Consider the following 54,010-nt stretch of genomic DNA (forward strand, 5'->3'; position numbering starts at 1 on the left):
TGGCGCGAGCGCCTGGACGGGCCGGGGGAATGGCTGGAGTTCGCCGACCCCGCCGGGGGACGCTATCGCGCCGCGCGGATTCACGAGGGCCGGCTCGCCTGCGTGCTGTTCGCGGGCCCCGACCGGGGCTTGCCCGAGCGCGAGTGGCTGGCCGGCCTGTTCGCGGCCGAGACGATCAGCGATACCGAGCGCATGGCGCTCCTTACCGGGCGACCGCCGAACGGCCAGGCCGCGCGCGGACGCATGGTCTGCGCCTGCTTCGGCGTGGACGAGACGCGTATCCGGGCCGCGATCCGCGAGCAGGGGCTGGCCACCTGCGAGGCCGTCGGTGCGGCCCTCGAGGCCGGGACCAACTGCGGCTCCTGTAGCCCCGAGATCCAGACCCTGTTGAATGAAGAAGCCGAGGCGCCCACGGACCCCGTGGCGCGGGAGGGATAAGCATGGAACACCTGCCGATCTATATGCAGTTGCACGGCCGCGAGGCCCTGGTGGTCGGGGCCGGGCCGGTGGCCACGCGCAAGGCCGCGCTGCTGCTGGAGGCCGGGGCGCGGGTGCGCCTGCGGGCCCCCGAGTACAGCGCCGCCGCCGAGCGCCTGCTGCGCGAACAACCGGGGGCGATCCGCCGCGATCCGGGGATCTATGACACCGAATGCCTGGCGGGGGTGGCGATCGTGATCGCCGCGACCGACGACGCGGCGGTGAACCGTCAGGTCTCGGAGGACTGCATCGCGCGTTCGATCCCGGTGAACGTGGCCGACCAGCCCGAGCTGTGCAGCTTCATCCTGCCGGCGATCGTGGAGCGCGGGCCGCTGACCATCGCGATCGGCTCCGGTGGCCGCGCCCCGGTGCTGGTGCGCCTGCTGCGCGCGAAGATCGAGAGCCTGATCCCGGCCGGCTATGGCCGGCTCGCCGATCTCGCCGGGCGTCTGCGCGACCGGGTGCGCACCCACTTTGACAGCGTGAACGCGCGCCGCGCGTTCTGGGAACGGGCCTTTGCCGGGCCAGCCACCGAGTTCGCCCTGGCCGGGCGCATGGACGCGGCCGAGGCGCGCCTGGAGCAGGAGCTGGCGGATGCCTCGGCCCGCACGCCGGGCGAGGTCTACCTGATCGGCGCCGGGCCGGGCGATCCCGACCTGCTGACCTTTCGCGCGCTGCGCCTGCTGCAGCAGGCGGATGTGGTCGTCTACGACCGGCTGGTGTCCTCCGAGGTGGTGAACCTGGCCCGGCGCGAGGCCGAGCGCTTCTATGTCGGCAAGGAGCGCGACCATCACTGCGTGCCGCAGGAGGAGATCAGCGCGCTGCTCTCCCGACTGGCGCGCGAGGGCAAGCGCGTGGCGCGGCTGAAGGGCGGCGACCCGTTCGTGTTCGGCCGGGGCGGCGAGGAGCTGGATGTGCTGGCGCGCGACGGCGTGGCCTACCAGGTCGTCCCCGGCATTACCGCGGCCAGCGGCTGCGCCGCCTATGCCGGCATACCGCTGACCCACCGCGACCATGCTCAGTCGGTGCGGTTCATCACCGGCCATACCCGCGAAGGGCGGCTGGATGTGGACTGGTCGCAGCTGACCAGTACCCGCGAGACCCTGGTGTTCTACATGGGCCGCAAGGGCGTGGGCGAGATCTGCCGGGGGCTGAAGGGTGCCGGCCGCGCCGGGCAGACCCCGGCGGCGATCATCGAGAACGGCACCACCGCCCGCCAGCGCGTGGTCAGCGGCACGCTGGATAAGCTGGCCGCGCGTGCCGAGCGCGAGCAGGTGGGTTCGCCCAGCCTGATCGTGATCGGCGAGGTAGCGGCCTGCCACGCGCGTCTGGCCTGGTTCCAGCCGGATGCCGGGGCCGCCACGGTGTTTCCGCAGCCGATGCCGATGTCGGGGCCGGGGTCGCGGGCCGCGGCGGCGAGCGCGGCGTGACGGCCGCATCCGTCCTGCCGGAGGTGGCGGCCAGTGGCCTCGCGGGTCGCCGCGTCGCCTTGCCTGAGAGCCGGGCGCTGGAGGTCTTCGCCGGTCTGCTGGAGCGGCGCGGGGCCGAGGTCTGGCGCTGTCCCCTTATCGCGATCCACGACAGCCCCGACCGCACGGCGATCGAGGCCTGGCTGCACCGGGCGATCGAGGCGCCGTTCGACCGCCTGATCTTCCTGACCGGCGAGGGCTTCACCCGCCTGACCGGTTTTGCCCGGAGTGCCGAACGCGAGGACGCCTGGCTGGCGGCCGTGGCGCGGACGCCGACCCTGGTGCGCGGCCCCAAGCCGGGGCGGGCAATGAAGCCCTTCGGCGTGCGGCCGGATGCGATCGCGGCCACACCGACGACCGAGGGCATCATCGAAACCCTTTCCGGACAGGATCGGGCCGGGCAGCATCTGGCCGGGCAGCGTATCGGGGTGCAGCTCTACGGCGCGGAACCCAACCGCCGCCTGCTCGAGTTCCTGGAGCAGGCGGGCGCCGAGGTCTTTCCCGTCTGGCCCTACCGCTATGCGGACGCCGCCGCGACCGGGCGCGTGACCGGGCTGATCGAGGCCCTGATCGCGGGGGAGGTGGATGCGATCGCCTTCACCAGCCAGGCCCAGGTGCGGCGCCTGCTGCGTGTCGCCCGTGACTCGGGGCATCAGGACACGCTGCTGGCAGCGCTCGGCCGGACCGTCGTCGCCGCGATCGGCCCGGTGGTGGCCGAGGAACTGCGCACCCACGGCATTTCTCCCGCGGTGGTCCCCGAAGGCCGCTACTTCATGAAGCCGCTGGTCTCGGCGCTTACCCGGCATCTGCGGGCGGCTGCGTAGGGAACTTGTGGCCCGGGCGGATGGCCCACGGATTGAATCCCCTGCGGTGATCCGGGCCATGAAACCAACGTCCACACGGCGTTCGCGCCGATCCTTCCTGCGCTGGATGGCCGGCTCCGCCCTTGCGGCCGGTGCCGGCTCGCCGGTCACCGCCAGGGTCGCCACCGCCGCGCCCATGCTCTTGCCGACCACGTACGGGCGCAGGTCCGTGTAACGTTCGTCCAGGGCGCGGAGCAGGGCGCGGGCGTCGACGGCCAGGGCCGTGTGGCCGGCCCAGTACCCGGCCGAGTCGGTGCGGCCGAAGCCGCGCTGGTCCGGGGCGTAGACCGCAATGCCGCTGGCGGCCAGCGGGCGTGCGAGGGCGTGCATGCTGCCGCCGTAGTCATTGAAACCGTGCAGGGCCAGGATCACCCGTTCGGGCTCGCGCGGACCCCAGCGGCGCAGCGGCAGCTCGCTCCCGTCGGGCATCCGGGCCAGACCCTGTTCCAGCCGCGCGGGCTCGGGATTCTCGGTGGCCGGTGCGGGAAGGCCGGCGGGCGTGGCGGCGCAGCCACCGAGCAGCAGGCCGAACAGCAGTGCCGGGATGAGGCGGGCGAGGCGAGTCATGCGCGCTCCGGAGGCGGGCGGGGGTCAGGGCTTGCTGCGCAAGTCCAGGTCATAGAGGTTGTCGCCGCCCAGCCGGAACTCGCGAAACGGTGGCCGCAGCGCCCGCGACAGCGAGTCGATCGGGGGCAGGGTGATACCCGGGCGGCCGGAGCCGATGATCATCGGGGCGATGGTGAGATGCAGGCGATCCAGGGTGTCCGCGGCCAGGAAACGCGAGACGGTACGCCCGCCGCCCTCCACCAGCAGGCGGTTCAGGCCGCGCGCCTCGAGGTGGTCGCGCACCCGGCGGGGGGCAAAGCGTTCGCGCTGTTCGCCGTCGGCCATTACCGTGTCGACGGGCAGCTCCGCGCGTTCCACGTGGGCCGGCAGGTGATCGGGGGCATGCCCGGGCTTGTGCAGGACCAGGGTGGTCGGCCCGCCGGCCGCGAACACCTTGTGATCGGCCGCGAGGCGGCCTTCGGGGTCCAGCACCACGCGCAGCGGATTGCGGCCCTCGACCTCGCGCACCGTCAGCTGCGGGTCGTCGCTGGCGACGGTGCCGGCACCCACCACGATGGCATCCACCAGGGCCCGCAGTCGGTGCAAATGGCGGATGTCCTCCGGTCCGGTCACGTACTGGGAGTGCCCGGTATGCGTCGCGATCCGTCCGTCGAGGCTCTGTCCCAGCTGGCCGATGGCGATGGTGTCGGGTTCGAGGATCGGGCCGTAGAGGTCCAGGACCTCGTGGGCGGCCGGGGCCAGCGGGCCCGGCAGGGGCTGGCAGGCCGCATTGTCACAGCGGGTCAGCAGCCATCGCCAGGCCCGCGCTTCGGTGATGATTTCTTCGCTCATGGCTTCTCCCCGAGCAGGGTTTGGGGACGGCGGCGGGGCAGTTGGGGTAGTCTGACCGTTCGAGGAGCAATCTTCATCAACCCGACTCCGTATGGAAGTACCCGATGCACAACGCCGATCGCGGGATCTTTGACCTTCGCCGGGGCCATCCGATTCGTGTCAGCGGTTCCGGAACGGATGTCCTTGCAGCGGCCGTCGAGGGCCTGACACCGGGACAGCTCGATCGTCTGACCGTGATGACCGGCGGACGGCCCCGTCTGATTCTAACCCCCCACCGGGCGTCGGCAATGGGCTGGCCGCAACCGCTGGAAGAAGGCTGGGAAGGCGTGGCGCTGCAGCCGACCGGCACGGTGGATCCGGAATCGCTGTTTGTCCTCGCCAGCGCGCCCGAAGGCTCCGATGATGCCAGTTCCGCCGCCCGCCTGCTGGAAGGCGCGGTGCTCCAGCGCGCCGGCGAGAGCGAGGCCGCCGCGCTGGAGCTGGTTCGTGCCGGTCGGCTGCTGCCGGCGGTGGTGACGGCCTCCATCCCCGATCCGGAGCCCGAGGCGATCGCCTCGGCGGTGGCCGACGGCATGCTGCTGGACGTGGACGCCGCGCAGGCGCGCGAGGTGGCCGAGCACCCGCGTCTGGAGCTGGCGCATGTCAGCGAGGCCCCGGTGCCGCTGGCGGACGCTCCGGTGACCCGGTTCATGCTGTTTCGCGAGGGCAACGGGATCCAGGAACACGTGGCAGTGGTGATCGGCGAGCCGAGCCGCTGGCCGGATCCGGTGCCGGTGCGCCTGCATTCGGCCTGCCTGACCGGCGACCTGTTCGGCAGCCTGCGCTGCGACTGCGGGGATCAGCTGCGTCGCGGGGTCAAGATGATCAACGACAGCGGTGGCGGGGTGCTGCTGTATCTCGCCCAGGAAGGCCGCGGCATCGGTCTGGCCAACAAGCTGCGGGCCTACACCATGCAGCATGCCGGCATGGACACCATCGATTCCGACTGCCAGCTCGGTTTCGGCGCCGACGGGCGCCGCTACGAGGCGGCGGTAGAGATGCTGGAGTTCCTCGGGATCGACCGTGTGCGCGTGCTGACCAACAATCCTGCCAAGATCGACGCCCTGCGTGCCGGCGGGATCGAAGTGGCGTCGCGCGAGCCGGTGCATGGCACCGTCAACCCGCACAACCTGCGCTATCTCAGCACCAAGGCGGATCGTGGCGGGCACTGGCTGGAAGAACTGCTCGCCGCCGAGGCCGAGCGCGGCTAGCCCGGGCCAGGGGGGTGCTCAGACCCCCTTGATCTGATCGTCGCGCCAGGCGTCGAGGAAGCGCTGCTGCGACTCGGTCAGGGTGTCGAGGCCGATGCCCAGGGTCTCCAGCTTGAGTTCGGCCACCTCGCGGTCGACCGTGTCGGGCACCGGGTGGACGCCGGGCTCCAGCCCCGCCGCGCGCTCGACCAGATGGCAGGCGGCGACGATCTGCATGGCAAAGGTCTGATCCATCACCTCGGCCGGGTGGCCCATGGCGGTGGGCGTGGCCAGATTCACCAGCCGGCCCTCGCAGACCAGATGCAGGCGGCGGCCGTCGGCCAGGCGATATTCCATAATGCCCGGCCGCGCTTCGTGCGGCGGCTCGACGCTCAGCCCCGCCAGCGCCTCGGCGTCGATCTCCACGTTGAAGTGGCCGGCGTTGGCCAGCAGCGCGCCGTCGGGCATCGCCTCGAAGTGCTCGGCGCGGATCACGTCGCGGTTGCCGGTGGTGGTGATGAAGATCTCGCCCCAGGCGGCCGCCTCCAGCATCGGCATCACCTCGAAGCCGGCCATGTGGGCGCGCAGTGCCTGGCGCGGTTCGATCTCGGTGATCGCCACCCGCGCCCCCAGCGCCCGCGCCTTGGCGGCGATGCCGAGACCGCAGTCACCAAAGCCGGCCACCACCACCCGCTTGCCGGCCAGCAGCAGATTGGTGGTCAGCAGCAGGTTGGTGAGCGACGACTCGCCGGTGCCGTGGATGTTGTCGAACTCGTGCTTCATCGGCGTGTTGTTCACCGCATAGGCGGGGAACGGCAGGGCGTCGGCGCGCGCCATCGCCTGCAGCCGCTGGACACCGGTGGTGGTCTGCTCGCACATGCCGATGAAGCCGTCGAGCAGCGCCGGGCGCTGGTGGACCAGCCGCGCGGTCAGCTCGGCGGCGTCGTCGAGGATGAAGGTCGGTCCGTGGTCCAGCGCCTGCAGGTGCAGCGCCTCCAGCTCCGCCTCGGAGACCCCGCGCCGGGCGTAGCCGGTGATGCCGTCCTGCTCGTTGAGGGCGGCGACCACATCGTCCTGACTGGAGCCCGGCTCGCTGCCGGTGAACACTACCTCGGCGCCGGCGGCGGCGAGCGTCTCGACGAACACGCCCGTCTTGGCCTCCACATGAGAGCAGACACCCAGGGTGATGCCGGCCAGCGGCCGGCTGTGGCCGAGGCGTTCACGCAGGGCGGCGTGCACCGGCATGTGCTCCCTTGCCCAGGCGAGTTTCTGGCGACCCTGTTCGATGTCCGCGGCCATGACGTCCTCCCGTGAATGCGAAAGGCGGGAGTGTGCCGCGCCCCGGTGGGGACGTCCACCGTCGTCAGAGCAGGGCGACCACCAGGATGGCCACCAGGCCCAGGGCGAGCAGGCCGAGCATGACCACGGGCGAGGCCCCCGCGGCACGCTGCGCCCGCCGGCCCGCGCGGCCCTTGAAGGTCATCGCCAGGGCATGCGAGGCGGCATCGAGATGAGCATGCAGTTCCGCGTGCAGGCGCCGCGACCGTTCTTCATCGAGGGGTTCGAGAATCCGGCCGTCGATCCGCGCCCGGCCGTTGTCGAAGCCGACGGTCACGATATCCACCGGCCAGTGGCGTTCGGCGCGGAACAGGTCGACCAGCGCGGTCTGCGCGCTGGGGCTGGTCCTGAGGGCCTCGTGATCCGCTGCAGAGGCGGCGCTAATGCGCACACGCCGGGTCAGCCGTGAATCCGGCAGGGGGCGTTCCAGCGGCCCCAGCAAAGGGCGCAGCAGGCGCTGCCACCAGCGTCGGCGCCGGAGGATCAGACAAAGGTCCGGCGGGGCGTCCCGCTCGATCCGGAGCAGGTCGCCGGACGCGGCTGCCTGCGACGGGGTCCCGGGGGACGCGCCCGGTGCGGGCCCGGGCAGGTCCGCGCGCAGGGGGGCGGGGTGCCCGGGCGGATGCATGGGTGAATGCATGGGTGAAGGTCCCTCCGATTCAGCATCTTGGCCAGACCTTGAGGGAATTCACACGGCGGAACAATATACCCAATGGGCCATTCCGTTAGCCGGGCGTGAAGCCGCACGGCCCGCGCCGCCTCGGGCTACTGCATGACCCAGTTGCCGTAGACGTCGCGGCAGGCGGTGCCGGTGATGGTCTCCGCTTCGCCGTCGATGGTCGCCAGGACTTCGTATTCGCGGCACGGGCGGCCGTCGCGTTCATAGGTACGTTTCGGCGTGGCCCGGTACTGCTGTCCGGTGTTGGGATTGCGCCACTCCCGGGTTTCGCGGTCGGGGGCGGTCTCCAGGGTCTGCTGCACGCGCATGCGGTCGACCTCGTCCATGGAGCGGCCGATGGCACCGCCAATGGCCGCACCGGCGAGGGTCCCCGCGATGGTGGCGGCCATCTGCCCGCGGCCGCCGCCGATCTGGCTGCCGATGACGCCCCCGGCCGCGCCGCCGATGACCGCGCCGGTCTGTTCGCGGGTGGGAGGGTGGGTGCAGGCGGCCAGGGCCAGGGCGGTGCCGCCAACGATGGTGACGATGAGGGACTGGCGAACGAACTTCATGGTTTTCTCCCCACGGCCGCCCACCGCGCCGCGTGAATGCGGACCTGCAGCCTTGACGTGCCGTTGTAATGGTTCCATTCAGGAGACCCCGCAAGCTGTATCCGGGTTCCCGGCGGCCACGGATCCCGTGCATCCGGTTCCAGCGCATTGAACCAGATCCCCTGCAGGTCACCATCGGCCGTCTCCAGACGCAGCCGCAGATGGCGTCCGTCGCCCATCCGGCGCAGGCCGCGCAGTTCGCCTTCCCAGACGAACACCGGGCGCGGGAAACCGCGACCCCAGGGGGCGAGGGCGTCGATCTGCTCGAGGGTCCCGGCCGCCAGGGCACGCGGGGACGGGCCCTCGCCATCGATCTCCAGCACCGGGCCGGGTGTCCAGCCGTGCTCGCGCTGGCTGTCGGCACAGGCCCGTTCCCACGCATGGGCCAGGCGTTCGCGGTCGGCGCGGGCCAGCGTCAGGCCGCCCGCCTGCGCGTGGCCGCCGTGTTTCTCCAGCAGGTCGGGTTCGGCGGCGGCCATCGCGGCGAACGCATCGGCGACATGGAAGCCGGGTACCCCGCGCGCGGAGCCGGTCACCCGCCGGTCGCACTCCCACACCGGCGACACGCACAGCACCGGCAGCCCCCGGGCCTCGACCATGCGCGAGGCGATGATGCCGTGTACCCCCGGGTGGCCGTCGGGCAGCCACAGGCACAGACCCGAGACCCCGCGGGCGGCGGCCCGGGCGGCCTCCTCGCGGGCACGCACGGTGAGCTCGCGCTCGATGCGGCGCCGATTGTCGTTCTCCTCGTCCAGAGCCGACCACCAGTGCTCGGCTTCCGCTTCGTCCTCCGCCAGCAGGAAGCGGACCCCGGCCATCGCCTCGTCCAGGCGGCTGCGGGCGTTGATGCGCGGCCCCAGGCCGAAGGCCAGGTCGGATTCATCCAGCGGGCGCTCGCCGCCGGTGAGCCGCCGCGCCGCGACCCGCCAGCAGGGACGCGCGTCGTCGGCGTTCATGCGCCGCAGGCCCTGATGGACCACCACCCGGTTGTTGAGGCTGTCGCCCAGCGTTACGCAGTCGGCCACGGTGCCCGCGGCTACTTCGGCCAGCAGGTCGATCAGCAGTGCCCGCCCGGCGGCATCCTCGCGTCCGGTGTCCTGCTGGCGCAGGCGGTGGACGCGCATCAGCAGCAGCCAGGCCACCATGCAGCCGGCGATCGCGGGGTCGCCGTAGCGGCTGTCGCTGCGCGCCGGGCTGACGCAGGCCAGCGCCGAGGCGGGCACGCCGTCCGCCGGGATCACGTGATGGTCGGTGACGATGGTGTCGATGCCGGCGGCGCGCAGGCGGGCGATGCGTGCCTCGTCGCCGGATCCGTTGTCGGCGGTTATCACCAGATCGGGCGGGGGCCGGGCGGCGAGTATGCGCTCGGCCAGGGCGTCGGACAGGCCGTAGCCCTCGCGCAGCCGGTGGCCGATCCAGGACTGCAGACGCACCTCCGGGTGACCCAGTACCCGGGTCAGGCCGCGATACAAAAGCGCGTGACTGGTGACACCGTCGACGTCGTGGTCGGTTTCCAGGGCCACGGTCTCGCCGGCCTCCAGCGCCCGCAGGATGCGCTGCGCCGCCGTGTCCAGATCGGGCAGGGCGTCGGGGGGTGTCAGGGCGCGCAGCGGGCGTTCGACAAAGCCGGCCCGCAGGACATCCGGGTTGGTCTCGCACACCCGGGCGGCGATCAGGCGGGCCTGCAGCGGGGTCAGTCCGGCCGCGCGCGCCGCGGCCTCCACGTCCGGGTCCGGCCGGCGCCGGACCCAGGTCGGCTCCGGCGGGGGCGCAAGGTTCTGATCAGGCAGGGGATCCGTGCTGGACATCGGGGCACCGCGACCGTGGGTCGTCGGGAAACGGGCGCACAGGATAGAGGGGGCGGCGCGTACCGGGAAGTGTCCCGTCCGCGGGCAGGGCAACGCCCGTCCCGGGAAGCGGTTCGGTCCGTCAGTGGTCGGACGCCGCCGCGGGCCACAGGGCCGGCCACAGGCGCAGGGTCAGCAGCGCCAGCCCGGCCGTGGCGAGGGTGATCCCGGCGGCGGCCAGTGCCGGACCGACGAGCCAGCCGCCGATGGCGGTGACGGCTGCCCCGGCGTTGAGCAGGCCCCACTGGGTCCAGGACCACGGGCCCGCGCGCACCGGCCGCTCCATGAAACGCGGGATCATGTGTTCCGCCAGCCCGGCGATGAACGGGGTGATAAAGCCGAGCAGGAAGACATGCAGCGCACCCGGCCATGGCCCGTCGGGTGGCAGCAGGCCGCCGTGCAGCGCCAGCAGGCCCCCGGCGATCGCCAGCCACACGACCGCGGACAGCAGATGGGCACGGCTGGACGGCGCCAGGGCGATGCCCACCGGCGCCGAGTGGCCGCTGCGCTCGGGCGTGCCGGCCACGATTTCGCGCGCCTCCTCCGGACTCTGCACACCGACCCCGCGCAGTTCGCCGTCCACGACCAGTGCGGGGACGGTCTTCAGGCGCAGCCGCTGGACCAGTTCGCGGCCTTCGGGCGTGCCCATGTCCACCACGCTGAAGTCGAACTCGCGTTCGGCTGCGATCCGGCTCCACACGGCCTCGGCCGAATCGCAGGAGGGGCACCACTGAGAGACAAGAAGCTGTACGCGCATGCGTGCCTCCGGGATCAGTCGGCGCAGCGCATGCACTGGACGCCGTAACGTTCGATCCACTGTTCCAGCGACTCGCGGGCCCGCTCCCCGGTGTACAGGTGCTCGCGCGCGGTCTCCGGGTCGTCCGGGCGCAGGCGCAGCAGCCAGGCCTCGTCGTAGGGTGCACGGTTGACCAGGTCGGGCTGTGCGGTCACCGCGGCATTCACCTCCTCGATGGTGCCGTCGAACGGTGCGGGCACTCCGCCGGCCCATTTGCCGGATTCCAGCCGCGCCAGCGTCTTGCCGCGCCTGCGGTGGGTGCCGGGGCGCTTGAACGTGGTGTACTGCAGGCGCCCGGCCATGGTCTGCGCCGGGTCGGTCAGCCCCAGAGTAAAACTGCCGTCGGCCTCCTCGCGGGCCCACAGGTAATCCAGATCGTAGTAGAGATCCTCGGGGATCTCGCAGCCGCGATATTCGCTCATGATCAGGCCTCCCCGGGGCCGCGCCGGCGCACCGTGAGCAGGATGTTGAGGGTGAACAGCAGCATGGCCGCCCAGGTCAGCAGGCCCCCCGCGAGCAGGATCTCGCGGCTGCCGGCCAGCCACCCGGCGGCCATCGCCGGCAGTCCGGCGTTGGCCAGCACGAACTGGACATCGGCGGTGCGCTCGGAAAACAGGTTGCGTCCCGAAAAGCGGGGCAGGGCATGGAGGCCGATCCCGTAGATCATCATGGTGACGAAGCCCAGCAGCATCAGGTGGGCATGCAGGCGCACCGCATCGCCGGTGATCGTGCCCGGCGCCAGCAGCCAGAGGACGGCCACCCCGCCACCGAGCAGGGCATAGACGAGAGCGATGGTGATGAACAGACGGTTGCGCGTCAGCACGCCTTTCTCCATTCCTGTAAAAATTGATGCTGAATCAACCTTATAGTCGGAGGGTCTCGGGGTCAACGTCTCTGTGCTTTTGCAAAAGGGGTGTTGCAACCCACAGTAAGAAAATCAAAATTTCAAAAGAGATACATCTTCTATTAGCGTTCTCGGCTCCACCTGAATACCGAGGAATGTCTGCATGCTGGAATCCGGGACCCGCGAGATCGTCAAATCCACCGTGCCCGTGCTGGCGGAGCACGGCGAAACCATCACCCGGCGCTTCTACGCCCGGATGTTCGAGGCTCATCCGGAGCTCAGGAACGTCTTCAACCAGGCGCATCAGGCCGCGGGAGAACAGCCGCAGGCCCTGGCCCGGGCGGGGATGCCGCGACCCGTTGCCGTTCATTCGTGACCAGCGCGATCGTCTGACGAATGCGGGCGTCCTCCCGGAACGGATCGTCCACGAGGTGTTCGGGCCCGACGTGTTGTGAATGTCCGCCGTCTGCCGCGTACGGCAGTCGACGCGTGGCACCGCGCGCGGGTATGCTGAATTAGTTAAAGCTAATACAAGGGCCGGCCCCGGCGTTGCGTGCGGGCCGGCCTTTCTGCAAGAGGTCGGTGCCATGCAGCTTACCCGCCATACGGACTATGCGCTGCGCGTGCTTCTGTTCGTGGCCGTGCAGCCCGAGGGTGGCCGCACCACGGTCTCGGAGATCAGCGAGCGCTTCGAGGTCCCGCGCAACCACATGGTGAAGATCGTGCACCGCCTGGGCCGGCTCGGCTATCTGGCCAACCGGCGTGGCAAGGGCGGAGGGATCTGGCTGGCGGTGGCGCCCGAGGAGATCAACCTCGGCGAAGTTGTGCGCAACATGGAACCCACGCTGGAAGTGATCGACTGCACCCGGCCATGGTGCCCGGTCGCGCCGGCCTGCCGCCTCAAGCCCCTGCTCGACGAGGCGCGCGACGCCTTCCTCGCCGTGCTCGACCGCTACACCCTCGCCGACATCGTTCGCAACGAAGCCCGTCTGCGCACCCTGCTGCAGATCGAACCGCACGCCCCCGACGCCGGCTGACCCCCGACCCGCCCACAAAAAAAGGGCCCTCCGGATGGAGGGCCCTCTGGCGTCTGCCCGGATTGGTCGGGCAGCGTGCGGCTTAGTTGGAGAAGTAGCGCACGGTCGGGTCGGCCATGTAGGCGCCCACGTCTTCCGGGTCGGCCGGGGTGACGCCGTCGATCAGGTCTTCCTCGGTGTAGTCGGTGTTGGGCAGGAAGATGGCGCAGGTCTCGACCTTCGCGCCGTTGTTGATCAGGTTCATCAGCAGCTGCTGGGCGTTGCGGTCGGCGGGCTGCATGGTCGCGCCGTCAAAGTCGTCGGTCGCCATCTTGGCGGCCGGGCCGCACAGCAGCACGCGCACTTCCTGGCCCTGGCCCATGGCCTGGTTGGCCAGCACCATGGACATGAACTGGGTGTGGTCGTCGCCGGAGGTGACGCTGGCGAACATCTTCGAGGGTTCGTCGGCCTGAACGGCGCTGGCGCCGGCAAAGGTCAGGACGGCGGCGGCAGCGAGGGTCTTCATGGTACGCATGGGGTACGTCTCCCGTTTGGGTGGTATGTAAGCGTTTTCGAATGTAGTTGAATGCTTATATGGAATGCAAATCAGACTGCGTCCATATGTCGATTGCGTCGCATCGGGTGATTCGTTGTTCGCGCGGATTCCCGGCGGGTGCGGCACGCGGCTCCTTTCGGGAGGCAGGTCTTTCGCCGGAATCTCACCAGTAGATGGGGGACGGGGAAGGAAGTTCCCGGGCCGGCGGCGGAACCGTGAACCGGCCGATGCTGTCATCCTGTATTCAGAGCGACTGGGGAGGACGTGATGCAGGAGACGCTGGACAGGACGAACCGGCGCGGCGCGCGCGACCGGGCCAGAGGCCCCCGCGGGCGCACCGCGATCATGGGTGCGCTGCTGCTGACGCTGCCGGCCCTGGCCGGTGCGCAGATCGAGACCGCACCGGCCGAGGAGGGCGCCGGCCCGTGGACCGAGGAGGCGCCGCCGCTGGTGAAGCTGGAACGCTTCTTCCGTGACCCGGAATACGCCTCCGCGCGGATCTCCCCGGACGGCGATCGTGTCGCCTTCCTGCGACCCTACGAGGGGGCGATGAACATCCATGTGGTGGCGCGGGGCGAGCCGGTCGAGCAGGCGCAGCCGGTCACCACCGAAGAGCGGTCGGTCTCGGGCTTTTTCTGGTCGCGCGATGGCGAGTACCTTCTGTATGCGCGCGATGCCGACGGTGACGAGGACTTCGAGATCCGCGCCCTGCAGGCCCCGGAGACCCCCGACCCGGAGGCCGACGGATATCCCGACTCACGCGCACTGGCCGGAGGTGACGGGGTGCAGGCGCGGATCATCCATGTACCGCGAGAGGCGCCGGAACATCTGTTCGTGGGGCTGAACGACCGCGATCCCCGGCTGCACGACGTCTACCGGGTCGACATCGCCAGCGGCGAACGCGAGCGGGTGGTGAAGAACACCGCGGAGATCGAAGGCTGGCATTTCCACGAGGGCGAGCTGCGCAAGGCGACGCGCACCACCGGCGACGGCGGGAGCGAGATCCTGCGCGTCGATGGCGAGGACGACTTCCGGCAGATCTACGCCTGCGAGTTCGGCGAGAGCTGCTCTGTGGCCGGATTTCACAAGGATGGCGCCAGGCTCTATCTGCGCACCAACGCGGGCGAGGATCGCGATCTGAGCGAGCTGGTCCTGTTCGACCCGGATTCCGGCGAGGAGACCCGGGTGCACCGCGACCCGGAAGGCGAAGTCGATCTCGGTCGCGCGCTGTTTTCCGACGAGGACCACCGCCTGCTGGCCACGCAGTACACCGGCGACCGGCAGCGGATCTACCCCCACGACGAGGAATTCGAGCAGGCGCTGGACTGGCTGCGCTCGGAGCTGGGTGACGCGGAGCTGTCGTTCTCCTCGCGAACCCGTGACGAGGACGTGTGGACCGTGGGCGTGCAGCGCGACGTCGATCCCGGCAGTGCCTGGGTGGCGGATCTGCGCGAACGCGAACTCGAACGCCTGTATCGCACCCGGCCGGATCTTCCCGAGGATGTGCTGGCGTACATGGAGCCGATCCGCTACGAGGCCCGTGATGGCACCGAGATCCCGGGCTACCTGACCCTGCCGCGCGGGGCGGAGGCCGAGGACCTGCCCCTGGTGGTGATGCCGCACGGCGGTCCCTGGGTGCGCGACACCTGGGGCTACAGCGGACAGGTGCAGTTCCTCGCCAACCGTGGTTACGCCGTGCTGCAGCCGAATTTCCGCGGTTCTTCGGGCTTTGGCAAGGCGTTTCTCAATGCCGGCAACCAGGAATGGGGCACCGGCGTGATGCAGCACGACGTGACCGACGGGGTGAAACATCTGATCGACGAGGGCATCGCCGATCCGGACCGGGTGGCGATCTATGGCGGCTCCTACGGCGGCTACGCAACCCTGGCCGGGCTGACCTGGACTCCGGAGCTCTACGCCGCCGGGGTGTCGATGGTGGGGCCGTCCAGCCTGATTACCCTGATGGAATCCATCCCGCCCTACTGGGAGGCCGGGATCAAGCGCATGCACGGGCGTGTGGGTGACCCGGACGATCCGGAGGACCGCGAGCGGCTGAAGGAGCAGTCGCCGCTGTTCCACGTCGACCGCATCGAGTCGCCGCTGCTGGTGGCCCAGGGGGCCAACGACCCGCGCGTCAAGCAGGCCGAGTCGGACCAGATCGTGGCGGCACTGCGCGACGCCGGGCATCCGGTGGAATACCTGCTGGCGCTGGACGAGGGCCACGGTTTCGTCAACGAGACCAACCGCCTGGCGTTCTTTGCCGGCCTGGAGGGCTTTCTGGCCGAGCATGTCGGCGGGCGTCGGCAGGCGGAATACCCGGAGCCGGTGCAGGAACGCCTGGAGCGGCTGCGTCAGGACATCGACGAGGTCGAGGCCCCGTGAGCGCCGGCGATGGCCGCCGCCCGGGGCTCGGACCCGGAGACGTCGAGGTCCTCGAGCGCGAGTCGCTGTTCGAGGGCTTCTTCCGTATGGCCCGCTATACGGTGCGCCACCGGCTGTTCGGCGGTGGCTGGAGCCGGCCGCTGACGCGCGAGCGCTTCGAACGCGGACATGCGGCCGTGCTGCTGCCCTATGACCCGGTGGCCGACCGTGTGGTGCTGATCGAGCAGTTCCGCATCGGCGCGCTGGAGAAGCCGGCCGGACCCTGGCTGCTGGAGTTCGTCGCCGGGGTCATCGAACCGGGCGAGGAGCCGGAAGCCGTGGTGCGGCGCGAGTCCTTCGAGGAAGCGGGGGTGAACCCGGCGCGCATCGAGTTCATGCAGGAGGTGTATGTCAGCCCCGGCGGCAATTCCGAGTCGCTGCGGATCTACTGTGGTGAGGTGGACAGTCTGGGTGTGGGCGGTGTGCACGGACTGCACGAGGAAGACGAGGACATCCGGGTGTTCACCGTGCCCTTCGACGAGGCAATGCAGTTGATGCACGACGGCCGTATCGACTCGGCCGGGCCGGTGATCGCGCTGCAGTGGCTGGCGCTCAATCGCGAGCGGCTGCGGCGCGAATGGGGAGCGGGTGCCCGGGCGGATGAGCCGCGCCGCTGAAGACTCCCCCCGCCCGGACCGGGTTGCGTTGACGCATGGCGGGAGGATTCCGGATAATTCCCCGCTCGAGACAAGGGCGCAATCGCCGTCCGGGGAGGATACGTGGCGCAGGAATACCTGCTCCGCCTGTACGTGACGGGGCAGACGGCCCGGTCCGCACGGGCACTGGCCAATCTGCAGGCCATCTGTGAAGAAGAACTCCAGGGACGCTATCGGATCGAGGTGATCGACGTGCTCGAAAATCCCGAGCGCGGCGAGAACGAGCGCATCGTCGCCACCCCCACCCTGATCCGTGAGCTGCCTCCGCCGATCCGCCGCATCATCGGCGATCTCTCCGACCGCGACGAAGTGCTGCACGGGCTGGAGCTGGTGACGCCCGGGCAGCGGGAGTCCCTGCAATGACCGCAGAAATGGGTGGAGGAATCGACAAGCTGGCCACCGGGATCCCGGGGTTCGACGCGATCGCCCGTGGCGGTCTGCCCGAGGGGCGCACCACGCTGGTTGCCGGTACCCCGGGCAGTGCCAAGACGGTGTTTGCCGGCCAGTTCCTGGCCGCCGGCATCCAGCGCGATGCCACCCCCGGCGTGTTCGTGACGTGCGAGGAGTCGCCCGCGGATCTGCGGCGCAATTTCAGTGCATTCGGCTGGCCGATGGCGGACTGGGAAGCCGACGGGCACTGGACCTTCGTGGACGTGTCGCCGGACCCGGACGAGGAGACGGTGGAGGCCGGGAGCTACGACCTCGGGGCCCTGGTGGCGCGCATCGAGCATGCGGTGGAGCGCAGCGGGGCCCGCCGTCTGGCGATCGATTCCCTGGGCGCGATGTTTTCGCGCTTCCCCGACACCCGCCAGGTGCGTCGTGACCTGTTCCGCATCGCCTCGCGGCTGAAGGCCCTGGGCGTGACGGCGGTCATGACCGCCGAACGCGAGACCGAATACGGCCCCGTTGCCCGTCACGGGGTCGAGGAGTTCGTCGCCGACAACGTGGTGATCCTGCGTAACATCCTGGAGAACGAGACCCGCCGGCGCACGCTGGAGATCCTCAAGTTCCGCGGTACGCAGCACCAGAAGGGCGAGTACCCGTTCACCATCCTGCCGGAGGGCGGGCTGATCGCCATCCCGCTGTCGGCGATGGAGCTGACCCAGCATTCCACCGACGTGCGCACGACCTCCGGCAACGACGAGCTGGACCGGATGTGCGGTGGCGGTTTCTACCGCGACTCGATCGTGCTGGTATCCGGTGCCACCGGCACCGGCAAGACCCTAATGGCGACGGAGTTCACCGCGGGCGGACTGGCCGCCGGCGAACGCTGCATGCTGTTCGCCTTCGAGGAAAGCCGCGAACAGCTGATGCGCAACGCGCGCGGGTGGGGCGTGGATTATGCCCCGGCGGAGGAGGCCGGGAACCTGGCGATCCGCTGCGACTACCCCGAGGCCGCCGGACTGGAGGACCACCTGGTCCGGATCAAGGAGGAGATCGACCGCTTCCGCCCGGACCGGGTCGCCCTCGACAGCCTGACCGCGCTGGAGCGCGTGGCCAGCCCGCGCGGTTTCCGCGAGTTCGTGATCAGCCTGACCTCGTTCATCAAGGAGCGTCAGATTGCGGGGCTGTTCACCGCCTCCACGCCGTCGCTGATGGGCGGCGCCTCGGTGACCGAGGCGCACATCTCCACCCTGACCGATTCCATCATCGTCCTGCGCTATGTCGAGATGCGCGGGCGGGTCCATCGCGGCCTGGCCGTGCTGAAGATGCGCGGCGCGGGACATGACGCCGGGATCCGGCGTTTCAACATCGACGGTCGCGGGATGCATATCGGCGAGCGCTTCCGTGGCGTGGAGGGTATCCTCGAAGGCCATCCCGTGCATGTGCAGCAAGGAGACGAGGACACATGATGCCGAATCCGGACCTTTCGATGCCCCCGGCCGCGGTGCCCGGCGCCGTGCTGTGGGCGGGCGACGGGGGCGGCGACTTCGCCGGCTCCGGTCCGTCGGGCGATGGCCTGCGGGCGATCCTCGAGGCCTCCGCCGATGCCATCATCGTGGTGGACTCGGCGGGCGTTCTGCGCTATGCCAACCCGGCCGCCAGCCGGCTGTTCGGGCGCGACCTGCAGGCCCTGAGGGGCACCGGGTTCGGTTTCCCGACGGCTCCCGGACGCACCGAGATCGACGTGCTGCCTCCCGGCGAGGCCCCGCGCGTCGCCGAGATGCACGTGACCGCCCTGAGCTGGGACGGGGAGGACGCCAGCCTGGCGATCCTGCGCGATGTCACCGAGCGCAAGGCCATGGAAGACGAGCTGCGCCTGGCGGCCCAGGTATTCGAGAACGCCTCCGAGGGGCTGCTGATCACCGATGCAGGGCAGCGCGTGCTGAAGGTGAACCCCGCCTTCATGTCCATCACCGGGTACCAGCCCGGAGAGGTGCACGGCCGGCCGATGGGCGAACTGCTGGATTCGGAATACCAGGACCCGGCCCTGCTGGAAACCATCGAGGCCGCGGTGCACAGCGCCGGCCGCTGGGAGGGCGAGCTGGTCAAGCGCCGGCGCGACGGCGGGCCCTGCTACACCTGGACCACGGTGATCGCGGTCCGTGGCGAGATGGGGCAGCCGACCCATTTCATCGTGACCTTCGAGGACATCACCCGGTGGAAGGAGGCCCAGCAGCGCCTGGACCATCTGGCGCACGCCGATCCGCTGACCGATCTGCCGAACCGTACCGCCTTCCATCAGCATCTTGATCTGGCGCTGGGGCAGGCGCGACGCCACGGCGACATCGTGTCCGTGCTGTTCGTGGACCTGGATCACTTCAAGCCGGTCAACGATGCCCTGGGCCATGCGGTGGGCGACGAGATCCTGCAGGCCGTGGGGGCTCGCCTGCGCGAAACCGTGCGCGAGAGTGACCTCGTCGCGCGGCTGGGCGGGGACGAGTTCATCGTTCTGGTGCGGGATATCCAGCGCGAGGCCGATGCGGGTGTCGTGGCGCAGAAGATCATCGACGCGCTGCGGGCGCCGTTCCACGTGCGTGATCACGAGATCCACATCGGATCCAGCGTGGGCATTGCCGTTTACCCGGAAGACGGGCGCGACGGCGACACCCTGATCCATGCGGCCGATCAGGCCATGTACCGTGCCAAGGATCGCGGGCGCGGGCTGTTCGCGTTCGCGAACAGTGCCGGAGAAACCCCGCCGGTCCCCCCATTCGCGGGAAGGCCGGCGGACTGCGGCTGACCCCTTGATGCCCGGCGCCGGCCGGGTGCCGTCAGGCCGGGCAGGACTCGTCGGGGATCCGGCGGTCGCGTTCCTCGTCGCGCGCGACGGTTGTATGCGTAGTGCCTGCCGTCATCCCGACGGCCACCGGTTCGCCCATCGAGCGGTCGGTGTCGGCGATCGCGGGGGCGGCCCCGGCGAGCATCAGGCCAAGCGCGGCGGTGCCGGCAAATATGAACGTGGTCTGGCGGTGTTGCATGGCGTTCCTCCCGAGTGTCCCGTAGCCCGAGATCGCCTTCCGCGGTCGGGCGCGCAAGACGGACTCTTTAAGCATGGACGGCGATGGTGCGTCCTGCATTCCCCGCGAGTGGCGGGAATGAACCGGCGCGCCAGGCGTCCCATGGATAACCAATAACGACCGCTCGGGGGTTACCTGATGAAGAGACTGCAATGGATGATGGCCGGATGCCTGTGGCTGGTCATGGCCGCTCCGCTGAGTGCCGACGCGGGGAGCGAGGTCGAGGTCCCGGGGCCGAACGAGCGCCTGAGTGATGCCCGCACCAGCGACCTGGAACGGGTGGACGAACTGCAGCCGGTGCGTGTGGCGGAAGACGTGTACGCGATCATCGGCTCCATCGACGGGCGCAGCTACGACAACCTCGGGCTGACCATGAATCTGGGCTTCGTGGTGACCGACGAGGGGGTGGTGCTGATCGACTCCGGTCCGTCGTACGCCTTTGGCGAGATGCTGGAGGCCGCGATCGGCGAAATCACCGATCAGCCGGTCACCCATGTCATCGGCATCGGTTCGCAGGATCACCGCTGGATGGCCGATGGCTATTTCCGCGAGCAGGGGGCCGAGCTGATCACCCTGGAACGTACGGCCGAGACCCGCAGGGATTTTGCCGATGATCACATTGAACGCATGTCGGGGATCCTCGAAGACCGTTTCGAGGGCACCGAGGCCGTGGTGACCGACGAGCCGCTGGAAGGCGACCGCCACGAGCTGAAGATCGGCGGCACCGCATTCCATCTGGAGTTCTGGGCGGATGCCCATTTCCCCGGCGACGCGGTGGTGTACCTGCCGCAGACCGATGTCTTCTTCTCCGGGGACATGGTCTATCTCGACCGCATGCTGGGCATCCATCCGTGGAGCGATCCGGTGGCCTGGCTGACCGCGGTGGAAAAGCTGGAAGAGAAGGCACCGGCCGCCGTGGTGCCCGGCCACGGGGACGTCGCGGGCATGGACCTCGTGACCGCGGAAACCGGGGACTACCTGCGGTTCGTGATCAGTGGCGTGGAACAGGCGCTGGAAGACTGGGCCTCGCTGCAGGAGGCGGTGGACGACCTTGGTGATGCCCCGCAGTTCGAGCATCTGGAACATTTCGGCGACTGGCATCGGACCAACATCAATCGAACCTATCTCTTCATGGAGTAGGCGTTTCGGGTTTCCGGTTATCCCACCATTCGCGAGGTTCAATGTGCGGTCGATTCCGTGGTCCCGGACGGGGCGTGCGCTGCTGTGGCTGCTCTTTCTCCTCCTGCCGTCGGGTCTGCTGGCCGACGACGTGGCGAAGGAGTTCACCATCGAACTGGATGGCGGGGATCTCCTGGAGGTAGAGACCCTCGGCGAGGCCGAAGGCACGGGTCCGCTGTTCATCTGGCTGATCCCGGCCGCCGAGCATCTGGATGCCCCGCGCGAACTGCTGGGCGAACTGGCGGAGCAGGGCGCCACGGTGTGGGTGGTGGACCTGCTCGATTCGCTGCTGCTGGAACGCTCGAGTTCCACCGTGCGCGGGCTGGAGGGCAAGCCCGCCGCGGCGCTGCTGGAGGAGGCCGGGGCGCGGGGTTATGCCCCGGTGACCCTGGTGGCCTCCGACCGCATGGGCGTGCCCGCGCTGCGCGGGCTGCGCGAATGGCAGTTGGCGACCGACGACCCGGATGCCGTGGCCGGCGCGATCCTGCTGTTCCCCAACCTGTATCGCGGTACCCCTGCCGCCGGGGATGACCCGGAGCTGTTCGGGATCGTGGATGCGACCAACATGCCGGTGGCGGTGTTCCAGCCCGCCGAGGGGGCCCATGCGGCCCGCCTGCCGGAACTGATGCGGCATCTGTACGCGGCCGGCAGCCCGGCGCTGGCGCGCATCATCGCCGGCGAGCGCGACTACTACATGCGTCCCGACGAGGCGGGCAGTGACGCGGTCGAGCGAACTCCGCAGCAGCTGCTTTCGACGGCGCGCGTGCTGGCGGGCCTGCCGCGCCCGGGACAGGTCGCCGAACTGGACGAGGAGCGCGACCAGCCGCTGGGCAGCGAGCACGGGATGGTCGAGCGCGAGCCCGAGGAGCCGCCCGGCTACGAACTGACCGCCGCGCGCGGCGAGACCCACCGGCTGGAGGATCGTGCCGGTCAGGTGACGCTGGTGAACTTCTGGGCCAGCTGGTGCCCGCCCTGCGTGCACGAGATCCCGTCGATGAACCGCCTCGAAGGCTCGTATGACGAGGACGAGTTCGCGATCGTGTCGATCAATTTCCGCGAGTCGCCCGAGCACATCCTGGAATTCATGGAAGAGGTCGAGGTCGATTTCCCGGTGCTGATGGACGAGGATGGGGCGGTCTCGCAGGAATGGGGCGTGTTCGCCTTCCCCAGCTCGTTCCTGCTGGACCGCGAGGGCCGGGTGCGGTATTCCGTGAACGAGGCCATCGAGTGGGACACCGACGAGGTGCGTGACGTGATCGACGAGCTGCGCGACGAACCCGCCCCTGACGCCACGCCCTGAGCCCGTAACCCGAGGAGATCCCTTGTTCGATCTGCGCCGCCTGCTGCCTCTGCTGATTCTCGGCCTGTTCGTGCTGGCGATCGCGGGCACCCTGTGGATGGGGGATCGCAGCGAAGATACCGCCGCCCCGCAGCCCGTGCCGGGCGATCCGGCGGAGCGAAAGGGGGCACTGGTCGACGAGGTGGTGTTCACCGTGGAATCCGACCCCGGCCGCATCACCGCGCTGATCGAACGGGGCTCGCATCATCTGTTTGGCCAGGGGCTGGATTCGGCCACGCTGTTCCGCCAGATCCAGGCTTCGCCCGCGGTGGGGCATCATTTCTCGCGCGGTTCGGTGGCCGAGCTCACGCTGAATCCGGCCGAGTTCGAGGACGGCCAGCTGAACCCCTTCGCCGATCGCGAGATCCGCGAGGCAATGAACTGGCTGGTGGATCGCAGCCATATCGCGGAAGAGCTGTATGGCGGGCTCGCCACGCCGCGTTATCTCCCGCTGAACACCGCCTTTCCGGATTACGCTCGCCTGGCCGGACCGGCGCGCGAGCTCGAGATCCGTTACCGCCACGATGCCGAACGCGCGCGCCGGGTGATCGGCGAACGCATGGAGGCCCTGGGCGCGGAGCGACGCGACGGTCGCTGGTTCCATGACGGCGCGCCGGTCCGCATCCGGGTGCTGATCCGCACCGAGGACAACCGCGAGCGGGTGGGCGACTACGTGGCCAACCGGCTGGAGGACCTCGGTTTCGAGACCGAGCGGCTGTACCGCACCGCGGACGAGGCGACCCGCCTGTGGATCGCCAGTGATCCTGCCGCCGGCCGCTGGCACGTGTATACCGGCGGCTGGATATCCACGGTCATCAACCGCGATGTCGGCGGCGACTTCAACTATTACTACACCCCCCGCGGGCGACCGGACCCCCTGTGGCAGGCCTACGATCCCGATCCCGAGCTGGACGAGCTCGCCGAGCGCCTGGAACGCCGCGAGTATCAGTCCGTGGAGGAGCGCGAGGAGCTGATGGGGCGCGCGCTGGAGCTGGCCATGAAGGATTCGGTGCGCATCTGGCTGGTGGATCAGCAAAGCGTCTGGCCGCATGCCGCGAACCTCGAGGTGGCGGTGGATCTGGCCGGCGGCGTGACCGGTTCCGGCCTGTGGCCCTATACCCTGCGTTTCCGCGACGGCCTGGGCGGACGCGTGGTGGTCGGCACGCCCAGCATGCTGACCGAGCCCTGGAACCCGGTGGCCGGTTCCAACTGGATCTTCGATCAGATGATCCTGCGTTCCCTGTCGGACCCGGCGGCGCTGGCCGATCCGTTCACCGGGCTCTATCGGCCGCAGCGCATCGCGCGCGCCCGGGTCACGGTGGAAGAGGGCGCGCCGGTCGGGCGCACCCTGGACTGGTTGGAGCTGGAGAGTGTGGAGCGCATCGAGGTGCCCGGCGACGCCTGGCTGCGCTGGGACGCCGCAGAAGGGCGCAAGGTGACGGTGGACGAGGCCGAACCGGAGGGCCTGACGGCGCGTTCGCGTACCGAGATCGAATTCCACGACGGGTACCTGGATCGCTACTGGCACGATGGTTCCCGGGTCTCCGTCGCCGACATGATCCTGCCGTGGATCCTGACCTTCGAACGTGCCGACGAGGACAGCGCGCTGTTCGATCCGGGGCATGTACCCACGTTTTCGGTCTATGAGCGGCATTTCCGCGGCTGGCGCATCACGGATACCGACCCGCTGACGGTGGAGGTCTACAGCGATCAGGTGTTCCCGGATGCGGAGAACCTGGTGGCCAACCGCGTGCCCGCCACCCAGCCCTGGCATGTGCTGGGGCTGGGGATCGAGGCCGAGCGCCAGGGCGATCTGGCCTTTTCCACCGGTCAGGCCGACCGGCGCGGCGTGGAGCAGACCAACCTGGTGGGCGGACCGGCACTGGAGATCCTGCGCGACTACCTGCGCGCGGCGCACGCGGCGGAGCGGCTGCCGTTCGAGGAGACCCTGAGCGAGTGGGTCGATCCGGAGGAGATCCGCGAACGCTACGCGGCGCTGGAGCAGTGGCAGGCCGAACGCGGGCATTTCTGGGTCGGCGACGGGCCGTTCTATCTCCACCGCGTGCGCGCGGTGGAGGGCAGTCTGGTGCTGCGCCGCTTCGAGGACTTCCCCGATCCGGCGGACAAGTGGCTGCGCTTTGCGGAGCCGCGGATCCCCGAGGTCAGCGTGGACGGCCCGCTGATCGCCGAGCTGGGCGAGGCGGTCAGTCTGGATCTCGACATCCGTTTTGGCGGCGAGCCGTATCCGCATGAGGACATCGACGAGGTGCGCTGGATGCTGTTCGATGGCGACGACCGCCTCGCGCGGCGCGGCGAACTGGAGCCGGATGCGGACGGGCGCTGGCGTCTGGATCTGGATGCGGAGATCCTCGAGGCGCTGGGTACCGGTGCCAACAGCCTGGAGTTCGCGGTCACCGCGACGCCGGTCGCCCTGCCGGCCTTTGCCACCCATGCGTTCGCCACGGTGCCAGGCGGTCGGGTGCCGCAACCCCGGGCCGAACCAGCGGAGCAAGGCGATGACTGACGGGTCCGTCAACGCCGCCCGACGCGGCTGGCTGAGCGATCTGCGCCGCCTGGCCGTGTTTACCGGCAAGCGCCTGCTGGCGCTGCTGGTGACGGTGCTGATCGGGGTCTACCTGACCATCGTGATCGCCAACATGGGCGGGCAGGTGGATGACCTGCGCCTGGCCCAGATCGAGACCACGGCGGCCGAGGCGGTGCGTGCGGATCCGGCGTTTCATGATCTGCCGTCCGATGAGCGGACCGAGCTGGTCGAGCAGCAGGTGGCGCTGGAAGTGGAGCGCCTGCGCCTGGACGAGCCCTTCATCTGGCGCAGCTTCGACTATCTCTACCAGGCGATGATCCTGGACCTGGGGCGGGCCGAGGAGATGCACTCGGATGCCGGCTCGCGCCAGGTCTTCAATATCATCGCTGAACGCCTGCCGGCCACCCTGCTGCTGTTCGGTACCGCCAACCTGCTGGTGTTCTTCGTCGCGGTGTTTGCCGCGCTGGGGCTGTCGCGGCGCTACGGCTCGGCGCTGGATCAGAGCGTCATCGGCCTGGCGCCGAGCTCGGCGGCGCCGGGCTGGTTCTACGGCATCTTCCTGATCCTGCTGCTGGCGTTCATCTGGCCGCTGTTCCCGGCGGGAGGGATGGTCTCGGTGCCACCGCCGGAGGACGGCTGGGCCTACGCCTCCAGCGTGCTCCGGCACATGGCGCTGCCGGTGCTGGCGATGTTCATCTCGCAGATCTTCATCTCGATCTATTCCTGGCGCACCTTCTTTCTGATCCATTCCAGCGAGGACTACGTGGAGATGGCACGCGCCAAGGGGCTGCCGGACCGCATGATCGAACAGCGCTACATCCTGCGGCCGACGCTGTCGCCCATCGTGACCAGCTTCCTGCTGATGCTGATCGGGCTGTGGAGCGGCGCGATCATCCTCGAACAGGTGTTCAACTGGCCGGGTCTGGGCACGCTGCTGTTCGAGGCCATCGGCCATCGCGACACCCCGGTGATCATCGGATCGGTGGTGATCTTCGCCTACCTGCTGGCCATCACCGTGTTCGTGCTGGACTTCCTCTACGCCATCCTCGATCCGCGCGTGCGCATTGAAGGAGGCCGTTCATGAGCCCCTGGAGCGAGGGCCTGCGCCGGCTGCGGCGCTATCCGTCGGCGGTGGCGGGGATGCTGATCATCCTCGCCCTGCTGGGCACGGCGATCTACGCGGTTACCGCCATCCCGTACAGCGAGGCGCAGAAGCTCTGGCGCGGCGGCGAGGTCTGGCAGGATCTGCCGGTGAATGCCGCACCGGTGTGGACGGACCGGCTGTTCGGCGGCAACGCGCCGCGCACCGTGAAGGCCGGGAGCGAGGCGGCCGAGCGGGAATTCGCGGCCTTCGACGGCGGACGCATCGAGGAGCAGACCCTGCGCTTCGACTTCCCCTATGACGATTTCCCGGGGGAGATCAACCTGTTCCTGCAGGCCGAGTTCGAGCAGCGGCCGCCGTTCGTGCGCATGAGCTGGCACCGGCCCGACGGCAGCGAGGTGGCCCTGGGCTCGCGGCGGGTCAGTGCCGAGGAGCGGGTGTCGATCTCCCAGGACCAGGGCCTGGAGGGGCGCCTGGGGCATGCCCCGCAGGTTGGTCTGTTCAGTGACGCCGATGTCGAAGACCCGGAACCCCGGGTCCTGCCGGGGACCTACGAGCTGGTACTGGAAACCGTGCATTTCGAGCCCGAAGGCCGCATGGATGCCGAACTGGTGGCCTACGGGCAGGTCCACGGGCTGTTCGGGACCGACCATCAGCGCCGCGATCTGTCCGTGGCCCTGCTGTGGGGCACCCCGGTGGCGCTGGCGTTCGGGCTGATCGCCGCGGTGGGGACCACCATCACCACCCTGATCATCGCCGCCGCCGGCGTGTGGTACGGCGGCTGGGTGGATGCCGCGATCCAGCGCCTGACCGAGGTCAACATCATCCTGCCGCTGCTGCCGATCCTGGTGATGGTGGGCACCCTGTATTCCACCAGTATCTGGCTGATGCTGGGCGTGGTGGTGGCCCTGGGGATCTTCTCCGCCGGGATCAAGATGTACCGCGCGATGCTGCTGCCGATCCGCCAAGCCCCGTACATCGAGGCGGCGCGCGCCTACGGGGCCAGCAGCCCGCGGATCGTGCTGCGCTACATGGTGCCGCGCATCCTGCCGGTGCTGATCCCCACGTTCGTGACCCTGATCCCGACCTACGTCTTCCTCGAGGCCTCGCTGGCGGTGCTGGGCCTCGGGGATCCGGTGCTGCCGACCTGGGGCAAGGTGCTGCACGACGCCCAGGCCCAGTCGGCCCTGTACCACGGGTTCTACTACTGGGTGGTGAGCCCCGCGGCGCTGCTGATGCTGACCGGACTGGGTTTCGCCATGCTCGGTTTCGCCCTGGATCGCGTGTTCAACCCCCGGCTGAGGAACCTGTGATGACGGTGGCGGCCAACCCCGACAGCCCGTTGCTGGAGATCGAGGACCTGCGCATGCAGTACCGCACCGAGCAGGGCCCGGTGAACGCGGTCGACGGGGTCGATCTGGAGATCCGCCGCAACGAGGCGCTGGTGGTGCTGGGCGAGTCCGGCTGCGGCAAGTCCTCGCTGGCCAAGGTCCTGCTGCGCACCCTGCCGCGCAATGCCGGGCGACCCACCGGCCAGGTACGCCTGGACGGGCGCGACGTGCTGGGCCTGTCCGAGGAACGCTTCCGCCGCGAGGTGCGGTGGACCCGCATCGCGCTGGTGATGCAGGCGGCGATGAATGCGCTGAACCCGGTGGTGCGGGTGGGCGAACAGGTCGCCGAGCCGCTGCGCATCCATCGGGGGTGGTCGCGGCGGGCGGCCATGGCCCGTGCGGCCGAGGCATTCGAGGAGGTCGGCATCGCCACGGACTTCCTGCAGCGTTATCCGCACGAGCTGTCCGGCGGCATGCGCCAGCGCGCGGTGCTGGCGATGGCGCTGGTGACCGACCCCGACCTGGTGATCCTCGACGAGCCCACTTCGGCGCTGGATGTGCTCACCCAGGCCTCGATCATGAACGTGCTCAAGCGCATCAAGCGCGATCGCGGCACCAGCTTCGTGCTGATCACCCACGATGTCGCCACCTCCAGCGAGCTGGCCGACCGCGTGGCGTTGATGTATGCCGGGCAGGTGGTGGAGGAGGCGTCCGCCGAGGCCTTCTTCACTGCCCCCGCGCACCCCTATTCGCAGATGCTGATGGCCTCGGTGCCACGGCTGCGCCAGGAGGAAGCGCCGGTACCCATCCCCGGGCGCCCACCCAGCCTGCAGGATCCGCCCGCCGGCTGCCGTTTCGCCGCGCGTTGCCCGCGTCGTTTCGAGCGCTGCGCCGAGGACCCGGCGGTGTTCCACCCGGATGCGCGCCATCGCGTGCGCTGCTGGCTGCATGACGCGGGAGGGACCGGATGAATACCCGTGCTCAACAGGAACCGCTGCTGGTCGCCGACGACCTGCAGACCCACTTCGAGCTGCGTCAGTGGGGCTTCATCCGCACCGGGACCGTGCGCGCGGTGGATGGCGTGCGTTTTACCCTGGATGCCGGCGAGGCCGCCGCGGTGGTGGGCGAGTCCGGCTGCGGCAAGTCGTCGCTGGCGCGCACCCTGCTGGGGCTGAACCGGCCCACCGGCGGGGCCGTGCGCTTCGAGGGGCAGTCGCTGGCCGATCTGAAGGGAGCCGACCTGAAGGCATACCGCGCCCGGGTGGGGTACGTGCAGCAGGATCCCTACGGGGCCCTGCCGCCGTTCATGGACATCCGCCGGGCGCTGGAGGAACCGCTGATCGTGCACGGGATCGGCCCGCGCGCCGAGCGCGAACGGCGCATCGACGCGGCGCTGGAGGAGGTCGGGCTGACCCCGGTGGCGCAGGTGCGCGGCAAGTTCCCGCATCAGCTGTCCGGCGGGCAGCAGCAGCGGGTGGTGATCGCCCGCGCCCTGCTGCTGCGGCCGAAGCTGATCATCGCCGACGAACCGGTGTCGATGCTGGACGCCTCGGTGCGGGTGGAAATCCTCGACCTGCTGCATCGCGTGCAGCGCGAGCACGACATCGCGCTGCTCTACATCACCCACGATCTGTCCACCGTGCGTCACTACGCCGGGCGGGTGATGGTGATGTACGCCGGCCGCATCGTGGAGCAGGCGCCGGTGGACGCGCTGCTGGACGCCCCGCAGCACCCCTACACCGAGGCGCTGCTGTCCGCGCTGGCCGACCCCGACCCCGCCAACGCGCGGCAGATGCGCGAGATCCCCGGCGGCGAGGCCCCCAGCCTGGTCAGCCCGCCGCCGGGCTGCCGTTTCCATCCACGCTGCCCGCAGGCCATGGCCGGCGTCTGCGAGACCCGCGACCCGCCCGATTTCCGCCCTGCACCGGAACACCGCGCCGCCTGCTGGCTGCGCGAACCGGAGTAAACGGCGCTCTCCGCCCGGGGGCTGCTACCATGATTCCTGCACTGAATCTCGCAACGGAGCAGGACCATGACGGAACCGACGGTACTGCGTCGCGCCCTTGAAGACCTCGACGGACTGGACTTCGTGGTACTGATCGGCAGTCGCGCGAGGGGCGATGCGCACGAGCAAAGCGACTGGGACCTGGCCGTACAGTGGTCGGACGCCCCTGATGATGCCCTCGACGCTTTCGCGCGGGACGAGTCCCTGCGTCGCCGGATTGCGGCCGCGTTGGGCACCCACGACGACCGGGTCGACATCGTCAATCTGGAGCGGGCCGGACTGGCCATGCGGGCCGTGGTCGCCGAGGAGGGCATTCCGGTGGTCGGCGAGGATCGACCGCCATGGGCGTGGTTCCTGACACGTACCTGGCGCGAGCTGGAGTTCTGGGAATGGGAGCGTGAGCATGCAGCTTGAGCTCTATCTCCAGGAAGTGCGGCATCTGGCCGGCCGCCAGAGGGCCGTGCTGGACGAAGCCGCCGAACGCCTCCGGCCCCGGTCCTGAAGCCCGAGCCTCTGAACGAAAAAGGGCCCGGACGGAGACGTCCGGGCCCTTTTGTGCGCCCGCCGGTCGGGGCGGGCGCGGGGTGTTTGCCGGGGCTGGCCTCAGCTGAAGGCTTCGCCCGGCTTCACGCCCAGGGCCTTGAGGATCATGGCCAGCGGGCAGAAGCCGGTGAAGGCGGACTGCAGCAGATTGAGGCCGACAAAGCCGGTCAGCAGGAGCCACAGCGGGCTGAACTGCCAGGCCAGGATGGCACTGATGATGATGACGGTGCCGGCAAACGCCATGACGATGCGGTCGATGCTCATGGGGATCTCCTCCTCGTATATCGATTTCTTCTAATGTACAGCCGTCGCCGGGCGTCCACAAGGGAGGCACCCGGCGTGGCCCGGTGCTCCGGCGCGCGCGAACGGACTCAGCGCTCCTCGATCGGCACGTACGAGCGCTCGGGATACCCCGTATATAGCTGACGCGGGCGCCCGATGCGCGATTCGGGGTCCTGCATCATCTCGTTCCAGTGCGAGATCCAGCCGACCGTGCGGGCCAGGGCGAAGATTACGGTGAACATGTTCAGCGGGATGCCCATCGCGCGCAGGATGATGCCGGAGTAGAAGTCGACGTTGGGGTAGAGCTTGCGCTCGATGAAGTAATCGTCCTCCATCGCGATGCGTTCGAGTTCCATGGCCACGTCGAACAGCGGCTGGTTGTCGGCGCCCATGTCGCCCATCTCTTCCAGCAGTTCGTGGCACATCTTGCGGATGATCTTCGCGCGCGGGTCGTAGTTCTTGTACACCCGGTGGCCGAAGCCCATCAGGCGGAAGGAGTCGTTCTTGTCCTTGGCCCGGGCGACGAACTCCTCGACGCTCTTCCCGCTGTGCACGATCTCCTCGAGCATGCGGATGACCTTCTCGTTCGCGCCGCCGTGCAGCGGACCCCACAGCGAGGCGATGCCGGCGGAGATCGCGGCGAACGGGTTGGCCTCGGAGGAGCCGGACAGGCGCACGGTGGAGGTCGAGGCGTTCTGCTCGTGGTCGGCGTGCAGGATCAGGATCAGGTCCAGCGCGCGCACGAACACCGGGTTCGGCTGGTACGGCTCGCTGGGCACGCCGAACATCATCGACAGGAAGTTGGCGGTGTAGGACAGGTTGTTGTCCGGGTACATGAACGGCTGGCCGTTGGCGTACTTGTACGACCAGGCGGCGATGGTCGGCATCTTGGAGATCAGCCGGTGCGCGGCGATGCGCCGGTGTTCCGGGTTATGCACGTCCACGTTGTCGTGGTAGAAGGCCGACAGCGCCCCGACCACGCCCACCATGATCGCCATCGGGTGCGCGTCGTGGCGGAAGCCGTCGAAGAAGCGGCGCACCGCCTCGTGCAGCATCGAGTGCTCCTTGATGATGCGCGAGAAGTCATGCAGCTCGTCGGACGAAGGCAGGTCGCCGTTGAGCAGCAGGTAGCACACCTCCAGATAGGTGCTTTGCCCGGCCAGCTGCTCGATCGGGTAGCCGCGGTAGAGCAGCTGGCCGGCGTCGCCGTCGATGAACGTGACGTCCGAGCGGCAGCTGGCGGTCGACATGAAACCCGGATCGTAGGTGAAGTAGCCGAGCTCCTTGTACAGCGCGCGGATGTCGATGCAGTTGGGCCCGTGCGAACCCTCCTGCAGCGGCAGCTCGATGCTCTTGCCGGTGGAGTTGTCGGTCAGCGTGACGGTCTTGCTCATGGAACGGCCTCGCGTGGAATCGATGATGGCGACCAGACCCGAATGGTAAACCAATCGTTCCGCGGCCACAGCCGCACATGTGCACGCTCGCGTTGGCACCCCGGGTTTTCCGAGACAAGGCGCGTCGCGCAGCGGGTAGTGGTTCTACCCGCAAGCGGCGCAACGCAGGATCGGGGAACCCGGGGCGCCAACCCCGAAGGGGCTCGGCCGCTTTTGCGCGCGCACGGCGTTGCGGCTCCCTTGTGCAGAATGACTGCACGGCGGTCGCCGCGCCTTGTTCGCACGCAAAAGCGACTCGAGCGCGAGCGTGCACATGGTTCTGCGTTTCCCTAGAATCCGGGACATGGAACGAGATGCCGAACACCAGCGCCTGCAGGGCGTGCTGCAGACCCACCCCGAGCTGGAGCTGGTGATGCTGTTCGGCTCGCTGGCCCGCGGCACCGCGACCGCCGACAGCGATCTCGACATTGCCGTAAGCGCCGGTGCCCCGCTGGACGTGGAAGCCCGCATCCGGCTCATCGACGAGCTGGCCCTGGCCACCGGTCGCCCCGTCGACCTTGTTGATCTCACCCGCGCCGGCGAGCCGCTGCTCGGGCAGATCATGACCACCGGGGTGCGCCTGTGGGGCAGTGACGAGGCCCAGGCCCGCTTCCTGACCCGCCATCTGTTCGATCAGGCCGATTTCCTGCCGTACCGTGATCGCATCCTCGCCGCGCGGAGGGATGCATGGATCAACGGGTAATCGAACAGAAACTGGAGACCCTGCGCTACTGCGTCGAGCGCGTGGCCCCGTCCGGCGGGGGCTATGTCGCTGGGGCAAATCGACTCCTTAACACCGGGAATACCTTGCCGTGAGACTGCAGCTGGCGACGTTTGACAATTTTCGCCTGTGGGAGCGGCTCGAAGTTGAACTGGGCTCGCGATTGACTCTTCTGATGGGCGAGAACGGTTCCGGGAAGACGGCCATACTGGATGGTGTCGCCATCGGGCTTGGCGAGATCCTGAAGCATCTTCCCGGGGTCACGGGCATTGATTTCAGTAAAAGAGGCGAGATTCACCAAAGTGGCAACCGGGTGCGGCCCTATGCGCGAGTGACGCTGAAAAGCACCATCCCGGGGCTGGAATGGGAACGGGTTCAGCGTCGGGATCGAAGCCGCACCACTGCGGCTGCCGTCCCGACCGGTCCCGGAGTTCGGTTCCTGCGCAACCACCTGGACGAGAAGGTGATTGACCCCTCGCAGGAGGACCGGGATTTCGAGATGCCGGTCGTGGCCTACTACGGCGTGTCCCGTGCCGTGCTGGATATTCCGCTGCGGCGTCGCAACTTCCCTACCGATCACAGTCGGTACGATGCCCTGGTGGGTGCCCTGGAAGCCAGCACCCGGTTCAAGTCGGCTTTCGCGTGGTTCTATTTCAAGGAAAACGAGGAACATGCGAGGCAGAAGGCTGCCCGAAGCTTCGACGTGACCCTGCCGGAACTCGATGCAGTGCGTCGAGCCATCACCCGCGTGTTTCCCGATCTTTCCAACCCGCGGATCGAGGTAAACCCCTTGCGGCTGGCGGTCGACAAGGAAGGCGAGACCTTTGATATCGCGCAGCTGAGCGACGGTTACCAGACCCTCCTCGGGCTGATCATGGACCTGGCCGCTCGTATGGCCATGGCCAACCCGGATCAGGACGATCCGCTGGCTGCGGAAGCCGTGGTGATGATTGACGAGGTGGATCTGCATCTGTATCCGGCATGGCAGCGTCGCGTCGTGGGTGACCTGCTGGCCACGTTCCCCCGCACCCAGTTCATCCTGACGACCCACAGCCCCTATATCGTCGAGGCCTTGAACAACCACCTGCAGCGATATCGGATCGAGGGACTGGTGCGTGATGAAGGGGAGGCGGAGGTCCGGGATTTGATGGCGCTGGATCCGGCGGACGTCGCGGCCTATGGCATGCAGGGGCGCGAGGCGGTTGAGCTGCTCGACGGGTCTTCCGGACTTCTGGATGATCGGCTGCTGCAGCATTTCAACGAGATCAATCAGCTCTATGACCGTATGCGGGATATCGAGTGGGAGCATGGGGGGGAGGCATGACGTCCGGCTACGCGGATCAATGTAGCTGCCGGCGCATGCGGGCACATCAGCCCTCCACGCTCTGTGCGGATCAGTACACCTTTGCCGAGAATGGCAAACAGGTTCGTTACGCGCCGCGTCAGCAGGAAGAAACCCGGGCCATCGTCCTGGATGACTGTGTCTTTAACGACAACGAGATGCGCTGCGATGGCCTGTTCCTCTGGTGGCAGGTTCGCGGGGGCCGGAAGGTTGCTGCGCTGGTCGAATTGAAGGGTGCCGGTGATATTTCGCGCGGCTTCGAACAGTTGGCGCATGTGCGCAGCCAGCGCCCGGAGTATCGGGAAATGGTCTCGAGCCTTGGCAAGGACGTTCCCGGTGGGCCGGCCCTTGAACGAGCCGTGATTGTTACCAGCGGCCAGATGACCAAGCCCGAGCGTGTGCGCCTGGAAACGCAGTACGGGATTCGTGTGAGAGTGATTACGCACAGCGTGCCTACCCGTCCCGTTCCGGACCTGCGGGACGAGTTCTGAAGGACTTGTGACGCCTGATTCAGCGGGTGTGGCGCTGGCGCAGGAGGTCGCGTTCGGCGAGGTGGGGAGTGTGCTGCAGGCCCTCGCCCGGGTGGCGCAGGGCGCGGCCGGTTTCGATCGCGGGGTGATGGTCCCGCAGGGCCGTGCGGATCTCGGCGTAGCGTCGTTCCAGGGCGTCGGGGCCGGTGTCCACCAGGAGCAGGCCGAACCGGTTGCCGGCGATACGCGCCACACGGTCGCCGGGGAGCAGCAGGCCCTGCAGGATCGGTCCGAGCTCTGCCAGCAGCCGGTCGCCCTGGCCGATGCCCGCCTCCCGATTGATGGCCTCCAGATCGGTGACCTCCGCGAGGACCACCGCGCAGGGCTGCCCGTTGCGCTGGCAGCGCTCTTCCTCGCCTTCCAGGGCCATGTCCCAGCCGCGTCGGTTCAGGGTGCCGCTCACCGGATCGGAGCCGGGCAGCAGGGCCGTGGCCTGGCGTTCGCGGTCGAGGATGTCGTTTTCGCGCTGCAGGGCCAGCAGGTGGCCTGCGGTGTCGGCCAGGGCCTCCAGGGCGGTGTAGCGGTCGTGGAGCTGCGGGTCCACGGGCTCGGGGTGCACACCGCACAGGGTGCCGAACAGGTTCCCGTCGCGGTCGTGCAGCGGAAAACCGACATAGGCGCCCACCGGGAGCTGGTGGTTCACCGGCGCGTCGCGATAGACCGGGATCCCGCTCGTATCCGGGGCGATGGACGGGGCGTCACCACAGGCCATGTGGATGCAGCAGGAGCCGTGCCAGTCGAGGACGACGCCCGGGGCGATCGTGTCGCCCTGGTCCAGGGCGTGCAGGATGATCCAGTCGCGTCCTTCGACCCGGGTCAGCAGCCAGGTGTCCAGCGGGGCTATGGCGTACAGCGCGTCCATCAGCGAACGGACGGCGCCGGAGAAGGCGTCGGTGCCGGGCTCGGCGTGCTGCGGCGGGCGGGGATTCGGGGCTTCCATGCGCGGATTCCGGGTCGGGTTGTCGGGGGGATCGGCCGTGATGATCAGAACCGGGGCAGGTCCGGGTGCGGTGGTTGCGCCGAGCGCACGTGCTGGCGGCCGAATTCGGCGCAGCGTGCCAGCGTGGGCACCGCCTTGCCGGGGTTCAGCAGGCCGCGGGGGTCGAATGCGCGGCGCAGGGCATGGAACTGCTCCAGCTCGGCGGAGGCGAACTGCACGCACATGCCGTCCAGCTTTTCCACCCCCACGCCATGCTCGCCGGTGACCGTGCCGCCCACCGCCACGCACAGCTCCAGGATCGCCTCGCCGAAGGTCTCGGCGGTCTCGATCTGGCCCGGCTGGCTGGCGTCGTAGAGGATGAGCGGGTGCAGGTTGCCGTCGCCGGCGTGGAACACGTTGCACACGCCCAGGCCGTGTTCGGCGGAGAGCGCATCGATGCGTTCGAGCACGTACCCGAGCTGGTGACGCGGGATGGTGCCGTCCATGCAGTAGTAGTCGGGCGAGATGCGGCCGGCGGCGGGGAAGGCAGCCTTGCGCCCGGCCCAGAAGCGCGCGCGCTCGGCGTCGTCCTGCGCGGTGCGGACCTCGCGGGCGCCCAGCCCCAGCAGCTTCTCGCGCACGAACATCACGCTCTCGGAGACCTCGCTGTTGCTGCCGTCCAGCTCGCACAGCAGGATGGCCGCGGCATCCACCGGATAGCCGGCGTGGACGAAGTCCTCGGCGGCGCGGATCGCGGCGTTGTCCATCATCTCCAGACCCGCGGGTATCAGTCCGGCGGCGATGATGCCGGCCACCGCGGCGCCGGCGGTCTCCACGTCGTCAAAGCTCGCCATCAGCACCTGGGTGCGTTCGGGGCGCGGCAACAGGCGCACGGTGACCTCGGTGACGATTCCCAGCATGCCCTCGGAGCCGATCAGGAAGGCCAGCAGGTCCAGGCCTTCGGTATCCAGGGTCTTGCCGCCGACGCGGATGACTTCACCGTCCAGGGTCACGAACTCCAGCCCGGTCACGTTGTGGACCGTGAGGCCGTATTTCAGGCAGTGCACGCCGCCGGCGTTCTCGGCCACATTGCCGCCGATGGAACAGGCAATCTGCGACGAGGGGTCGGGGGCGTAGTACAGCCCGGCAGGTGCCGCGGCCTCGGAGATCGCCAGGTTGCGTACGCCCGGCTGGACCACCGCGCAGCGGTTGTCGGCGTCGATCTCGAGGATGCGGTTGAAGCGTGCCATCGACAGCAGCAGGCCCTCGGCGCTGGGCAGCGCGCCCCCGGACAGGCCGGTGCCCGCGCCGCGTGGCACCACCGGCACGCCGTGCTCGCGGCAGGCCGTCAGGCACAGCTGGAGTTGTTCCATGCTGGCGGGCAGGGCGACCGCGCCGGGGACCTCGCGAAAGGCCGAGAGGCCGTCGCATTCGTAGGCACGGCGCTCGCTTTCCTCGACGATCAGCGCCTCCGGCGGCAGCTGCTCGCGCAGGGTGTCGATCACGGCGGCCAGACCGGGCTGAGGGGTGGTTACGGCGCTCATGCTCGTGATGGTAGACCGTTGCCCGCCGGCCGGGACAATTCCGCAGTTTCCGGAGGGCTCACGCGAGCCGGTCCAGGGGGAAGGCGCGGGCGTCGCGCAGGGCGGCGGCCAGGTGGGTGGCGTAGTGGTCCACCAGGGCCGCGCCCTCGGCGGCGGTGGCCGCTGCCGCATTCCCGGTGGTGCCGGCGGGGTTGAGGTCGCCGGCCAGCCAGGCGAATCCGGCCGGACCCTCCGGGCGCAGGACCTCCAGCGAGGCCTCCAGCTCCTCGCCCAGCGAGCCCGCGTGGCGGGCCTCGGCGTCGCGCACGCTGGCGGGCGCCAGATGGCGCATCATCGCCGTCTCGATGCGCCCGCCGTGCAGGCCATGGCGTTGTTCGGCGGCCGGAATGCCGGCCTGCGCCGGCGGATCCTGGAGAAAGTAATGATGGCGCACGATCAGCATGCGGTGGCGGCGGCGCAGTTCCAGCGCTGCGGTGTCGGCCACCGCCCGGTTGCCGCCGTGACTGTTGTGCAGCACCAGGCGGCGCACGCCGGTGGCCGCGACCGCGCGCCCGGTTTCCACCAGTACGCGGATGGCGGTCTCCGGTGTCAGGCTCAGGGTGCCGGCGAAGCGGGCGTGCTCGGGGCTGGCCAGGATCGTCAGTGGCGGCAGGGCCAGCAGGGGGAAATCCGCGGGAAGCTGCGCCCACGCCGCCTGCAGCAGGCCCTCGCCGATGCGCAGATCGGTGTCCAGCGGCAGATGCGGCCCGTGCTGTTCGATGGCTGCCAGCGGCAGCACGGCCACCGGATCGCGGCCGGCCAGTTCGGCGGCCTCGGCGGTGGTCAGGTCCTGCCAGCGGGGCAGGGGGCGGGGCGCGTCAGGATCGGGCATGCGGCATGCGCAGGCGGGCGTAGAGATCGCCGGAGCCGTAATCCGCGGCGTGGGCCTCCAGCCACAGCCGCACCCGGCCCCGGTCCTGCCAGCGGGCGAAGCGGTATTCGCGCTGCTCGCCGGCGATCACGTTGAATTCGTAGTCGCCCAGCTCGGCCAGGCGTTCCATGCCGGCGATTGCGATGTCCAGCGCGCCGGCGACGAACTCCAGCGACAGCGCCGGGATCGGCTGTGACAGCCCGGCCAGCACCTCGACTTCATAACCTTCGGCGTCGATCTTGCAGAACGCCGGCATGCCGTATTCGGCGATCAGGTCGTCGAGGGTGATGACCGGCACCTGCACATGATCTTCCCAGCGCACGCGGCGGAAGCCGTCGTTGCGCCGCGGCAGCTCGTCGGTCCAGCGCGGGGACAGCGTGGAGACCGTGGGGGTCCGGTGGCTGATGTACAGGTCGGCCGTGCCGGGTTCGGCGCCCACCGCCTCGCCGCGCACGGTTACGTTGCGCCGCCGGCCGGGCCCGCGCTCGAGCCAGCGGCGCAGGGCAGGCTGTGGCTCCACCGCGATCACGTGGCCGCCGAGGCGGGAGAAGGCCAGCGTGCGATCCCCCAGATGGGCGCCGATGTCGAACACCCGGTCGTCGCGCCCGATGAACGGACGGTACAGCCGGCGCAGGGCCCGCTGGCGCCCGGGGCGCCGGTAGATCGCCAGCGAGCGCAGCAGGCCGAGGGTGGCGTTCAGCCGCTCGCGAGCGGCCGGAGACGGGTCGGGATTCGGGGGCGCGTCCATGCTTCCCAGCTTAGGGAAACGCGGATCCATGTGCACGCCCGTCCGGCCCTGTTCGCCTGCAAGCAGGCTCTTACGGGCGCGCAGCGGCTGGGTCGGGAGGGTTCGGCAGCAGATCCTGTGCAGCCCGTTCCAGTTTGCAGGCGAGCCGTGTAGCGGGCCGCCATCGCCGCCCGGTTTTCCACCGGGCGGGGCGTTTCCACCAGCAGGTCGATATCGCCACCGCGGGCCGCATCGTCGACGCGCGATCCGAACAGATAAACGGTACAGTCCCCGAACAGTTCGCGGGCGGTGTGGTGGATCGTTTTACGCTGGTCTTCGCTCAATCGCATCGTGGTCCTCCGGGTCCCGGATTGGGTTGTAGGCCGAGCGCGGGCCGGAACGCTCGGGTGCGGGGCCGGTCCCAATGGACATTGCGTATTCTGCCTGGAGAAGCTTGATGAGGCTGTTTCCGAAGTGTGAGTGGCGGACCCTCGTGGCGCCGTCGTTGCTGGCCCTGACGGCCACCGTGTTCGCTCTGGGGCCCTCTGCACCCCATGCAGATGTGCCATCGGGCGCGGATTGTGTGCAGCCCGGACAGTGGGCCACGCCGGAGGGCGGGGACGTGGATGCCGCGGCGCTGTTCGCCGAACTGGCCGGCGCCGATGCGGTGCTGCTGGGCGAGACCCATAACCGCATGGATCACCATCGCTGGCAGGTCGGCACCCTGGCCGCGCTGCACGGTCAGCGCCCGGACATGGTGATCGGCCTGGAGATGCTGCCGCGCTCGGCGCAGCCGGTGCTGGATGACTGGGTGGCGGGTGAACTGGACGAGGAACAGTTCCTGCAGGAAAGCGACTGGTACGAGCACTGGGGCTTCAACCCGCGGCTGTACTGGCCGATCCTGCATTTCGCGCGGGTGCACGACGTCCCGCTGGTGGCGCTGAACGCCGAGCGCGATCTGGTGCGCCGTCTGGGGCACGAGGGCTGGGACAGCGTGCCCGCCGACGAGCGCGACGGGGTCTCCGCCCCGGCCGAACCCGCCGATGCCTATCGCGAATACCTGGAGGAGGTGCTGGCGCGCCATCCGGCCGCACCGGGGGGCAGCGATGCGTTCATCGGCACCCAGCTGGCCTGGGACCGGATGATGGCCGCGGCCATCGCCGGGGTGATCGAGGCGGGCGGTGACCAGCCGCCGCTGGTGGTCGGGATCATCGGCTCCGGCCATCTGGAATACGGCCACGGCGTGCCGCACCAGCTGGCGGACCTGGGCGTGGCCAACGCTCCGGTACTGCTGCCGCGCGAGAGCGACGGGGCGTGTACGGGGCAGGACCCGGAGCTGGCGCGGGCGGTGTTCGGCGTGCAGGGCGGCGAGCGCTTCCAGCCGCTGACCCCGATCCTGGGGGTGCAAATGCAGCGCCCCGAAGAGGGCGACGGGGTGGAGATCCGCGGCGTGATGCCCGATTCGGTGGCCGGCGCCGCCGGCATCGAGAGCGGCGACCGTCTGGTCGAGGCCGGTGGCCGCGCGGTGGAGACGCCGGCCGATCTGCAGCGCATCGTTCAGGCCGTGACCCCGGGCACCTGGTTGCCGCTGGTGCTGGAACGCAACGGCGAGCGCCAACAGGTGATCGCGCGCTTCCCCTGGCAGGAGAGCGCGGGGGCGCGGCCGGCCGCGGGGAACGGTCACTGATGGCCCGCCTGCGGCGTACCCCGGGGCACAATCGTCCCGGCACCACCGCGCTGGCGTGCCTGCTGAGCGTGCTCCTTGCGGGGTGGGCGGCACCGGTCGTCGCCGGCGAACCGCCCGCCCGCGAGCTGACGATCGAACTGTTCCCCGCCGAGCAGCGGCTGCAGGGTCGTCTGAGCCTGCCCGCCGCGATGCTGGAAGACGCGGACGGGGATCTGCGCTTTCGCTTCGCACGCGGTTTGCGGGTGGACGCCGTGGAGCGGGGCGGGCACGCGCTGAACCACGAGCACAGCGACGCGGGATACCTGCAGGTGACGCTCGATGGCGACGGGGATGTCGCCGGGGACGTCGCACGCGGGCCGCTGGTCATCGAATACCGTGCCCGGCTGCAGGCCCCGGAGGACGCCGGCCCCGGGGGCGGATTCCTCGGCGCGGCCGGCGGCTTCCTGCCGGCGGGGGCCGCCTGGTACCCGCGGCAGCCGCAGGCCGAGCCGGCCCCGGTGCGCCTGGAGGTACGGGTGGCGGACGGGCACCGGGTCGTGGCCTCGGGCTCGTGGCGCTCCTCGGACGCAGACGATGACGGCATGCGCCGCGAGGTGTTCGAGCACCCGGGCGGGCGCGCGCTGGCGCTGGCCAGCGGCCCCTGGGAGGAGGGACGCAGCGAGACCGCCGATGGCGTGGAGGTACGCACCCTGTTCCCGGCGGAGCTGGAGGGCGCGTTCGGCGCGACCTACCGCGAGAAGACCGTGGAATACCTCGAGCGCTTCAGCGACCTGCTCGGGCCATATGCCTTCGACAGCTTCACCGTGGCGGCCAGCCCGGCGCCGGTGGGGCTGGCCTTTTCCGGATTCACCCTGCTGGGCGAGCAGGTGATCCCGCTGCCGTTCATCCCGCACACCTCGCTGGGGCACGAGGTGTTGCACAACTGGTGGGGCACCGGGGTGTACGCCGATCGCCGCCAGGGCAACTGGACCGAGGGTCTGACCACCTTCATGGCCGATTACCGGTTCGCCGAAGAACGCGGCGAGGCGCGCGACGAACGGGGCCAGTGGCTGCGTGACTACGCCGCCCTGCCGGAAGGCGAGGACTACCCGCATGGCGAGTTCGTCGGCGGCAATGCCGGGGCCGACCGCATCGCCGGGTATCACCGCGGCGCGATGCTGTGGCGGATGCTCGAGGACCGCATCGGCGAGGCGGCGCTGCACGCGGGGCTGGCCGACTTCTACGCCGAATACCGGCATCGCGAGGCCGGCTGGCCGGAGCTGATCGCGGCCGTGGACGCGGCGACCGAAGATGATCTGGAAGCGTTCTTCGAGCAGTGGATCGGCCGGGCCGGCGCGCCGCGCCTGGCGCTGGAGAACCCGGCCGCGCGTGAAGACGCCGACGGCTGGCGTGTGACCGCGCGGCTGGCACAGGCGGATACCGACGATCCCTGGCGGGTGCGCGTGCCGCTGGTGGTCGAGTTCGCGGAGGATGACGGCCGGGAGACGCGGGAGACGCACTGGGTGGATCTGCAGGAGGCCGCCACCGAGCTGGAGCTGGAGCTGACCGGCGACGCGCGGCCCGCGCGCATCGCCGTGGACCCCGACTGGCGCGTGTTCCGCCACCTGATGGCGGAGGAGTACCCGCGCATCCTGCGCGAGGCGGAGCTGGACCCGGCGACCCGGGTGATCCCCCTCGGCGGGGCCGCGCCCGCCGAGCTGGCGCCGTGGCTGGGACGGGTGCCGGAGACGGCGGCCCCGGATACCGATCCCGATTCCGATTCCGGGGCGGGAGCCGAAGCACCGCGGGTGCTGCTGGGTTCGCGCGCGGCGGTCGCTGAATGGCTGGGCGAACGCGGACTGCCGACGCGCCCGCAGGAGGCGCACGCGGATACGGACGACCTGCCCGATGCCGCAGCCGATGTCGGGGCCCTGGCCTGGACCGTGCCCGAGACCGGCATCACCGTGATTGCGGCCGACTCGGCCAGTGAGCGGCGTGCACTGGCGGGTGCGCTGCGACACCGCGCGCAGGAGAGCTATCTGCTGCAGGACGATGGCGAGCTGGTGGCGCGCGGGCTGTGGCCGGTGCCGGGGCCCTGGCGCTCGCTGGCGGATTGAACTCCCGGCCCGATCAGTACGGCAGGCGCTGGTGTTCGAAGTCGAACAGCCCGCCGGAGTCCTCGGGACCGAGGGCGTCCAGCACCTCCAGCAGTGCGCCGGTCGCGCGTTCCGGCGTCAGCACCTCGGGGGCGCGGGCGCGGTACGGCTCCGACAGCGGGGTTTCCACTGTGCCCGGCTGCAGTGCGGCCACCACCGCGCGGCGATGGCTGAAGCGCATCTCCAGCGCGGTGGTGCGCACGATCTGGTTGAGTGCGGCCTTGGAGGCGCGATAGCTCAGCCAGCCGCCGGAGTGGTTGTCGGCGATGGAGCCCACGCGCGCCGACAGCGTCGCTAGCACCGCCTTGCGGTCCTTCGGCAGCAGCCCCACGAAGTGCTTGAAGATCAGCGCCGGGCCGATGGCATTGACCGCGAAGGCCTGCGTCATCACCGCCGGATCCAGCTCGCGCAGACGCTTCTCCGGCCGGTGGCCGTCAATGGTGAGCACCCCGGTGGCGTCGATGATCAGGTCCCACTCGGGGGCCTGATCCGCCAGCCATGCGGCCGCGTGGCGGATGCTGTCCTCGTCGGTGAGCTCCAGCGGCGGGTCGGTGGAGCGGCCCAGCGCCACGACCTGCGCGCAGTTCGGGTCGTTCTCCAGATGGGTGACGAAGGCGCGGCCGAGGCCGCCGGTGGCGCCGATCACCACGGCGCGGAAGGGGTGTGCGAGCGAGTCCATGTGGCTGTGACCACAGGCATCGCGATTCGATCCGTTCGTTTGCGTATGGCCTGTACCGGGACCGGGTCGTGTATGCTCTGCGCCGAGTGCAGACGGGAATGCGCGCATGAACTTCCTCCACACCCTCGGCCACGCCGCCCGCAACCTGGCCCCCATCGTGATCGTGGTGGCGGTGTTCCAGATGTTCGTGCTGCAGTCCGTGCCCGAGGGCGTGCTGTCCATGGCCATCGGTCTGGTGATCGTGGTCTTCGGCGTGGCGCTGTTCCTGCAGGGGCTGGAGATGGGGATCTTCCCCATCGGCAAGAACCTCTCCAACGCGCTGGCGCGGCGCGGCTCGCTGATCCTACTGATGGCCTTTGGTTTTACCCTGGGCTTTGCCACGGTGATCGCGGAGCCGGCGCTGATCGCGGTGGCGGAGCAGGCCGAGGTCATCTCCGAGGGGCACATCCAGGGCTTCATCCTGCGCCTGATCGTGGCGCTGTCGGTGGGCACGGTGGTGGCGCTGGGCATCCTGCGCACGGTGCTCGGCCATCCGCTGCACTGGTACATCCTCACCGGCTACGTGCTGGTGGTGCTGGTCACCTTCTTTGCGCCCGAGGAGATCGTGGGCCTGGCCTACGACTCCGGCGGCGTCACCACCAACATCGTGACCGTGCCGCTGGTGGCCGCACTGGGGCTGGGGCTGGCCGCATCGCTGGCCGGGCGCAACCCGCTGCGCGACGGTTTCGGCCTGGTCGCGCTGGCGGTGATGGTGCCGATGATCACGGTGCAGCTCTACGGCATCGTGGTGTTCGCCGGGGCCGACATCGACGGCCCGGCACCCGGCGCCGGCGACGGAGCGGCCATGGATACCGACACGGATCTGCCCGGGGCGGGCGAGGAACGCCACTTCCTCAGCGCCATGGGCATGGACCTGCTGCTGATGCTGCGCGACGTCGCGCCCATCATCGGCGTGATCGTGGTGTTCCAGTACTTCGTGCTGCGCAAGCACATTCCGTATCTGCCGCGGGTGCTCTTCGGCTTCGCCCTGGTGGTGTTCGGCCTGTATGCCTTCGTGGTCGGGCTCAAGCTGGGCCTGTTCCCGATCGGCGAGAGCATGGCGGAGCAGCTGATCGCCAACGACCGGTTCGTGTGGGTGTACCTGTTCGCGTTTGCGATCGGCTTTGCGACCACCATGGCGGAACCCGCGCTGATCGCCATCGGCCAGAAGGCGGAGGAAGCGGCCAAGGGCTCGCTGAAGGGCAGCGCCATCCGCATCCTGGTGGCGCTGGGGGTGGCCGTGGGCATCACCATCGGGGTGCACCGCATCCTCAGCGGGGATTCCATCCACCTGTACATCATGGCCGGCTACGTGCTGGTGATCGTGCTGACCATCCTCGCGCCCAAGGACATCGTGGCGCTGGCATTCGACCTGGGCGGGGTGACCACTTCGGAGGTCACCGTGCCGCTGGTCACCGCGCTGGGGATCGGCCTGGCCACGCATCTGGAGGGGCGCAACGTGCTGATCGACGGCTTCGGCCTGATCGCGTTCGCGTCCATCTTCCCCATCGTGACCGTGATGCTCTATGCCATCGCGGTCGATCTTTACGAACGCTTGATCCGCAAGGACAGGAGGGACACGGCATGAGATTCTCGGCCCTGGTGGCGGTGCTGCCCGACGAACTGGAACAAAAGGCCGTGGATGCGGCGCGCGAGGCCGGTGCCGCCGGCGTGACCATCATGGATGCGCGCGGCATCGGCGCGGAGGCGCGCAAGACCTTTCTCGGCATGACCTACGAGGGCAGCCAGTCGGTGTTGCTGTGGATTCTGGAGAAGCGCCTCGCGCTGACGGTGCTGAAATCACTGTTCCGCGAGCTTGGGCTGGACGAAGACCCGCGCGGGGTGGCCTTCATCACGGACATCTCGCATCTGGCGGGCATTGACCGGCGGCAGATCGACCGCTTCGAGGAACAGGTCAAGGACGAAATCTGACCCCAACTCCGACCGGAGGGAGACTTCATGCTGGTTCGCGACATCCTGACCGAGAAAGTCATCACCGTGGCCCCGCTGGCCCCGCTGCGCGAGGCCATGCAGCTGATGCGCGACAACAACGTGCGCTCGCTGGTGGTGGACAAGCAGCACCCGCACGATGCCTACGGCATCATCACCTACACCACCATCCTCAAGACCATCGTGGCCGAAGAGGGCGACATCGACCTGGCCAACGTGTACGACGTGGCCACCAAGCCGGTGATCACCGTGCCCGCGGAGATGGACGTCAAATACGTGGCGCGGATGATGGTCAACATGGACGTGCGCCGCCTGGTGGTGCTGGAAGGCAACCAGCTGGAGGGGATCGTCACCACCAGCGACATCGTCGGTTCCATCCTCGGCATGCTGGACGAGGTCTGAAGCCGGTGACGCCCCCCGGTTCACTGGATATCCCGCAGGGTCTCGCGCGGCTCGAGCTGCTCAATGCCGCGATCGAGGACACCGCGCACAGCGTGCTGATCACCGATGCCGACCTCGAAGCGGGGCCGCGCATCGTCTATGTGAACCGCGGCTTCGAGCAGATGACCGGCTACCGCCGGGACGAGGTCCTCGGCCTGACGCCGCGCATCCTGCAGGGGCCGAAGACCTCCCGCGCGGTGCTGGACGACCTGCGGGCGACCCTGGAACGCGGCGAGGGCTTCGACGCCGAGACCATCAACTACCGCAAGGATGGCGAGCCCTACAGCGTACGCTGGCACATCTCGCCGGTGCGCGCCCGGGGCGAGCACGAAAGCATCACGCATTTCGTCTCGGTGCAGCGCGACGTGACCGAGGACCGGCGCCGCGAGGAGCAGCTGCGGCTGCTGTCCGCCGCGCTGGAGGCCTCCGGCGACCCGGTGCTGATCACCGATCCCGAGGGCGTCATCGTGTTCGCCAACACGGCCTTCCTGGATCTCAGCGGCTTCGATGCCGACAGCGTCATCGGGGCGACACCGGCGCTGTTCAAGTCCGAGGAGCACGACGACGAGTTCTTTACCACGATGTGGGAGCGGCTGCGCCGGGGCGAGGGCTTCCGGGGCGAGTTCGTGAACCGGCGACCGGACGGCGAGAAGGTCCATCTGGAGCAGACCATCACCCCGATCTTCGATGACTGCGGCGAGATCACGCATTTCGTGGCCTTCGGCAAGGATGTGACCGAACGCGTGCGCATGGAGGACGAAGTGCGGCGTCTGGCCGAGACCGACTGGCTGACCGGGCTGGCCAACCGCCTGACCCTGGGCAACCGTCTGGAGGCCGAGCTGGACCGCTGTGATCGCTATCAGCGGCCGATGGCCTTGATCATGTTCGACATCGACCACTTCAAGGCGGTGAACGACAAACACGGACACGAGGCCGGTGATGTGGTGCTCAAGGCGGTGGCCCGCACGGTGGATGCCCAGCTGCGCGAACAGGACCTGCTGGGGCGCTGGGGCGGAGAGGAGTTCCTGATCGTGCTGCCGGAGACGGACGGCGAGGGTGCCGCCGCGGCGGCGGAGAAACTGCGTCGTTCGATCGCGCAGCTGGATCTGCCGGATGCACCGGCGGTGACCGCCAGCTTCGGGGTGACCGAGCGCCAGCCGAACGACACGCCACGCGCGATCACGCGGCGGGTCGATCAGGCGATGTATCAGGCCAAGGAGGGCGGACGCGACCGCGTCGTCCTCCTGTAATGGCCCTTGCTAACAGAACGGCCTCGTGCCCCGGTGACCCGGGGCGCGAGGCGGGGTATCAGGCCTTGCGGCGCAGGACCCAGATCTCCAGCAGCGCCCATTCCTCGCCCGGATAGTTTTCCTGTTCCAGCTCGGACATGCGGCGGTGACGGCTGGCGGTGCTGCCCACGAACTCGAAGCGGTCCAGCAGCATGCGCTTGGTCTCGTCGGCCTTCTCCAGCGCGAAGGGGTTGAGGAAGTTCACCAGCAGGTAACCTTCGCCCTCGCCACGGCGGAACGCATCCAGCAGCGACGCGATGGCCGGCGGATCCAGGTACACCAGCGACGCGGTGGACAGCAGGATGTCCGCCTCTTCCAGCGACTTCTCGATCGCGTCGCGGGTCTCCGGGGCCGGATTGTTCAGGTCGGCCGCGTGGGTCTCGTCGAACAGGCCGGCACGCTGACCGTAGGCCAGGGCGTTCTCGGAGATGTCGATGCCGGTGGTGTGCATCGGCAGGCGGCGCGGCTTGCTGATGGTGTTGCAGACCGTCTCCGAGGCCCAGTTCTCGCGGATCTCGTCCACGGTCATGTTGTGCACCGCCGCCATCGTGGTGTTGCCGAAGCAGCAGGCCAGGTCGACGTAGTTGAGGGTGCGGCCGTCGGCGGCCTGCTGCTCGGCCCACGGCAGGATGAGCCGGTCGAAGGTCTGGCGGTTGAAGTCGTCGGAGATGTAGTCCAGCGCGTCGATGATGCGCTCCTTGAACGGCACCGGCGTCTCGGCGACGTAGATGTCGTCAAAATGCTGTTTCTTCTCCTCGGTCTTCACTTCGGACTGGCTCATCGGGGCAAACCCTCATCATTGGAAAGTCCAACAGTCTCCGGCCAAGCCACCCGACCGTCAAGCAAACACGCCCCGATCCGCCCCGCACCCGATCGGTAGGAGGCCGGCCCTCCGGCCGATTCCACGTCCGGCCGATCTCCTGCGCCCGATCGGCCAGAGGCTGGCCTCCCACGGCCCCCCGCCGCGTAGGAGGCCGGCCCTCCGGCCGATTCCGCGTCCGGCCGATCTCCTGCGCCCGATCGGCCAGAGGCTGGCCTCCTACGGCCCCCGGTCGTGTAGGAGGCCGGCCCTCCGGCCGATTCGGCGTCCGGGCTGTCTCCGGCGCTCGATCGGCCAGGGGGCTGGCCTCCTACGGCCCCCGCCGCGCAGGAGGCCGGCCCCCCGGCCGATCCCACGTCCGGGCGACTTCCTCCGGCGTGGTTGACCCCGCCCCCCGTCCGCCCTAAAGTCCGATACAGTGCGACAAATTGTCGCAGCCATCCACGCTTGTCATCGCGTCGAAGGGCGCAGGAGATGCCACCCATGGCCCGAAGCGTTCGTCTGGACGACACCCTGGTCCGTGATGCACAGGTCTATGCGGAGGCCAATCACCGCAGCCTGCCCAAGCAGATCGAGCACTGGGTGCAGATCGGCCGCACGGCCGAAGACAACCCGGATCTGCCCTATGAATTTATCAGGGACGCGCTGACTGCAACCGCCGAGATCGACGCAGGACGGGTCGAGCCGTATGTCCGCCGAAAGAAGGATTGAGTTACGGCAGACGCCGACCTTCCGCAAGGCGTTCAAGCGTTTGAGCGAAAAGCAGAAGGACCGGGTGGACGACGAGATCGCCCGGCTGGTCGAGAATCCGGAACTGGGGACGCGGGAGCGGGGCGATCTCGCACATCTGTGGGTGCATAAATTTCGGCTGGAGGGGCAGGAGATCCTGCTGGGTTACGCATGGGACGAGGGACAGCTCGTCCTCACGCTGATGAATCTGGCCCCGCACGAGAATTTCTATCAGGCCGCCCGCAAACGCAGGGACGCGGACCTCAAGTTCCTGCACGAACCGGACCCGGGCACATGAACCTGGACTGTTTCAAGGCGTACGACATCCGCGGGCGGGTCCCGTACGAGCTCAACGAGCGGGTGGCGTACAACATCGCGCGGGCCGTGGCCGAGGAACTGGGGCCGCGCATGGCCATCGTGGGGCGGGACGTGCGCCTGACCAGCCCGGCGCTGGCGGCGGCGGTCATCGACGGACTCTCCGCCGGCGGCTGCAACGTGGCCGACATCGGCCTGTGCGGCACCGAGGAGGTCTACTTCGCCACCGCCTACTACCGGGCCGGGGCGGGGATCATGGTCACCGCCAGCCACAACCCCATGGACTACAACGGGCTCAAGATCGTGCGCGAGGGCGCGCGGCCGGTGAGCGCGGACACCGGGCTGGAGGCGATCCGCTGGCGGGCGGAGCAGGGCGGGTTTACCCCCCGGGTGCGCGGGCGCACCGGACGTCTGTACCACCGCGAGGCGTACATCCGCCACCTGCTGAGCCTGGTCGACCCCGAGGTGATGCCGCCGCTCAACCTGCTCGTGAACCCCGGAAACGGCGGAGCCGGCCCGGTCCTGGACGAGCTGGACGCGCATCTGCCGATCCAGCTGATCCGCGAGAACGCCGAACCCGACGGCAACTTCCCCAACGGCATCCCCAACCCCATGCTGGAGGAGAACCGCCGCTTCACCAGCGACGCGGTGCTGTCCTTCGGCGGCGACCTCGGCCTGGCCTGGGACGGCGACTTCGACCGTTGCTTCTTCTTCGACTCGCATGGCGAGTTCGTCGAGGGCTACTACATGGTTGGCCTGCTGGCCGAGGCCAGCCTGCGCGCGCAGCCGGGAGGCGGGCAGGGGAACCGGGTTGTGCACGACCCGCGCCTCACCTGGAACACCATCGAGATGGTCGAGGCCGCCGGCGGCGTACCGGTGCAGAGCAAGGCCGGCCACGCGTTCATGAAGGAGACCATGCGCCGCGAGAACGCCGTGTACGGCGGCGAGATGAGCGCCCATCACTTCTTCCGCGACTTCTACTACTGCGACTCCGGCATGCTGCCCTGGCTGCGGGTGGTCGAGCTGATGGGCCGGCGCGAGCAGTCCCTGCGCGAGATGGTGCGCGAACGCATGGAGCGCTTCCCCTGCAGCGGCGAGATCAACTTCCGTGTGGACAACATGATGTCCGCCATCCACCGCGTGATGGTCGCCACCGACGCACAGTCCGGCCGCATCGACCGCACCGACGGCATCAGCGTCGAATTCCCCCAATGGCGCTACAACCTGCGCGGCTCCAACACCGAACCCCTGCTGCGCCTCAACGTCGAGACCCGCGGCGACCGCCACCTCCTGCGCCGCCAGGTCGAACACATCTCTGCCATCATCGAAGCCGGGGAATAACCCCTGATGCCCGATCGGCCAGGGGGCTGGCCTCCTACGGGTGCCCCGGCCGGGTCGGCGGGCCCCGGCGGATCGGCGGGCACGGCCCGTAGGAGGCCGGCCCTCCGGCCGATTTTGCGTTCGGGCAACCCCCGACGCCGGGTAGGTCAACGCCCGATCGGCATTCAATCAGGCCGCAGCCGAGTCCGCGCCATTTCGGGTGACCGACGGCAATCGAGCACGGCAAGAATCTGAACCCGCTCCGGCTCCGGCATTCGATAATACACGGCATACGGGAACCGACGAGCCAGCAGCCGGTAGAAGCCGAACCGGGTCTCATGGATGCCGGCGTAAAGGGCGAGGGAGTCGATTTCGCTGGCCAGGCTTTCGAGAAAATAGAAACCGACCCCGGGACAAAGCTTTTCGTAGAAATGAAAGCCGTCAGTCAGATCGCGTTCGGCTTCCGAGAGGAGCTCAATCTTCATTCAGGGCGATTGAGCAAGCGTTCCCGCGCACTGCTCCAGGGGGTGAATTGCGAGCGCCCCTGTTCTATCTGCACTGCCCGGTCGTCCAGGACCTCACCGTGCCACTCCGGAGCAGGAACCTGCTCGGGGGTGCGGCTCAGGTCCTCCCACAGGGCTTCCATGGTTCGCAGTTTCTCGGCGACCGACATTTTTTCGATGGTTGGGTCCATAGCCTGGTACCAGAATGTCAAGGGATTATGGCCAGCATATCATCGAGCAGGGGATCGGCCAGGGGGCTGGCCTCCTGCAGGGCGCGGGAACGGTAGGAGGCCAGCCCTCCGGCCGATTTCGGGCTCGCCTCCTGCAGGGCGCGGTTACAGCCATATCGCGTCCCAGTGCGGATAATCGCCGAGGTTTCGCACCAGCCCCGCACGCAGCGGATTGGCTGCGATATAACGGGCGATCGGCAACAGCTCCTCCTCCCGCCGCAACGCTCGGTCATGGAACCCCGGCTGCCACACCGCATGTCCCAGACGCCTGGACGTGACGGCCTTGATCGACCGAACCACCGTGGATAACGATTCCACCTCGCCCAGCGACATCAACCAGTGCAGATGGTCGGGCATCACCACGAAAGCGAGGGTCTCCGCGTGGTTCTCCCTGTCCGCGTAACGCAGCGTACCGATCAGGGCGCGGGCGGCCCACAGATCCTGAAAAACCGGTTTGCGGTCACGGGTAACCGTGGTCACCAGATAGATACGGCCGGGTTCGGAATACCGGCCCCGGCGAAGGGCCTCGGCATGAGGGCGGCCATCCATGGCGCGTTACTCCAGCTTGTGTCCCCTGAGCCAGAAAGCCTATCGCGCTCCCGGATGCCCGCCAACCCCCGACCCGGCAGGAGGCCAGCCCCCTGGCCGATCCGGCGTTCGGGCATCCAGCGCGGCCCCATCGGCCGGAGGGCCGGCCTCCCACAGGGCTGGCCTCCTACGGGTCCGGGGTGGGGTGGTGTTCCTTCAACCATTCCTTCAGGGCCGCGTCCATGCGCGTCTGCCAGCCTTTTCCGGTTGCGCGGAACGCGTCCACCACCTCCGGTGACAGGCGGATCGTGATTCGTTCCTTGGTCACTTCGGACCGTGGGCGACCGACCGGACGAAGGTTCGCGAACTCCTGTTCATCGGGCTCATGGGTGTCCGGATCCGCAGCGATGCCCTCGTTGACCCGGGTTTCCTCGTCGGCATCGTTCAGCGCGACCCGGCGGCCGTCACGTAGCGTCATAAATTTGGGCATAGCGAAGGATCTCTCGGTTGTTGGCCTTGCGCAGGCTGATAATGCGGCGAGCGGATCCCCGGTCCGTGAAGACGACGCAGTACAGCCGCTCTTCTCGGAGGGCGCACCCCGTGATCCGGCATTCGCCGTAATCGGCCCTGCGGTCCTCCATCGCCAGCAGCGTGTCGCAGTCGAGATGCGCGGCGTCGGCCAGGGAGACACCGTGTTCGGCCAGGTTCGCGGCGTCCTTGTCCGCATCAAATTCGATCTCCATTTGAATATTGTATGTACAAAAAACATGTGCCGCCAGCGCCACCCGGCGCCGGAGACAGCCCGGACGCACAATCGGCCGGAGGGCCGGCCTCCTACCGGTGGTAGGGTTCGGCCTGTGGGAGGCCAGCCCCCTGGCCGATCGGGCGCCGGAGACAGCTCGGACGCACAATCGGCCGGAGGGCCGGCCTCCTACCGGTGGTAGGGTTCGGCCTGTGGGAGGCCAGCCCCCTGGCCGATCGGGCGCCGGAGACAGCTCGGACGCACAATCAGCCGGAGGGCCGGCCTCCTACCGGTGGCAGGGTTCGGCCTGTAGGAGGCCAGCCCTCTGGCCGATCGGGCGCGGGATGTCGGGGCCTGCGGTTGGCCATGGTTCGTTGCGCCTTGCTGTGCCATATTGGAGCTGTATGTGGCAGAGGATGAGAGCCGTGGCACAAAACGAAAACGAGGTGCAGGTTGGCGCACAAGGCAGGGTGGTGATCCCGGCGGCACTGCGCAATACCCTGAAACTGCGCCCGGGCGACCGCCTGGTCGCGCGTCTGGTCGGGGAGAGCCTGGTGCTGGAACGGCGTGAGATCGTCGAGCAACGGCTCCGTGATCGATTCAGGCACATCCCGCGGGACGTCAGCCTCTCGGACGAACTCATTGACGATCGGCGGCGCGAAGCCGGGCATGAACACGGTGAACCATGACCACCGTGCTGGATGCTTCCGCCCTGCTGGCCTTTTTGCATGACGAGCCGGGCGGAGACAGGGTGGCGCGTGCCCTCGACGGCGGCTGCGTGTCCACCGTGAACTGGTCGGAGGTTGTCCAGAAATCCCTGCAGAGCGGGGTGGACGTCCGGGGCATGCAGCAGGAGTTCATGGATGTCGGGCTGGTGTTCGAGCCATTCACGGCGCAACAGGCCGAGCTGGCCGCACAGCTGTGGGAATCCTCCCGCCGACATGGCCTGTCAATGGCCGACCGTGCCTGCCTCGCGCTGGCCAGAGACAAGGCCCTCCCGGTCCTGACCGCCGATCGGGCATGGAGCCAGCTGGACCTGGACATCGAGGTTCGCTCGCTGCGGTAACCCCGCCAGCCGCTCGTATCCGGGGCCTGTCCGACGGGGCAAGACTGGCACCGGGCAGATCGGCCGGAGGGCCGGCCTCCCACAGGGAAGGGAGGGGTAGGAGGCCAGCCCCCTGGCCGATTCGGCGTTCGGGCATCCAGCGCGGCCCCATCGGCCGGAGGGCCGGCCTCCTACCGGTCCGGGCGAGGGGTTTGTAGGAGGCCAGCCCCCTGGCCGATCGGGCGCCGGGGCTGTCGGCCGGAGGGCCGGCCTCCTACGTTCCCAGGATCTCCCTGGCACGTTTGGGATCGTCCAGGCAACGGTAGAATTCCTGTGGCTTCAATCCCGTCTGGTCGATCATCGCGCGCAGGATGCCTTTCGCAAATGGCTGATTGTGTTCACTGACCAGGACCACGCGTTTCGCGCCGCGAAACTCGGGATGCACCCACTTCTCATGTGCGCCCTTTCCCTGCTTCCTGTTCACCTCAAAACCGAGGTGTCGAAGCACGCGGGTGAATTCACGATGGCTTACCTGCCGTTTGTTGGCGCCGAATCCCATGGCACATGGAGCGGTGGGTCACGCGAGGGCGCTCGGGATATCGGCATCCTCTTCGAAGCGTTGTCGATCGCGCGGCCCCTGGCCGTTGTGTCGCAACCAATCCAGGAGCCGTACCCAGTGAAATTTCAGAAAAACTCCGGGTCGTGCCTTGCGCCGGAGAAGCTGCTTCGCTTCTTCAAGATTACCGGCCTCGGCGGACGCGGCCACCTCTTCCAGGTGGTTCTGGATCATGGCGTGGAGCTGTTCGCGTACGTCCTCCAGCGAATCCCCTTGAGCAGCAATCGCAAACTCGAGGGAATATCCCGCATACAGGTTGTCAGCCCGCCGCTCCAGCAGGCAGCGAACATGAATACGCTTCTGTTCCATGGTTATCGGCGCTCCCTGTCCCCGATTCAAGTTCAAAATGCTACGCCTCCGCAACGGGGCTGTCATCACGGCATTGCCTTCCCCGACCCGTGGGAGGCCAGCCCCTGGCCGATCCGGCCCTGGAGACAGCTCGGACGCACAATCGGCCGGAGGGCCGGCCTCCCACAGGGCGGGATGGGGTCGTAGGAGGCCAGCCCCCTGGCCGATTCGGCCCTGGAGACAGCCCGGACGCACAATCGGCCGGAGGGCCGGCCTCCTACCGGGAAGGGAGGGGGTAGGAGGCCAGCCCCCTGGCCGATCCGGCCCTGGAGACAGCTCGGACGCACAATCGGCCGGAGGGCCGGCCTCCTACCGGTCGGGTGTAGTAGGAGGCCAGCCCCCTGGCCGATTTGGCGCCGATTCGGCCCCGATCCGGCCCCGATACGGCCCCGATACGGCGGTCGGAGGCCCGCACTGGGGTATGATGCCGACATGGACGATACCGTGATCCAGCCCGTGATCCTCGCCGGCGGTTCCGGGACCCGCCTGTGGCCGCTCTCGC

General features: G+C 69.0%; 60 protein-coding genes and 1 pseudogene (2 of these 61 running past the window's edge). 34 read left to right on the forward strand and 27 right to left on the reverse strand.

The genetic code is table 11. The features are described 5' to 3' along the window. The 3 genes in view from F788_RS0110735 to F788_RS0110745 are tightly spaced (at most 2 nt apart) and all read left to right on the forward strand, a layout consistent with a single transcriptional unit that may run on beyond the window. Positions 1-438 carry the 3' portion of a nitrate reductase gene (locus F788_RS0110735; RefSeq protein ID WP_019021050.1) on the forward strand. Its footprint begins 2,253 nt before the window's first position, so the window shows 438 of its 2,691 coding nt (coding positions 2,254-2,691); its start codon lies off the left edge, out of view; it ends in the stop codon at positions 436-438. 2 nt (positions 439-440) lie between these two features. Beyond that, a complete protein-coding gene (gene cysG / locus F788_RS0110740) occupies positions 441-1,907 on the forward strand; it encodes a siroheme synthase CysG (RefSeq protein WP_019021049.1) in 1,467 nt (488 codons plus the stop codon). Continuing rightward, positions 1,904-2,770 carry a uroporphyrinogen-III synthase gene (locus F788_RS0110745; protein WP_019021048.1) on the forward strand — a complete coding sequence of 289 codons (867 nt, stop codon included), beginning with the start codon at positions 1,904-1,906 and terminating at the stop codon, positions 2,768-2,770. The genes cysG and F788_RS0110745 overlap by 4 nt, the downstream gene beginning before the upstream one ends. On the opposite strand, the pseudogene F788_RS14160 reads toward F788_RS0110745, so the two are convergent. Next, positions 2,690-3,376 (reverse strand): annotated as a pseudogene (locus tag F788_RS14160) (alpha/beta hydrolase); the annotation flags it as partial. The gene F788_RS0110745 and the pseudogene F788_RS14160 sit on opposite strands and share 81 nt — an antisense overlap. A 24-nt stretch (positions 3,377-3,400) precedes the next feature. Then, positions 3,401-4,207 carry a RibD family protein gene (locus tag F788_RS0110750; protein WP_019590156.1) on the reverse strand — a complete coding sequence of 269 codons (807 nt, stop codon included), beginning with the start codon at positions 4,205-4,207 and terminating at the stop codon, positions 3,401-3,403. 104 nt (positions 4,208-4,311) lie between these two features. Here F788_RS0110750 and ribA point away from each other — a divergent pair, with 104 nt between their 5' ends. Beyond that, positions 4,312-5,457, forward strand: coding sequence for a GTP cyclohydrolase II RibA (gene ribA, locus F788_RS0110755; protein ID WP_019590157.1), 1,146 nt, complete (start codon positions 4,312-4,314; stop codon positions 5,455-5,457). 18 nt (positions 5,458-5,475) lie between these two features. Here ribA and F788_RS0110760 read toward each other — a convergent pair whose 3' ends face one another. From F788_RS0110760 to F788_RS0110790, 7 genes are all read right to left on the reverse strand, one after another. Next, positions 5,476-6,735, reverse strand: coding sequence for an adenosylhomocysteinase (locus F788_RS0110760; RefSeq protein ID WP_019590158.1), 1,260 nt, complete (start codon positions 6,733-6,735; stop codon positions 5,476-5,478). Positions 6,736-6,799: 64 nt separating this feature from the next. Next, positions 6,800-7,414 (reverse strand): hypothetical protein, encoded by a 615-nt coding sequence (locus F788_RS0110765; protein WP_231372053.1) that lies wholly within the window; start codon positions 7,412-7,414, stop codon positions 6,800-6,802. Positions 7,415-7,539: 125 nt separating this feature from the next. Further along, complete coding sequence (locus F788_RS0110770) at positions 7,540-8,004, reverse strand: glycine zipper 2TM domain-containing protein (RefSeq protein ID WP_018871199.1); 465 nt, start codon at positions 8,002-8,004, stop codon at positions 7,540-7,542. Beyond that, the gene (locus F788_RS0110775; RefSeq protein WP_019590160.1) at positions 8,001-9,851 is read right to left on the reverse strand and encodes a DHH family phosphoesterase; all 1,851 of its coding nucleotides are present in this window, start codon (positions 9,849-9,851) and stop codon (positions 8,001-8,003) included. Before F788_RS0110775 ends, F788_RS0110770 begins: the two co-directional genes overlap by 4 nt. A 121-nt stretch (positions 9,852-9,972) precedes the next feature. Further along, positions 9,973-10,647, reverse strand: coding sequence for a thioredoxin family protein (locus tag F788_RS0110780; protein WP_026300743.1), 675 nt, complete (start codon positions 10,645-10,647; stop codon positions 9,973-9,975). A 14-nt stretch (positions 10,648-10,661) separates the two neighbouring features. After that, the gene (locus tag F788_RS0110785) at positions 10,662-11,108 is read right to left on the reverse strand and encodes a glycine cleavage system protein H (protein WP_018871202.1); all 447 of its coding nucleotides are present in this window, start codon (positions 11,106-11,108) and stop codon (positions 10,662-10,664) included. A gap of 2 nt (positions 11,109-11,110) precedes the next feature. Continuing rightward, positions 11,111-11,509, reverse strand: a complete 399-nt coding sequence (locus tag F788_RS0110790; RefSeq protein WP_019590161.1) for a hypothetical protein — start codon at positions 11,507-11,509, stop codon at positions 11,111-11,113. A gap of 184 nt (positions 11,510-11,693) precedes the next feature. Here F788_RS0110790 and F788_RS0110795 point away from each other — a divergent pair, with 184 nt between their 5' ends. Together F788_RS0110795 and F788_RS0110800 are read left to right on the forward strand one after the other, a co-directional pair. Then, a complete protein-coding gene (locus F788_RS0110795) occupies positions 11,694-11,906 on the forward strand; it encodes a globin domain-containing protein (RefSeq protein WP_019021041.1) in 213 nt (70 codons plus the stop codon). Between the two features lie 211 nt (positions 11,907-12,117). Next, complete coding sequence (locus tag F788_RS0110800; RefSeq protein ID WP_019590162.1) at positions 12,118-12,567, forward strand: Rrf2 family transcriptional regulator; 450 nt, start codon at positions 12,118-12,120, stop codon at positions 12,565-12,567. Positions 12,568-12,649: 82 nt separating this feature from the next. On the opposite strand, the gene F788_RS0110805 is transcribed toward F788_RS0110800, so the two are convergent. Next, entirely contained in the window at positions 12,650-13,081 is a 432-nt protein-coding gene (locus F788_RS0110805) for a DsrE family protein (protein WP_019590163.1), read from the reverse strand. 288 nt (positions 13,082-13,369) lie between these two features. On the opposite strand from F788_RS0110805, the gene F788_RS0110810 reads away from it, so the two are divergent. The 5 genes from F788_RS0110810 (at position 13,370) to F788_RS0110830 (ending at position 19,363) form a co-directional block, all read left to right on the forward strand. Next, a complete protein-coding gene (locus F788_RS0110810; protein ID WP_019590164.1) occupies positions 13,370-15,484 on the forward strand; it encodes a S9 family peptidase in 2,115 nt (704 codons plus the stop codon). Beyond that, positions 15,481-16,140, forward strand: coding sequence for an NUDIX domain-containing protein (locus tag F788_RS0110815; RefSeq protein ID WP_019590165.1), 660 nt, complete (start codon positions 15,481-15,483; stop codon positions 16,138-16,140). The genes F788_RS0110810 and F788_RS0110815 overlap by 4 nt, the downstream gene beginning before the upstream one ends. Before the next feature lie 102 nt (positions 16,141-16,242). Continuing rightward, on the forward strand, positions 16,243-16,542 hold the full coding sequence (locus tag F788_RS0110820) for a circadian clock KaiB family protein (protein ID WP_018871300.1): 300 nt from the start codon (positions 16,243-16,245) through the stop codon (positions 16,540-16,542). Then, entirely contained in the window at positions 16,539-18,032 is a 1,494-nt protein-coding gene (kaiC, locus tag F788_RS0110825) for a circadian clock protein KaiC (protein WP_019590166.1), read from the forward strand. Before F788_RS0110820 ends, kaiC begins: the two co-directional genes overlap by 4 nt. After that, positions 18,029-19,363, forward strand: a complete 1,335-nt coding sequence (locus tag F788_RS0110830) for a diguanylate cyclase domain-containing protein (RefSeq protein WP_019590167.1) — start codon at positions 18,029-18,031, stop codon at positions 19,361-19,363. Before kaiC ends, F788_RS0110830 begins: the two co-directional genes overlap by 4 nt. Before the next feature lie 31 nt (positions 19,364-19,394). On the opposite strand, the gene F788_RS0110835 is transcribed toward F788_RS0110830, so the two are convergent. After that, positions 19,395-19,601, reverse strand: a complete 207-nt coding sequence (locus F788_RS0110835) for a hypothetical protein (protein WP_018871297.1) — start codon at positions 19,599-19,601, stop codon at positions 19,395-19,397. A 195-nt stretch (positions 19,602-19,796) separates the two neighbouring features. On the opposite strand from F788_RS0110835, the gene F788_RS0110840 reads away from it, so the two are divergent. From F788_RS0110840 to F788_RS0110875, 8 genes are all read left to right on the forward strand, one after another. After that, positions 19,797-20,780 (forward strand): MBL fold metallo-hydrolase, encoded by a 984-nt coding sequence (locus F788_RS0110840; RefSeq protein ID WP_019590169.1) that lies wholly within the window; start codon positions 19,797-19,799, stop codon positions 20,778-20,780. Between the two features lie 43 nt (positions 20,781-20,823). Continuing rightward, positions 20,824-22,119: a TlpA disulfide reductase family protein gene (locus tag F788_RS0110845; RefSeq protein ID WP_019590170.1), complete on the forward strand. Its 1,296-nt coding sequence runs from the start codon at positions 20,824-20,826 to the stop codon at positions 22,117-22,119. Positions 22,120-22,141: 22 nt separating this feature from the next. Next, positions 22,142-24,682: an ABC transporter substrate-binding protein gene (locus F788_RS0110850; protein ID WP_019590171.1), complete on the forward strand. Its 2,541-nt coding sequence runs from the start codon at positions 22,142-22,144 to the stop codon at positions 24,680-24,682. Then, positions 24,675-25,787 carry an ABC transporter permease gene (locus F788_RS0110855; RefSeq protein ID WP_019590172.1) on the forward strand — a complete coding sequence of 371 codons (1,113 nt, stop codon included), beginning with the start codon at positions 24,675-24,677 and terminating at the stop codon, positions 25,785-25,787. Before F788_RS0110850 ends, F788_RS0110855 begins: the two co-directional genes overlap by 8 nt. Next, positions 25,784-27,118, forward strand: a complete 1,335-nt coding sequence (locus tag F788_RS0110860) for an ABC transporter permease (protein WP_019590173.1) — start codon at positions 25,784-25,786, stop codon at positions 27,116-27,118. Before F788_RS0110855 ends, F788_RS0110860 begins: the two co-directional genes overlap by 4 nt. Beyond that, entirely contained in the window at positions 27,118-28,107 is a 990-nt protein-coding gene (locus tag F788_RS0110865; RefSeq protein ID WP_019590174.1) for an ABC transporter ATP-binding protein, read from the forward strand. The genes F788_RS0110860 and F788_RS0110865 overlap by 1 nt, the downstream gene beginning before the upstream one ends. Further along, positions 28,104-29,102 (forward strand): ABC transporter ATP-binding protein, encoded by a 999-nt coding sequence (locus tag F788_RS0110870; protein ID WP_019590175.1) that lies wholly within the window; start codon positions 28,104-28,106, stop codon positions 29,100-29,102. Before F788_RS0110865 ends, F788_RS0110870 begins: the two co-directional genes overlap by 4 nt. Positions 29,103-29,168: 66 nt before the next feature. After that, positions 29,169-29,555, forward strand: coding sequence for a nucleotidyltransferase family protein (locus F788_RS0110875; RefSeq protein WP_018871289.1), 387 nt, complete (start codon positions 29,169-29,171; stop codon positions 29,553-29,555). Between the two features lie 189 nt (positions 29,556-29,744). On the opposite strand, the gene F788_RS0110885 is transcribed toward F788_RS0110875, so the two are convergent. Both F788_RS0110885 and F788_RS0110890 read right to left on the reverse strand, forming a co-directional pair. Then, positions 29,745-29,948, reverse strand: a complete 204-nt coding sequence (locus F788_RS0110885) for a DUF2892 domain-containing protein (RefSeq protein ID WP_018871287.1) — start codon at positions 29,946-29,948, stop codon at positions 29,745-29,747. Between the two features lie 107 nt (positions 29,949-30,055). Beyond that, positions 30,056-31,360, reverse strand: coding sequence for a citrate synthase (locus tag F788_RS0110890; protein WP_019592924.1), 1,305 nt, complete (start codon positions 31,358-31,360; stop codon positions 30,056-30,058). A gap of 343 nt (positions 31,361-31,703) precedes the next feature. Between F788_RS0110890 and F788_RS0110895 the strand changes: the two genes are divergently transcribed. The 3 genes from F788_RS0110895 (at position 31,704) to F788_RS0110905 (ending at position 33,953) form a co-directional block, all read left to right on the forward strand. After that, positions 31,704-32,102 carry a nucleotidyltransferase domain-containing protein gene (locus F788_RS0110895; protein WP_019590177.1) on the forward strand — a complete coding sequence of 133 codons (399 nt, stop codon included), beginning with the start codon at positions 31,704-31,706 and terminating at the stop codon, positions 32,100-32,102. A 109-nt stretch (positions 32,103-32,211) separates the two neighbouring features. Then, the gene (locus F788_RS0110900) at positions 32,212-33,444 is read left to right on the forward strand and encodes an AAA family ATPase (RefSeq protein ID WP_019590178.1); all 1,233 of its coding nucleotides are present in this window, start codon (positions 32,212-32,214) and stop codon (positions 33,442-33,444) included. Further along, positions 33,441-33,953 (forward strand): hypothetical protein, encoded by a 513-nt coding sequence (locus F788_RS0110905; RefSeq protein ID WP_019592888.1) that lies wholly within the window; start codon positions 33,441-33,443, stop codon positions 33,951-33,953. Before F788_RS0110900 ends, F788_RS0110905 begins: the two co-directional genes overlap by 4 nt. A 19-nt stretch (positions 33,954-33,972) precedes the next feature. On the opposite strand, the gene F788_RS0110910 is transcribed toward F788_RS0110905, so the two are convergent. Genes F788_RS0110910 through F788_RS14285 form a run of 5 tightly spaced genes read right to left on the reverse strand, consistent with a single transcriptional unit; the run spans position 33,973 to position 38,661 of the window. Next, a complete protein-coding gene (locus F788_RS0110910) occupies positions 33,973-34,932 on the reverse strand; it encodes a GGDEF domain-containing protein (RefSeq protein WP_019590180.1) in 960 nt (319 codons plus the stop codon). Between the two features lie 44 nt (positions 34,933-34,976). After that, positions 34,977-36,455 carry an FAD-linked oxidase C-terminal domain-containing protein gene (locus tag F788_RS0110915; protein WP_019590181.1) on the reverse strand — a complete coding sequence of 493 codons (1,479 nt, stop codon included), beginning with the start codon at positions 36,453-36,455 and terminating at the stop codon, positions 34,977-34,979. Positions 36,456-36,513: 58 nt separating this feature from the next. After that, entirely contained in the window at positions 36,514-37,326 is an 813-nt protein-coding gene (locus F788_RS0110920; protein ID WP_019590182.1) for a creatininase family protein, read from the reverse strand. Then, positions 37,313-38,113, reverse strand: a complete 801-nt coding sequence (locus F788_RS0110925; protein ID WP_019021018.1) for an FkbM family methyltransferase — start codon at positions 38,111-38,113, stop codon at positions 37,313-37,315. The genes F788_RS0110920 and F788_RS0110925 overlap by 14 nt, the downstream gene beginning before the upstream one ends. Beyond that, entirely contained in the window at positions 38,062-38,661 is a 600-nt protein-coding gene (locus F788_RS14285; RefSeq protein ID WP_369772471.1) for a nucleotidyltransferase domain-containing protein, read from the reverse strand. Before F788_RS14285 ends, F788_RS0110925 begins: the two co-directional genes overlap by 52 nt. Before the next feature lie 53 nt (positions 38,662-38,714). Between F788_RS14285 and F788_RS0110930 the strand changes: the two genes are divergently transcribed. Next, the gene (locus F788_RS0110930; RefSeq protein WP_019590183.1) at positions 38,715-39,779 is read left to right on the forward strand and encodes a ChaN family lipoprotein; all 1,065 of its coding nucleotides are present in this window, start codon (positions 38,715-38,717) and stop codon (positions 39,777-39,779) included. Next, a complete protein-coding gene (locus tag F788_RS0110935) occupies positions 39,779-41,875 on the forward strand; it encodes a M1 family metallopeptidase (protein WP_019590184.1) in 2,097 nt (698 codons plus the stop codon). The genes F788_RS0110930 and F788_RS0110935 overlap by 1 nt, the downstream gene beginning before the upstream one ends. Before the next feature lie 13 nt (positions 41,876-41,888). On the opposite strand, the gene F788_RS0110940 is transcribed toward F788_RS0110935, so the two are convergent. Beyond that, complete coding sequence (locus F788_RS0110940; RefSeq protein WP_019570529.1) at positions 41,889-42,593, reverse strand: SDR family NAD(P)-dependent oxidoreductase; 705 nt, start codon at positions 42,591-42,593, stop codon at positions 41,889-41,891. A 106-nt stretch (positions 42,594-42,699) separates the two neighbouring features. On the opposite strand from F788_RS0110940, the gene F788_RS0110945 reads away from it, so the two are divergent. The 4 genes from F788_RS0110945 to F788_RS0110960 are packed head-to-tail and all read left to right on the forward strand — an operon-like array spanning position 42,700 to position 46,273. After that, entirely contained in the window at positions 42,700-44,220 is a 1,521-nt protein-coding gene (locus F788_RS0110945; RefSeq protein WP_019590185.1) for a DUF1538 domain-containing protein, read from the forward strand. Further along, positions 44,217-44,564, forward strand: coding sequence for a hypothetical protein (locus tag F788_RS0110950; protein WP_018871355.1), 348 nt, complete (start codon positions 44,217-44,219; stop codon positions 44,562-44,564). The genes F788_RS0110945 and F788_RS0110950 overlap by 4 nt, the downstream gene beginning before the upstream one ends. A gap of 27 nt (positions 44,565-44,591) precedes the next feature. Further along, positions 44,592-44,984 carry a CBS domain-containing protein gene (locus tag F788_RS0110955; RefSeq protein ID WP_018871354.1) on the forward strand — a complete coding sequence of 131 codons (393 nt, stop codon included), beginning with the start codon at positions 44,592-44,594 and terminating at the stop codon, positions 44,982-44,984. Positions 44,985-44,989: 5 nt separating this feature from the next. Continuing rightward, on the forward strand, positions 44,990-46,273 hold the full coding sequence (locus tag F788_RS0110960) for a diguanylate cyclase (protein ID WP_019590186.1): 1,284 nt from the start codon (positions 44,990-44,992) through the stop codon (positions 46,271-46,273). 58 nt (positions 46,274-46,331) lie between these two features. Here the strand turns inward: F788_RS0110960 and F788_RS0110965 are convergent, their stop codons facing one another. Further along, a complete protein-coding gene (locus F788_RS0110965; RefSeq protein ID WP_020610530.1) occupies positions 46,332-47,093 on the reverse strand; it encodes a class I SAM-dependent methyltransferase in 762 nt (253 codons plus the stop codon). Between the two features lie 522 nt (positions 47,094-47,615). On the opposite strand from F788_RS0110965, the gene F788_RS0110970 reads away from it, so the two are divergent. From F788_RS0110970 to F788_RS0110980, 3 genes are read left to right on the forward strand one after another with little or no spacing between them, the layout of a single operon-like run. Then, positions 47,616-47,843, forward strand: a complete 228-nt coding sequence (locus tag F788_RS0110970) for a hypothetical protein (protein ID WP_018946147.1) — start codon at positions 47,616-47,618, stop codon at positions 47,841-47,843. After that, a complete protein-coding gene (locus F788_RS0110975; protein ID WP_255349487.1) occupies positions 47,821-48,159 on the forward strand; it encodes a type II toxin-antitoxin system RelE/ParE family toxin in 339 nt (112 codons plus the stop codon). The genes F788_RS0110970 and F788_RS0110975 overlap by 23 nt, the downstream gene beginning before the upstream one ends. Beyond that, a complete protein-coding gene (locus tag F788_RS0110980; protein ID WP_019590188.1) occupies positions 48,156-49,517 on the forward strand; it encodes a phosphomannomutase/phosphoglucomutase in 1,362 nt (453 codons plus the stop codon). Before F788_RS0110975 ends, F788_RS0110980 begins: the two co-directional genes overlap by 4 nt. A gap of 164 nt (positions 49,518-49,681) precedes the next feature. Here the strand turns inward: F788_RS0110980 and F788_RS0110985 are convergent, their stop codons facing one another. From F788_RS0110985 to F788_RS0111005, 5 genes are all read right to left on the reverse strand, one after another. Continuing rightward, a complete protein-coding gene (locus tag F788_RS0110985; protein ID WP_019021009.1) occupies positions 49,682-49,981 on the reverse strand; it encodes a type II toxin-antitoxin system RelE/ParE family toxin in 300 nt (99 codons plus the stop codon). Beyond that, positions 49,978-50,190, reverse strand: a complete 213-nt coding sequence (locus F788_RS0110990) for an addiction module protein (protein WP_019592889.1) — start codon at positions 50,188-50,190, stop codon at positions 49,978-49,980. The genes F788_RS0110985 and F788_RS0110990 overlap by 4 nt, the downstream gene beginning before the upstream one ends. 144 nt (positions 50,191-50,334) lie before the next feature. Beyond that, entirely contained in the window at positions 50,335-50,778 is a 444-nt protein-coding gene (locus F788_RS0110995; protein WP_018946144.1) for a transposase, read from the reverse strand. 166 nt (positions 50,779-50,944) lie between these two features. Then, positions 50,945-51,247: a BrnA antitoxin family protein gene (locus F788_RS0111000; RefSeq protein ID WP_051080621.1), complete on the reverse strand. Its 303-nt coding sequence runs from the start codon at positions 51,245-51,247 to the stop codon at positions 50,945-50,947. Further along, positions 51,222-51,500, reverse strand: a complete 279-nt coding sequence (locus tag F788_RS0111005) for a BrnT family toxin (protein ID WP_019590191.1) — start codon at positions 51,498-51,500, stop codon at positions 51,222-51,224. Before F788_RS0111005 ends, F788_RS0111000 begins: the two co-directional genes overlap by 26 nt. 424 nt (positions 51,501-51,924) lie before the next feature. Here F788_RS0111005 and F788_RS0111010 point away from each other — a divergent pair, with 424 nt between their 5' ends. Next, complete coding sequence (locus F788_RS0111010; RefSeq protein WP_019570950.1) at positions 51,925-52,188, forward strand: AbrB/MazE/SpoVT family DNA-binding domain-containing protein; 264 nt, start codon at positions 51,925-51,927, stop codon at positions 52,186-52,188. Continuing rightward, on the forward strand, positions 52,185-52,565 hold the full coding sequence (locus tag F788_RS0111015) for a PIN domain-containing protein (protein WP_018871125.1): 381 nt from the start codon (positions 52,185-52,187) through the stop codon (positions 52,563-52,565). Before F788_RS0111010 ends, F788_RS0111015 begins: the two co-directional genes overlap by 4 nt. 253 nt (positions 52,566-52,818) lie before the next feature. On the opposite strand, the gene F788_RS0111020 is transcribed toward F788_RS0111015, so the two are convergent. Next, on the reverse strand, positions 52,819-53,103 hold the full coding sequence (locus F788_RS0111020; RefSeq protein WP_019590192.1) for a type II toxin-antitoxin system HicA family toxin: 285 nt from the start codon (positions 53,101-53,103) through the stop codon (positions 52,819-52,821). An 18-nt stretch (positions 53,104-53,121) separates the two neighbouring features. Then, the gene (locus tag F788_RS0111025; RefSeq protein ID WP_019590193.1) at positions 53,122-53,469 is read right to left on the reverse strand and encodes a hypothetical protein; all 348 of its coding nucleotides are present in this window, start codon (positions 53,467-53,469) and stop codon (positions 53,122-53,124) included. A 471-nt stretch (positions 53,470-53,940) separates the two neighbouring features. Here F788_RS0111025 and F788_RS0111030 point away from each other — a divergent pair, with 471 nt between their 5' ends. Further along, positions 53,941-54,010, forward strand: partial view of a mannose-1-phosphate guanylyltransferase/mannose-6-phosphate isomerase gene (locus F788_RS0111030; protein ID WP_026332769.1) — the beginning only. 1,532 nt of this gene lie beyond the right edge of the window; only the first 70 of its 1,602 coding nucleotides appear in the window; it begins with the start codon at positions 53,941-53,943; its stop codon lies beyond the right edge, outside the window.

This window comes from Thioalkalivibrio sp. ALE10 (assembly GCF_000381385.1).
GTDB lineage: Bacteria > Pseudomonadota > Gammaproteobacteria > Ectothiorhodospirales > Ectothiorhodospiraceae > Thioalkalivibrio.

Excerpts from the sequence above, each read along its gene's own strand:
- cysG (WP_019021049.1), top strand. The coding sequence starts at position 441 with ATGGAACACCTGCCGATCTATATGCAGTTGCACGGCCGCGAGGCCCTG.
- F788_RS0110750 (WP_019590156.1), bottom strand. The coding sequence starts at position 4,207 with ATGAGCGAAGAAATCATCACCGAAGCGCGGGCCTGGCGATGGCTGCTG.
- ribA (WP_019590157.1), top strand. The coding sequence starts at position 4,312 with ATGCACAACGCCGATCGCGGGATCTTTGACCTTCGCCGGGGCCATCCG.
- F788_RS0110760 (WP_019590158.1), bottom strand. The coding sequence starts at position 6,735 with ATGGCCGCGGACATCGAACAGGGTCGCCAGAAACTCGCCTGGGCAAGG.
- F788_RS0110765 (WP_231372053.1), bottom strand. The coding sequence starts at position 7,414 with ATGCATTCACCCATGCATCCGCCCGGGCACCCCGCCCCCCTGCGCGCG.
- F788_RS0110770 (WP_018871199.1), bottom strand. The coding sequence starts at position 8,004 with ATGAAGTTCGTTCGCCAGTCCCTCATCGTCACCATCGTTGGCGGCACC.
- F788_RS0110775 (WP_019590160.1), bottom strand. The coding sequence starts at position 9,851 with ATGTCCAGCACGGATCCCCTGCCTGATCAGAACCTTGCGCCCCCGCCG.
- F788_RS0110780 (WP_026300743.1), bottom strand. The coding sequence starts at position 10,647 with ATGCGCGTACAGCTTCTTGTCTCTCAGTGGTGCCCCTCCTGCGATTCG.
- F788_RS0110785 (WP_018871202.1), bottom strand. The coding sequence starts at position 11,108 with ATGAGCGAATATCGCGGCTGCGAGATCCCCGAGGATCTCTACTACGAT.
- F788_RS0110795 (WP_019021041.1), top strand. The coding sequence starts at position 11,694 with ATGCTGGAATCCGGGACCCGCGAGATCGTCAAATCCACCGTGCCCGTG.
- F788_RS0110800 (WP_019590162.1), top strand. The coding sequence starts at position 12,118 with ATGCAGCTTACCCGCCATACGGACTATGCGCTGCGCGTGCTTCTGTTC.
- F788_RS0110805 (WP_019590163.1), bottom strand. The coding sequence starts at position 13,081 with ATGCGTACCATGAAGACCCTCGCTGCCGCCGCCGTCCTGACCTTTGCC.
- F788_RS0110810 (WP_019590164.1), top strand. The coding sequence starts at position 13,370 with ATGCAGGAGACGCTGGACAGGACGAACCGGCGCGGCGCGCGCGACCGG.
- kaiC (WP_019590166.1), top strand. The coding sequence starts at position 16,539 with ATGACCGCAGAAATGGGTGGAGGAATCGACAAGCTGGCCACCGGGATC.
- F788_RS0110830 (WP_019590167.1), top strand. The coding sequence starts at position 18,029 with ATGATGCCGAATCCGGACCTTTCGATGCCCCCGGCCGCGGTGCCCGGC.
- F788_RS0110835 (WP_018871297.1), bottom strand. The coding sequence starts at position 19,601 with ATGCAACACCGCCAGACCACGTTCATATTTGCCGGCACCGCCGCGCTT.
- F788_RS0110840 (WP_019590169.1), top strand. The coding sequence starts at position 19,797 with ATGATGGCCGGATGCCTGTGGCTGGTCATGGCCGCTCCGCTGAGTGCC.
- F788_RS0110855 (WP_019590172.1), top strand. The coding sequence starts at position 24,675 with ATGACTGACGGGTCCGTCAACGCCGCCCGACGCGGCTGGCTGAGCGAT.
- F788_RS0110860 (WP_019590173.1), top strand. The coding sequence starts at position 25,784 with ATGAGCCCCTGGAGCGAGGGCCTGCGCCGGCTGCGGCGCTATCCGTCG.
- F788_RS0110865 (WP_019590174.1), top strand. The coding sequence starts at position 27,118 with ATGACGGTGGCGGCCAACCCCGACAGCCCGTTGCTGGAGATCGAGGAC.
- F788_RS0110870 (WP_019590175.1), top strand. The coding sequence starts at position 28,104 with ATGAATACCCGTGCTCAACAGGAACCGCTGCTGGTCGCCGACGACCTG.
- F788_RS0110875 (WP_018871289.1), top strand. The coding sequence starts at position 29,169 with ATGACGGAACCGACGGTACTGCGTCGCGCCCTTGAAGACCTCGACGGA.
- F788_RS0110885 (WP_018871287.1), bottom strand. The coding sequence starts at position 29,948 with ATGAGCATCGACCGCATCGTCATGGCGTTTGCCGGCACCGTCATCATC.
- F788_RS0110890 (WP_019592924.1), bottom strand. The coding sequence starts at position 31,360 with ATGAGCAAGACCGTCACGCTGACCGACAACTCCACCGGCAAGAGCATC.
- F788_RS0110895 (WP_019590177.1), top strand. The coding sequence starts at position 31,704 with ATGGAACGAGATGCCGAACACCAGCGCCTGCAGGGCGTGCTGCAGACC.
- F788_RS0110905 (WP_019592888.1), top strand. The coding sequence starts at position 33,441 with ATGACGTCCGGCTACGCGGATCAATGTAGCTGCCGGCGCATGCGGGCA.
- F788_RS0110910 (WP_019590180.1), bottom strand. The coding sequence starts at position 34,932 with ATGGAAGCCCCGAATCCCCGCCCGCCGCAGCACGCCGAGCCCGGCACC.
- F788_RS0110915 (WP_019590181.1), bottom strand. The coding sequence starts at position 36,455 with ATGAGCGCCGTAACCACCCCTCAGCCCGGTCTGGCCGCCGTGATCGAC.
- F788_RS0110920 (WP_019590182.1), bottom strand. The coding sequence starts at position 37,326 with ATGCCCGATCCTGACGCGCCCCGCCCCCTGCCCCGCTGGCAGGACCTG.
- F788_RS0110925 (WP_019021018.1), bottom strand. The coding sequence starts at position 38,113 with ATGGACGCGCCCCCGAATCCCGACCCGTCTCCGGCCGCTCGCGAGCGG.
- F788_RS14285 (WP_369772471.1), bottom strand. The coding sequence starts at position 38,661 with ATGGCACATCTGCATGGGGTGCAGAGGGCCCCAGAGCGAACACGGTGG.
- F788_RS0110935 (WP_019590184.1), top strand. The coding sequence starts at position 39,779 with ATGGCCCGCCTGCGGCGTACCCCGGGGCACAATCGTCCCGGCACCACC.
- F788_RS0110940 (WP_019570529.1), bottom strand. The coding sequence starts at position 42,593 with ATGGACTCGCTCGCACACCCCTTCCGCGCCGTGGTGATCGGCGCCACC.
- F788_RS0110945 (WP_019590185.1), top strand. The coding sequence starts at position 42,700 with ATGAACTTCCTCCACACCCTCGGCCACGCCGCCCGCAACCTGGCCCCC.
- F788_RS0110950 (WP_018871355.1), top strand. The coding sequence starts at position 44,217 with ATGAGATTCTCGGCCCTGGTGGCGGTGCTGCCCGACGAACTGGAACAA.
- F788_RS0110955 (WP_018871354.1), top strand. The coding sequence starts at position 44,592 with ATGCTGGTTCGCGACATCCTGACCGAGAAAGTCATCACCGTGGCCCCG.
- F788_RS0110965 (WP_020610530.1), bottom strand. The coding sequence starts at position 47,093 with ATGAGCCAGTCCGAAGTGAAGACCGAGGAGAAGAAACAGCATTTTGAC.
- F788_RS0110970 (WP_018946147.1), top strand. The coding sequence starts at position 47,616 with ATGGCCCGAAGCGTTCGTCTGGACGACACCCTGGTCCGTGATGCACAG.
- F788_RS0110975 (WP_255349487.1), top strand. The coding sequence starts at position 47,821 with ATGTCCGCCGAAAGAAGGATTGAGTTACGGCAGACGCCGACCTTCCGC.
- F788_RS0110980 (WP_019590188.1), top strand. The coding sequence starts at position 48,156 with ATGAACCTGGACTGTTTCAAGGCGTACGACATCCGCGGGCGGGTCCCG.
- F788_RS0110985 (WP_019021009.1), bottom strand. The coding sequence starts at position 49,981 with ATGAAGATTGAGCTCCTCTCGGAAGCCGAACGCGATCTGACTGACGGC.
- F788_RS0110990 (WP_019592889.1), bottom strand. The coding sequence starts at position 50,190 with ATGGACCCAACCATCGAAAAAATGTCGGTCGCCGAGAAACTGCGAACC.
- F788_RS0110995 (WP_018946144.1), bottom strand. The coding sequence starts at position 50,778 with ATGGATGGCCGCCCTCATGCCGAGGCCCTTCGCCGGGGCCGGTATTCC.
- F788_RS0111000 (WP_051080621.1), bottom strand. The coding sequence starts at position 51,247 with ATGCCCAAATTTATGACGCTACGTGACGGCCGCCGGGTCGCGCTGAAC.
- F788_RS0111005 (WP_019590191.1), bottom strand. The coding sequence starts at position 51,500 with ATGGAGATCGAATTTGATGCGGACAAGGACGCCGCGAACCTGGCCGAA.
- F788_RS0111015 (WP_018871125.1), top strand. The coding sequence starts at position 52,185 with ATGACCACCGTGCTGGATGCTTCCGCCCTGCTGGCCTTTTTGCATGAC.
- F788_RS0111020 (WP_019590192.1), bottom strand. The coding sequence starts at position 53,103 with ATGGGATTCGGCGCCAACAAACGGCAGGTAAGCCATCGTGAATTCACC.
- F788_RS0111025 (WP_019590193.1), bottom strand. The coding sequence starts at position 53,469 with ATGGAACAGAAGCGTATTCATGTTCGCTGCCTGCTGGAGCGGCGGGCT.